The sequence below is a fragment of the Vibrio sp. R10-SG3-ISO10 genome (assembly GCF_059834185.1).
In genome coordinates this window covers 1-57,671 of the sequence record NZ_JCBDHG010000021.1, presented here as the reverse complement: position 1 = coordinate 57,671, position 57,671 = coordinate 1, and the positions used below count along the sequence as shown (strand labels likewise).

General features: G+C 43.8%; 48 protein-coding genes (1 of these 48 running past the window's edge). 17 read left to right on the top strand and 31 right to left on the bottom strand.

All coding sequences use genetic code 11. The features are described 5' to 3' along the window. The 11 genes from AC6R16_RS13455 to matP form a co-directional block, all read right to left on the bottom strand. Positions 1-948 carry the 5' portion of a hypothetical protein gene (locus AC6R16_RS13455; protein WP_500674691.1) on the bottom strand. The gene continues 78 nt to the left of window position 1, outside the view, so only the first 948 of its 1,026 coding nucleotides appear in the window; it begins with the start codon at positions 946-948; the stop codon falls past the left edge of the window. A 348-nt stretch (positions 949-1,296) separates the two neighbouring features. Continuing rightward, positions 1,297-1,467, bottom strand: coding sequence for a hypothetical protein (locus AC6R16_RS13450; protein ID WP_500674698.1), 171 nt, complete (start codon positions 1,465-1,467; stop codon positions 1,297-1,299). Further along, positions 1,464-1,874, bottom strand: coding sequence for a hypothetical protein (locus tag AC6R16_RS13445; protein WP_500674690.1), 411 nt, complete (start codon positions 1,872-1,874; stop codon positions 1,464-1,466). The genes AC6R16_RS13450 and AC6R16_RS13445 overlap by 4 nt, the downstream gene beginning before the upstream one ends. A 137-nt stretch (positions 1,875-2,011) precedes the next feature. Next, on the bottom strand, positions 2,012-2,947 hold the full coding sequence (locus tag AC6R16_RS13440; protein WP_500674689.1) for a DUF1848 domain-containing protein: 936 nt from the start codon (positions 2,945-2,947) through the stop codon (positions 2,012-2,014). 57 nt (positions 2,948-3,004) lie between these two features. Continuing rightward, complete coding sequence (locus tag AC6R16_RS13435; RefSeq protein ID WP_500674688.1) at positions 3,005-3,700, bottom strand: class I SAM-dependent DNA methyltransferase; 696 nt, start codon at positions 3,698-3,700, stop codon at positions 3,005-3,007. A gap of 192 nt (positions 3,701-3,892) precedes the next feature. Next, entirely contained in the window at positions 3,893-4,531 is a 639-nt protein-coding gene (locus AC6R16_RS13430; RefSeq protein ID WP_500674687.1) for an alanyl-tRNA editing protein, read from the bottom strand. Positions 4,532-4,544: 13 nt separating this feature from the next. Next, positions 4,545-5,171 (bottom strand): LysE family translocator, encoded by a 627-nt coding sequence (locus AC6R16_RS13425; RefSeq protein WP_500674686.1) that lies wholly within the window; start codon positions 5,169-5,171, stop codon positions 4,545-4,547. Positions 5,172-5,378: 207 nt separating this feature from the next. Then, the gene (locus AC6R16_RS13420) at positions 5,379-6,605 is read right to left on the bottom strand and encodes an HDOD domain-containing protein (protein WP_500674685.1); all 1,227 of its coding nucleotides are present in this window, start codon (positions 6,603-6,605) and stop codon (positions 5,379-5,381) included. A gap of 35 nt (positions 6,606-6,640) precedes the next feature. Next, complete coding sequence (locus AC6R16_RS13415; protein ID WP_500674684.1) at positions 6,641-6,949, bottom strand: hypothetical protein; 309 nt, start codon at positions 6,947-6,949, stop codon at positions 6,641-6,643. A gap of 101 nt (positions 6,950-7,050) precedes the next feature. Then, entirely contained in the window at positions 7,051-7,362 is a 312-nt protein-coding gene (locus AC6R16_RS13410; RefSeq protein WP_500674683.1) for a DUF3634 family protein, read from the bottom strand. 12 nt (positions 7,363-7,374) lie between these two features. After that, positions 7,375-7,821, bottom strand: coding sequence for a macrodomain Ter protein MatP (matP, locus tag AC6R16_RS13405; protein WP_500674682.1), 447 nt, complete (start codon positions 7,819-7,821; stop codon positions 7,375-7,377). A gap of 171 nt (positions 7,822-7,992) precedes the next feature. Between matP and AC6R16_RS13400 the strand changes: the two genes are divergently transcribed. Both AC6R16_RS13400 and fabA read left to right on the top strand, forming a co-directional pair. Then, positions 7,993-9,639 (top strand): AAA family ATPase, encoded by a 1,647-nt coding sequence (locus AC6R16_RS13400; protein ID WP_500674681.1) that lies wholly within the window; start codon positions 7,993-7,995, stop codon positions 9,637-9,639. A gap of 91 nt (positions 9,640-9,730) precedes the next feature. Then, positions 9,731-10,249, top strand: coding sequence for a bifunctional 3-hydroxydecanoyl-ACP dehydratase/trans-2-decenoyl-ACP isomerase (fabA, locus tag AC6R16_RS13395; protein ID WP_004743352.1), 519 nt, complete (start codon positions 9,731-9,733; stop codon positions 10,247-10,249). Positions 10,250-10,382: 133 nt separating this feature from the next. Here fabA and rmf read toward each other — a convergent pair whose 3' ends face one another. The 14 genes from rmf to AC6R16_RS13325 all read right to left on the bottom strand — a co-directional run bounded on the left by rmf (position 10,383) and on the right by AC6R16_RS13325 (position 31,213). Continuing rightward, positions 10,383-10,556 (bottom strand): ribosome modulation factor, encoded by a 174-nt coding sequence (rmf, locus tag AC6R16_RS13390; RefSeq protein WP_004414030.1) that lies wholly within the window; start codon positions 10,554-10,556, stop codon positions 10,383-10,385. A gap of 204 nt (positions 10,557-10,760) precedes the next feature. After that, entirely contained in the window at positions 10,761-12,428 is a 1,668-nt protein-coding gene (locus AC6R16_RS13385) for a DUF3466 family protein (RefSeq protein ID WP_500674680.1), read from the bottom strand. Between the two features lie 6 nt (positions 12,429-12,434). Then, complete coding sequence (locus AC6R16_RS13380; RefSeq protein ID WP_500674679.1) at positions 12,435-14,351, bottom strand: ABC transporter ATP-binding protein; 1,917 nt, start codon at positions 14,349-14,351, stop codon at positions 12,435-12,437. Then, positions 14,329-14,571 carry a glutaredoxin family protein gene (locus tag AC6R16_RS13375; protein WP_239825857.1) on the bottom strand — a complete coding sequence of 81 codons (243 nt, stop codon included), beginning with the start codon at positions 14,569-14,571 and terminating at the stop codon, positions 14,329-14,331. Before AC6R16_RS13375 ends, AC6R16_RS13380 begins: the two co-directional genes overlap by 23 nt. A 10-nt stretch (positions 14,572-14,581) precedes the next feature. After that, the gene (gene rlmKL / locus AC6R16_RS13370; RefSeq protein WP_500674678.1) at positions 14,582-16,705 is read right to left on the bottom strand and encodes a bifunctional 23S rRNA (guanine(2069)-N(7))-methyltransferase RlmK/23S rRNA (guanine(2445)-N(2))-methyltransferase RlmL; all 2,124 of its coding nucleotides are present in this window, start codon (positions 16,703-16,705) and stop codon (positions 14,582-14,584) included. Between the two features lie 477 nt (positions 16,706-17,182). Continuing rightward, positions 17,183-17,728, bottom strand: a complete 546-nt coding sequence (locus tag AC6R16_RS13365) for a cell division protein ZapC (RefSeq protein WP_004749467.1) — start codon at positions 17,726-17,728, stop codon at positions 17,183-17,185. Between the two features lie 196 nt (positions 17,729-17,924). Beyond that, complete coding sequence (gene pyrD, locus AC6R16_RS13360) at positions 17,925-18,935, bottom strand: quinone-dependent dihydroorotate dehydrogenase (RefSeq protein WP_004743699.1); 1,011 nt, start codon at positions 18,933-18,935, stop codon at positions 17,925-17,927. A gap of 87 nt (positions 18,936-19,022) precedes the next feature. After that, positions 19,023-23,864 (bottom strand): NAD-glutamate dehydrogenase, encoded by a 4,842-nt coding sequence (locus AC6R16_RS13355; protein ID WP_500674677.1) that lies wholly within the window; start codon positions 23,862-23,864, stop codon positions 19,023-19,025. A gap of 187 nt (positions 23,865-24,051) precedes the next feature. Then, on the bottom strand, positions 24,052-24,270 hold the full coding sequence (locus tag AC6R16_RS13350) for a DUF2835 domain-containing protein (RefSeq protein WP_425666824.1): 219 nt from the start codon (positions 24,268-24,270) through the stop codon (positions 24,052-24,054). Positions 24,271-24,366: 96 nt separating this feature from the next. Continuing rightward, positions 24,367-26,973 (bottom strand): aminopeptidase N, encoded by a 2,607-nt coding sequence (pepN, locus tag AC6R16_RS13345; RefSeq protein ID WP_500674676.1) that lies wholly within the window; start codon positions 26,971-26,973, stop codon positions 24,367-24,369. A 221-nt stretch (positions 26,974-27,194) separates the two neighbouring features. Continuing rightward, the gene (locus AC6R16_RS13340) at positions 27,195-27,857 is read right to left on the bottom strand and encodes a hypothetical protein (RefSeq protein ID WP_500638977.1); all 663 of its coding nucleotides are present in this window, start codon (positions 27,855-27,857) and stop codon (positions 27,195-27,197) included. A gap of 137 nt (positions 27,858-27,994) precedes the next feature. After that, positions 27,995-29,992, bottom strand: coding sequence for a carboxy terminal-processing peptidase (gene prc / locus AC6R16_RS13335; RefSeq protein ID WP_500674675.1), 1,998 nt, complete (start codon positions 29,990-29,992; stop codon positions 27,995-27,997). Between the two features lie 17 nt (positions 29,993-30,009). Further along, a complete protein-coding gene (proQ, locus tag AC6R16_RS13330) occupies positions 30,010-30,639 on the bottom strand; it encodes an RNA chaperone ProQ (RefSeq protein WP_004742836.1) in 630 nt (209 codons plus the stop codon). A 100-nt stretch (positions 30,640-30,739) separates the two neighbouring features. After that, the gene (locus tag AC6R16_RS13325; RefSeq protein WP_069666277.1) at positions 30,740-31,213 is read right to left on the bottom strand and encodes a free L-methionine (R)-S-oxide reductase MsrC; all 474 of its coding nucleotides are present in this window, start codon (positions 31,211-31,213) and stop codon (positions 30,740-30,742) included. Positions 31,214-31,318: 105 nt separating this feature from the next. Here AC6R16_RS13325 and AC6R16_RS13320 point away from each other — a divergent pair, with 105 nt between their 5' ends. The 4 genes from AC6R16_RS13320 to rsmF all read left to right on the top strand — a co-directional run bounded on the left by AC6R16_RS13320 (position 31,319) and on the right by rsmF (position 38,565). Then, positions 31,319-33,115 carry an ABC transporter ATP-binding protein gene (locus tag AC6R16_RS13320; RefSeq protein ID WP_500674674.1) on the top strand — a complete coding sequence of 599 codons (1,797 nt, stop codon included), beginning with the start codon at positions 31,319-31,321 and terminating at the stop codon, positions 33,113-33,115. A gap of 33 nt (positions 33,116-33,148) precedes the next feature. Continuing rightward, positions 33,149-34,408: a PqiA/YebS family transporter subunit gene (locus AC6R16_RS13315; protein ID WP_500674673.1), complete on the top strand. Its 1,260-nt coding sequence runs from the start codon at positions 33,149-33,151 to the stop codon at positions 34,406-34,408. Then, positions 34,401-37,034: a PqiB family protein gene (locus AC6R16_RS13310; protein ID WP_500674672.1), complete on the top strand. Its 2,634-nt coding sequence runs from the start codon at positions 34,401-34,403 to the stop codon at positions 37,032-37,034. Before AC6R16_RS13315 ends, AC6R16_RS13310 begins: the two co-directional genes overlap by 8 nt. 109 nt (positions 37,035-37,143) lie before the next feature. Then, entirely contained in the window at positions 37,144-38,565 is a 1,422-nt protein-coding gene (rsmF, locus tag AC6R16_RS13305) for a 16S rRNA (cytosine(1407)-C(5))-methyltransferase RsmF (RefSeq protein WP_500674671.1), read from the top strand. 183 nt (positions 38,566-38,748) lie between these two features. On the opposite strand, the gene AC6R16_RS13300 is transcribed toward rsmF, so the two are convergent. Further along, positions 38,749-39,582 carry a CvfB family protein gene (locus tag AC6R16_RS13300; protein WP_500674670.1) on the bottom strand — a complete coding sequence of 278 codons (834 nt, stop codon included), beginning with the start codon at positions 39,580-39,582 and terminating at the stop codon, positions 38,749-38,751. A gap of 89 nt (positions 39,583-39,671) precedes the next feature. On the opposite strand from AC6R16_RS13300, the gene AC6R16_RS13295 reads away from it, so the two are divergent. Then, the gene (locus AC6R16_RS13295; protein WP_500674669.1) at positions 39,672-41,057 is read left to right on the top strand and encodes a hypothetical protein; all 1,386 of its coding nucleotides are present in this window, start codon (positions 39,672-39,674) and stop codon (positions 41,055-41,057) included. Here AC6R16_RS13295 and AC6R16_RS13290 read toward each other — a convergent pair. Continuing rightward, positions 41,026-41,505 carry a DUF4442 domain-containing protein gene (locus AC6R16_RS13290; RefSeq protein ID WP_239853079.1) on the bottom strand — a complete coding sequence of 160 codons (480 nt, stop codon included), beginning with the start codon at positions 41,503-41,505 and terminating at the stop codon, positions 41,026-41,028. The genes AC6R16_RS13295 and AC6R16_RS13290 overlap by 32 nt on opposite strands. Before the next feature lie 80 nt (positions 41,506-41,585). Continuing rightward, the gene (locus AC6R16_RS13285; protein ID WP_275666677.1) at positions 41,586-41,711 is read right to left on the bottom strand and encodes a hypothetical protein; all 126 of its coding nucleotides are present in this window, start codon (positions 41,709-41,711) and stop codon (positions 41,586-41,588) included. Positions 41,712-41,841: 130 nt separating this feature from the next. Between AC6R16_RS13285 and AC6R16_RS13280 the strand changes: the two genes are divergently transcribed. Together AC6R16_RS13280 and AC6R16_RS13275 are read left to right on the top strand one after the other, a co-directional pair. After that, the gene (locus AC6R16_RS13280; RefSeq protein WP_171325564.1) at positions 41,842-42,894 is read left to right on the top strand and encodes a 3-deoxy-7-phosphoheptulonate synthase; all 1,053 of its coding nucleotides are present in this window, start codon (positions 41,842-41,844) and stop codon (positions 42,892-42,894) included. 15 nt (positions 42,895-42,909) lie between these two features. After that, positions 42,910-43,395, top strand: a complete 486-nt coding sequence (locus AC6R16_RS13275; protein ID WP_004744051.1) for a YajQ family cyclic di-GMP-binding protein — start codon at positions 42,910-42,912, stop codon at positions 43,393-43,395. Between the two features lie 52 nt (positions 43,396-43,447). Here AC6R16_RS13275 and AC6R16_RS13270 read toward each other — a convergent pair whose 3' ends face one another. Next, a complete protein-coding gene (locus AC6R16_RS13270; protein WP_500674668.1) occupies positions 43,448-44,386 on the bottom strand; it encodes a precorrin-2 dehydrogenase/sirohydrochlorin ferrochelatase family protein in 939 nt (312 codons plus the stop codon). 461 nt (positions 44,387-44,847) lie between these two features. Here AC6R16_RS13270 and AC6R16_RS13265 point away from each other — a divergent pair, with 461 nt between their 5' ends. From AC6R16_RS13265 to AC6R16_RS13240, 6 genes are all read left to right on the top strand, one after another. After that, positions 44,848-45,876 (top strand): amino acid ABC transporter substrate-binding protein, encoded by a 1,029-nt coding sequence (locus AC6R16_RS13265; RefSeq protein WP_239856151.1) that lies wholly within the window; start codon positions 44,848-44,850, stop codon positions 45,874-45,876. Between the two features lie 85 nt (positions 45,877-45,961). Further along, entirely contained in the window at positions 45,962-47,164 is a 1,203-nt protein-coding gene (locus AC6R16_RS13260; protein WP_500674667.1) for an amino acid ABC transporter permease, read from the top strand. A gap of 1 nt (position 47,165) precedes the next feature. Further along, a complete protein-coding gene (locus AC6R16_RS13255; protein ID WP_239856153.1) occupies positions 47,166-48,263 on the top strand; it encodes an amino acid ABC transporter permease in 1,098 nt (365 codons plus the stop codon). A gap of 22 nt (positions 48,264-48,285) precedes the next feature. Beyond that, positions 48,286-49,035 (top strand): amino acid ABC transporter ATP-binding protein, encoded by a 750-nt coding sequence (locus AC6R16_RS13250; RefSeq protein ID WP_004749473.1) that lies wholly within the window; start codon positions 48,286-48,288, stop codon positions 49,033-49,035. Positions 49,036-49,226: 191 nt separating this feature from the next. Next, positions 49,227-49,889, top strand: a complete 663-nt coding sequence (locus AC6R16_RS13245) for a Bax inhibitor-1/YccA family protein (protein WP_004743393.1) — start codon at positions 49,227-49,229, stop codon at positions 49,887-49,889. 130 nt (positions 49,890-50,019) lie between these two features. Then, complete coding sequence (locus AC6R16_RS13240) at positions 50,020-50,349, top strand: TusE/DsrC/DsvC family sulfur relay protein (RefSeq protein WP_239854339.1); 330 nt, start codon at positions 50,020-50,022, stop codon at positions 50,347-50,349. 23 nt (positions 50,350-50,372) lie between these two features. On the opposite strand, the gene yccX is transcribed toward AC6R16_RS13240, so the two are convergent. After that, entirely contained in the window at positions 50,373-50,645 is a 273-nt protein-coding gene (gene yccX, locus AC6R16_RS13235; RefSeq protein WP_500674666.1) for an acylphosphatase, read from the bottom strand. A 95-nt stretch (positions 50,646-50,740) separates the two neighbouring features. On the opposite strand from yccX, the gene AC6R16_RS13230 reads away from it, so the two are divergent. Both AC6R16_RS13230 and AC6R16_RS13225 read left to right on the top strand, forming a co-directional pair. Further along, entirely contained in the window at positions 50,741-52,144 is a 1,404-nt protein-coding gene (locus AC6R16_RS13230) for a methyl-accepting chemotaxis protein (protein ID WP_500674665.1), read from the top strand. Between the two features lie 96 nt (positions 52,145-52,240). Further along, on the top strand, positions 52,241-53,434 hold the full coding sequence (locus AC6R16_RS13225; RefSeq protein WP_500674664.1) for a class I SAM-dependent methyltransferase: 1,194 nt from the start codon (positions 52,241-52,243) through the stop codon (positions 53,432-53,434). Between the two features lie 101 nt (positions 53,435-53,535). Here the strand turns inward: AC6R16_RS13225 and AC6R16_RS13220 are convergent, their stop codons facing one another. Then, complete coding sequence (locus AC6R16_RS13220; RefSeq protein ID WP_500674663.1) at positions 53,536-57,537, bottom strand: cadherin-like domain-containing protein; 4,002 nt, start codon at positions 57,535-57,537, stop codon at positions 53,536-53,538. Between the last annotated feature and the right edge of the window lie 134 nt (positions 57,538-57,671).

Below are 57,671 nucleotides of genomic sequence, written 5' to 3'. Positions count from 1 at the left end.
GACGCTGCAAGGTATATCTAAATATTTATATGTTGCATCTAGTTTCATTCGAAACCTACGATCATTCGTTACAAAATAGTCAGCCTGAGAGCCGTATATCGCATGAGTCACATCGTGCATTCTTGAGCGAAGTTTAACAATGCTATTGTTTTCTTCTTGGTTGTATCCTATTTTCTCTAAGAAATTTAGAATTAAGGTTATTGTTTCCTCTAACATATGATGGTTGCACAACAAATCACTACCAGTATGAAGGTTATCTATATCGTTATTTTTTAGATGTTCATGTAACGCAGTTTGTACATTACCCAAATTAAACAGCAAGGATGGTTCAACCGAAGATAGGCGTCTAGGCCCCAACTTATGTTTTTTTTGGTAGCTTTCGAAACTTTCAATGCCAGAACTATCTTTCTGGATGGTTTCAAAATTCACAGTTAGTGATTTTTTGTTTCTACGACCAAGGTGAAATACGTCATTGTTGTGTGCAAAATCTGTTGCCTTTAGGTCAGTGATAACTCTAGAAAAACAATCAAACGGACTTTCGATTGTTTTTATTGTCGCATTTTGTTCAATAATAGAGCCATCTATATACGCCTGTAATAAAGCTTCTAACTGCTGTCGTGTTTGGGCTAAATCTGGTGTTAGAGGTAATATGCTGAGCGACTTCCGTATCTCCTCACTAGAAGGTAACCCAGGTAAATATTCATAAGACTTACTGTAAAATTTAATTGTTTCTAGCCTTTTCGTAACTAGTGCTTTTGTATCACACTCTTTACTAAGATTAACGGCAATCTCTTCCATATGTGCTGGTGAGTATGGGAAACTTATATCTTTGCGGCGCCTCCGTAAATCACGTAATTTTGCTAAGAGATATGTATAATCCACTTCGTTATTGATCTCTTTTTTTAAAATAGAGAGATAAACATTAAAATCTAAATATATATCCACCATAACCTCTTATTACTTAACCGCTACTAGACAGAAAGATTCTTTACTTAGTCATAGAACAATTCTGACTTATGGCCAACGTTACCAAAGCAGACCCAGTTTTCCGTCAATTTATCAGTAGCTTAAAATCAGAGCAATCGATCAGTGCGTTAAAGTGCATATTAATTCTGTATAATATGCCTTCAATCAATATTTAAACATGAGAAAAGTAAAACCGCTCAAATGAGCGGTTTTGTTTAACGTCTACGTCGTGTCTTTCGTCGCTTTCGTGTCGAGGAGGCTTTCACTACTCTGCCACCTCTGAGCGTATACCCTTTCCTGAGTTGGCCGTTTTGCTTTCGGCCTTTGCATTTACAACATCGTTTCGCCATGAGAGTCCTCCAGTTTGCGTATTCGTTGTTCCTGATCTTGCTGCACTTTTTTTATCCAATTGATATCGGTTTTGAGCGCTGCAATGGTGCCCGCACTTGAGACCACGCCAGTGATTAGAGCAATGAGCATCGCTTCGAGTAGTTCCATCATTGCCCCCTGAATTTTCCTGAGAAGAACTCCAACAGGTAGCGAACCATCGCGCGCATGCCAAGGGTATCGATGACGATCGCACCGACGACATACCAATACGGCTCAGGAATATTCTGCAGCGCCTCGAAGCCTTGTTCGACATACGGCGCGTAATCAGGGATAAAGGAAAGAATGAGCGGGATAAACACCACAAGTAGGATAAATTCATCTTTGAAGCCGCGCTCTTTGATGCTGACTTCATCGAGACTACTGGCCTGCTCTTCACCTTTTTGTAGCCTGCGTACCCTCGCCTGATGTTTCTCTTGGTCGAGCTCGTCTTTGCGCTTCAGTGCTTCGGCTTTGTTGCGGTTGTACTGCCTATAAGTCGCGAGTCCGCCATTAAACAAACTGACTATCGCACCAATCATGGGTACACCTGGCGATTAAGTTCGATATGTGGACCATCTTTAAATGACGTCCAGTCTGTAAACCCAAAGTTGCAATGCCCAGTTTGATCAACGTGTTAATCTACTCCACCTACTTACCACTTCTTAATCAACCACTGCTAGAAAAGCTCTCGCTGGATTATGGGTTTACTTAGTAAGTGTTTATCGATGTCTTCTGTGCCACCGAGCAAAAATGGACTATTCGGATCGTGCTTTAAACGGTTCTTCTGTACAGACGTTTCACTATACGTTGCGTAACAGTATTTGCAGCCGTGTAAGCATGTGTTGTAACTACCAATATCGACACTTTTCACACAGCCGCATTCGATTCTTTGGTTTGGGTCTTTTCTATGCCCAGTATCGATACCAAATACATGCTTGATCAGCTCATCATCAATGCATTTTCCAGGTTTAATACCGATATCCGTTAGAACTATACCCTCAGCACAGGTTTCAATGGCTAGTTTATATTGCTGACAAACCTCTACCATAAACCTGCACAAGTCGATAAGTTCGCCTTGGTTTTCGGTTAAATCGCAATAAGTTAGATTGGATACCGACTTTAATCCGCGTTCAGTCTTCGAATACAAATCAACGAAACTTATCACCACTTTATGTGTTTTTCCCGCTAACTGGCTCGCTATTTTGTGGAATTTTCTTTTGTGCTCACTAAGTGGTATTAAATTAGAGACAAGTATTGGATCGTAACGCCAGATTATCTTCGATGACCCGATAATGTCGCTTAAACGAACAAAAGTTTCTATCGATTGATAAGTGTTGGGTAAATGTCTTTCAAGCGCTTTGGGATAACCTGTAATGGTATATTGAAAGTAATAGTTAAACTCGGAAAGTTTCGGCAGGTGTTTGATTAGCGGCTCGGCATTTCTCGTCCAGAACACCAGTGCGTCTACATCTTGAGGTTCAAGAGATACACGCTTTACCTGACTTGCGTTAAAGGGGTTTCGAGTCAGTAGAAACCCCTCACGAATGCGATTCATGAACCAGCGATGATAAAAAGCAGGAATGTCCGTCCTTCTACTAGCGCTTATAATCATTGCAGATGACCACCTAAACTTTCACTAACCCCTTATTAAAGGATAAGTACTGAGCGGCTACTTTTCGCATCTAAAGAAAATAAAGTTCGGATTACGCTTAAGGTGTTGGTAGACCTCTTCAGAGATCGCTTTCGCACGCTCATCAACTTCGCCCTCTGAAATCCTTGAAATAACCAATCCAGAATCAGTGACAGCATCACTTATTTCAGTCAAAGAGCGACGATAAAAACTCACTTCTACAGGATCTCCAACCGTATTCCAATCTTCAGTCACTCGCTCACGTTCAAAGTAATTGCCGCTTGTTGTGCATTCAAAATCCGCAAATGGATGGTGAGTCGAGAATACTATGTAACCACCAGGTTTAAGAACGCGATAAACATCGTTAAACACCACACTCAAATCTTCGATGTAATGCAGAACTAAAGGACAAACGATGATATCTGCACTGTTGCTCTCTTCATTGGGTAGCCCTTTTGATAGGTCTTGCACATAGGCTTCTAGGCGATCACTGTATTCAGACTTAACAAGGTCTATCATTTTAGCAGAAAGATCCACACATGTTAGGTTTGAGACTCCATGCTCTAGAAACCATTGGGCGTAAATTCCAGAACCACATCCCATATCCACCACAGCTTTGCCTTTCACATCCCCTAGCAATGCAAGTGTGGATGGCCTTTCAAGAAGTGCATTGTAGATATTGCCCTTTACCACTTCGCTGTATTTGAGAGCGTACTTGGTATACATCTCAGACATGATTTACTCCGACATAGCAAGTTAACAACTAGGCTTATCGACACTAAATAAGGAATCGATAACACCTTTGTATGAAACTCAAATTGTCTCAGAATGCACAAGCCTACGATACAGCTGAGAAAAGGTTTTAGATGATTTTATGAGTAATTAGAAACTCATCTCACTGGCAAAGCGCCCCTTAATATAAACGCGCTATACCAGTGTAATTTCCACTCTTTCTTTACCCTTTCCTACATTCTTACGTTTGAGGCGTATTTGCCCTACTTCAGAGGTTCGTTTCAAATGTGTCCCCCCACATGGGACTTTTGCAAATCCTTCTACTTGCCAATAGCGCCTCTCGCTTTCAACATCCTCAAAACCACTGACTATCGGTAGCCCGGTGTCGATTAAAGCTTGGGATTTCACAAACACATCAGGCAACAATGTGTTTAGGCTTTCGTGCCAAAGAAAATCAATACGGCTCTTACTCTGACCAATATGAGCGCCGATTTTGGTTATGCTTGGGTAAGATTGTGTGAACACCTCAAGTACCACTTCCGCGGCAAAGTGCAACTTCATTAGAGCGTATCGTCTTGGCCAATCAATCTGACTATTGACCAGATCGCCGGAATAAAATTTGGGAGCGGAAGCCAGCGTATAGACAATATCTTTAGCGTGCTTTTCAGCTTTAATCACCTCAATACCATCTATGGTTGCAAAATCACTTTCTTGGCCACCAGATTCAGCATAAATTATCGTGTCGGCTAGCTGTACTTGATTGGCTTCGACCGAACTCACCCGAGAAGTAAGCTTGGTTAAATAAGGATCCTGCCAAAAAACTTTGTTTGTCATCTGTACTCGCTCTTTAGCGTTGTTTCATAAACGCAACCGTTAGACCAGAAGCAATGAATGTCACCCCTGCTCCAATATTTAAGCCAGAGACCATTCTAGGTTTATTGCGAAGCCAATCTGCAAGCTGAGAAGAGAAAACGCCCATAAGGCTAAAACCTAACGCAGTAAGGAGTGCAAACCAAGCGCCGTACCCCATCATTTGAACTGTCACTGACCCTAAGGTTGGATTAACAAACTGGGGGACGAACGCAAGCACAAACAGGCCCGGTTTTGGATTCAGTGCAGCCGACAAAAAGCCGGTAAGAAATATCTTTGAAAGCGGCAGTTTCTTTGCGGGCTCAAGAGAAAACAGACTACGAGAGCGTAACACTTTAATTCCGAGCCAAATCAGATAACCCGCCCCCACTATTTTGACGGCATAAAAAGCGAGTTCTGAAGTTTGAATGAGTAACGTCAAACCGAAGGTGGCGGCTAGCACATGAAACAAGATACCGGTTCCCGAAGACATACCAGAAACAATAGCAGCCCAGCGACCTTGGCTTAAACCTCGACCGATAGCCAGTAGATTGTCAGGGCCCGGAGAGATGACTAATAATGCGCAGGCTAATGTATAAGACACAAACACTTCAGCGGGAAACATGGACACTCCTTTGTCGAACATTTTTTAAGCAGAGCTTATCCTTACATGAATAGCCATTTCTCGCAAACCCGCCAACAAATGTGACACTGTATCTTAGCTTGTAATCACCATTCTAAAAGGACTAACTCCTGAGTTTCATCTAATAACTGGCCTAATATGTATGTATTTATCACATTCATTTAGTTATAGTGCACTATGAGGGCTGTATTATTTTGATAAACCTATGCGGCCAGGGTTCAATTCTCTAATAATTTGCAATGCGTCAGGCGGCATCTGTACGTTAGCAAACCAAAAAGGTTTATGTTTTTCAATAAAGGCGTTACTTCGATCCAATGTATCGAACATTGCATATGCTTGTGCTTGCGCTAATGCGACCCCAGCATCGCTTCTTTCGATAACAGGTAAATTATCAAGATCCTCTTCAAGCGCATTTCGGATTGGTACTGTAAATGGAGTCCATTCTATAGCTTCTATTACTTTTCTGGTAAGAACCGCCTCAAGGTTATGAATGATGGGAGGCAAAACACTTAAATCTGGGTGAACTTCGCCACATGCATAATATTCTTCACGCAAGTTATTTTCCCGATACCACTGCATCTTTGCTACTTGTGCATCTTCGAATAGTAAACTGAAGTGGTTAACTATAGCAAAATGACTCATGGTTCTTAGCACACCAAGTAAAATACCATGTTGCGGGCATTTTAACCCCGATTGTTCTAGTCTAATACGAGTCACGTTTGCTGTTAAAACCATATGTTGCCACAATTTGGGAGCAATGTTCTTGGTCACTGGGTCGTGCCATTTGAGAATAGGCTTTACCATTAAGATCGGAAGTAAAAGCCCACAATTGTCTATTCCAATCGAACCTATCGCAATTTTGGGGTCTTGAATACTTCGCGGAGAACGACCAATACGTTTGCAGAACTTTGGGTTGTTAACCAGATCTATGACGTTCGATTTTAGTTGATTGTCGTTGGTTGTCAGTACAGCGAGCTTACTGAAAGTTAAAGATGGCGAGTATGCAATACTAGAGAAATACGAAAAATCAGGAAATCGCCCGAACAGTTGAAGAACAGACATCTCTTCAAGCTTTTCACAAATATAACTTTGTGCGTGCTCTGCAATATCAGACACCACTGAAACAAGGACCTTTTGTCGGTCTTCTACCGCTTGCCTTCGCTCTTGAACTTTTTCTTTTTCACACTCAAGCAGTAAACGCTGATTATGCGTAATGCGCTCTTCTTCTTTTAATATAACGCTATCACAGAACTCGGTCTGCCGACTCAATGTGCTATCGACATCCGATTGGTCGAGAATGTACTTTAGGCTCACTAACCACTTGGCATGACGTTCTCTCGTCATGTGGGTGATCTTCTGAGCTAAAGCGTTCGCTTCCTCATTATATTTCTTGTTAGTGGTCAGTGAGCTATGCATGCTTCAATAACTTAGAGTCATCCATTAATTACAAACTAATTCTCGATGTGTAACCGAATGTACTTCTCTGGAACAACATAGGTAAAGCTTTCACCTATACGGAGCGATTTCTTACTCGATTTACACAGCTGATAGTCGCCTGTTGACGAGACTCTTTTAACTATAGCTACTGAATCTTGATGGGTCATCTCGATAAACAAATCGCAATAACCATTCAGACCTTTATTACTGATTTGCTTTTGAATTATGACTTTTAGTTTTTTCGCTAATGAGTTTGACTCGGAATCGTCAGCGAATGCTGGCAAAGTCAATAGAAACAAAAGAAAGATATTGATAGATTTCATAGGTTACCTCTGAGCTCAAAGTAGCAAATCGCGTGTTACTTTGAACTTAGAGATAGCTGATTTTGGGGAGAGATTATGGACGGTGGAAACTGATAAGTGTATCAGCCAGTATGCTTCTTACCTTTGCTACGAAAACCTTGATGCGGGAACACATTGCGGATTCGTTGTTGCACCTTCTTTGGTACCTGCTTCGACATAACGAGCTTGGTGCCAGTGCGCTGTTGATATACTTTTAACTCACCACTAAAAGGCGTACGTTCAGCAATCTCAATCACATTGTGTTTAAAGCTAGGGGGAAAATGCCCTTTTTCCCGAGTAATTTTACCGTCAGAGAACGTTACTTTTAGAACTGGCCTATCAACCGCCACTAACCAAAAAATCACGATAGACGCGATAAGAATAACATACAGCATAAACTCTCCTTGTTAGTCGAGTAACTTGGTCAAATCTTCCTTTAAACTGCTTACGGCTTTACTTGCTTTTTCACTGCGAGACGCTTCGGACAGCAAATATTCGATAGCATCTGACAAAGTACATCCAAGCTCATTCGCTCTGTGGGATAACTTTTCCCAAACGCGATAATCTAAGTCTATCGACTTTTTCTTGGTATGAATTTGCTCTGCGTTAAAATGACGTTTACGTTTCGCACGAATGGCCTGCTTAAGCTTGTTATCAAGCTCTGGCGACATGTGGTTCTCAATCCACTCAAGAACTTTCGTCGGTTCGTGTTCTAATTGGCGAAGCTCGTTGACTGCAGCATCTGCCTCACTCGTATCAATATGACGAGTGATATCTTCTCCCGCCTTCCATTTATTGATCAAGTAATTCCACTTCCAACCACACTCTAAGTTTTCAAGCTGTTGATATTTCATTGCAAAGCCATTCCGTTAACGTTCTAGGTGACAGCGTAACCCTAAGTGATAAAAGTTACAATCCCCATTGTAATCGAAAAGCGATCAAGATCATCAGATAAAATTATCTATATCTCCCGATGGGGTTTTTCTATATAATTTTCATCCATTTTAAGTATATGAATTGATTTAATGAACCAAGAAAGCTGGCACGCTGTCACACCACAATATTCACAATTTGACGCCCAGATCCAACGATTCGACGAACTGGATAACGTTGATTTCTTCGATATTCAACCACGACTTAAGCGATCGTTGGAAACGTTAAGTGCTATCAAGGGCTTTAGCCGCTTACTTATCATTAATTCCACTGACAACTCGTTCTACCGCGATCTTATTAAAGATGGACTGAAAAAGTTTATTGGTCAAAAGCCTGTCGCTACCACTGAGTCTTTGAACATTGCGACGCTATTGGGCTCATACACTTGCGACGACAAGGGTGACATTGTCACTTCTAGCAATGGTCTACTAGAGCAAGCAGATGGTGGCTATCTGGTGATTCCCGCGACATTGTTGCTAGCTAACCCTGCAAGTTGGCAAACTCTAAAGTCCGTTCTATTAGGTCAAGCCGTTAGCCCGATAAACGCCAATCCACAAAAGATCGCTACCTGTCCACCAGCTAAAACTTATGACATAAAAATCGTCTTGGTTGGTGATCGTCACCAAATTGCTGACTTTGAGTACTTAGAACCTGAACTCTATACCGGACTCGCTATGTTTACTGAGATTGAAGATGAGTTCGCGGTAAACAGTCAGACTATCGAACATTATCTGGGGTTTCTTGCGTGGCTTATTAAAAAATATGATCTGCCCACTCTTTCATTTGGCGCTATACACCGCTTAATGAATGCCGGAGCACGTTACACCGAAGATCAAAACTACATGCCGATCGAGGTTCTTTGGTATCTTTCTCTTTTTCAAGAAGCGTTACTGACATCGAATAACAAGGTGCTTTCTGAGCAAGATCTTGAGCAAGCCCTAGATGCTAAATACCATCGCGAAGCCTATCTTCCTGAACGCGCACTGTCGGATATTACCGACGGGCAGGTCATCATCGAGACGCAAGGTGAATGTATTGGCCAAGTAAACGGCCTTACTGTTATTGATGTACCAGGTCACCCGATGTCTTATGGTGAGCCTGCACGAATCTCATGTGTTATCCACTTTGGTGACGGCGACATCTCTGACGTTGAGCGCAAAGCTGAGTTAGGCGGAAATCTTCATGCTAAAGGCATGATGATCATGCAAGCGTTCGTCAGCAGTGCATTGCAACTTGACGAACCTCTACCATACTCGGCTTCCGTCGTATTTGAACAATCTTATAGTGAAGTCGATGGTGATAGCGCAACGTTAGCAGAGCTGTGCTCCTTCGTTTCAGCACTCTCCGAGTACCCTATCAATCAGCAGATTGCTGTGACGGGTGCAGTTGACCAGTTTGGTCGCGTGCAAGCCGTTGGCGGTTTAAATGAAAAGATTGAAGGCTTTTACCACGTATGTAAACATCAAGGTTTAACCGGCGAGCAAGGTGTTGTGTTACCTAAGTCGAATCTTAAGCATTTATCGCTTAACAAAGACGTGGTTGAGAGCATTAAGAAAGACGAATTCCATATCTGGTCTGTATCGACTGTGGACGAGGCAATTCCTATCATTATGGGTAAGCCTTTCCGCGGTGAAGACGAAGAAAGCGTTATTAGTAAAATAGCGCAACGTATTGAAAACTTTGAAAGACACGAGCACCCGCAAGGAATTGTGGAGCGCATCAAAAACTGGTTCGTTTGAACAAAATTTCGCTCATAAATCGACTGATCGGAGTTGTTTAGCGTACACGTGTTCACTAACATGCTGCTATCAAAAATCGGAGTAATTGATAATGCAAAACAAACGTGATTCTTATAACCGTGAAGATCTTCTAGCGTCTAGCCAAGGCGAATTATTTGGTCCTGGTTACCCTCAACTACCTGCGCCAAATATGCTGATGATGGATCGCGTCACTAAGATGTCTGAGACTGAAGGTGATTTCGGTAAGGGTCTGATTCTAGCTGAGCTAGATATTACTCCAGATCTATGGTTCTTTGACTGCCACTTCCCTGGCGACCCAGTAATGCCTGGCTGTCTTGGTCTTGACGCAATGTGGCAGCTAGTGGGCTTCTTCCTTGGCTGGGTTGGCGGCAAAGGTAAAGGTCGTGCTCTAGGTGTTGGCGAAGTGAAGTTCACAGGTCAAATCCTACCTACAGCGAAAAAAGTAACGTACGAAATCCACATGAAACGCGTAGTTAACCGCAAGCTAGTTATGGGTCTTGCGGACGGTCGTGTTCTTGTTGACGGTAAAGAAATTTACGTAGCGAAAGATCTTAAAGTTGGTCTTTTCCAAGACACATCTGCATTCTAAGCATACTGTTTTTTCCGAAAGCGACTCACTTGAGTCGCTTTTTTACAATCAAAATATTTAGTTATAGTGCATTATAAGGCGACTTAAAAGCCCCTTTCGGGGCTAAGTTCCTTTGTTGTATGTGGAATGAGTGTTATTTGTAGAGACCAGAGTGTTTATCTTCTCTGGCATCGCGCCAACCACCAAGCCAATAAGATCGAGCATCCATCTGCTGGTATGGACATGCCTCCATAGAGCGACCATTCAGGCCTGCTTTATATCCTTGAGATTGAGCTCGCTCTAAGCGGTCACGCTTTTGTCTCTTCATAGTGTCGTCCTCATACATAAAATGTTTCTTAACGTACTACTTTCTTAACCTGCCAACAGCGATCTTTGTAAGATCCTGATAACCGATTAATGTGAAGCTTTTATGGCTTCCCAATTAAGATTCGATCAAAAGAACGGTGAATTCAAGCTAAAAAAAAGGCACAGATTCAAAACTGTGAACCTGTGCCCTTGTTTACAATTTAACCTATTTTCTACGGAACCCTAGCAATCCAAGTAGACCTAAAGCCAGAAATCCCAACGTGCCACCTTGGCGTTCTACCGTTGTTTGAGTAACTGGTCGTGCAGAGATATCCGCCGCCGTTTGTCCGTTAATTGGCACGAGTTTAACACCTACCAACGATGCTCCTGCAGCACATTTGGCATCTATCGCTTCACTATCAAAGCCCGCTGAACAATAATAAGCGGTTGCTGCAATCACACCTGCATCGTTAATATCCGCAGCCTGGATAATACGGAACTGGTTGTTGTTGGTAGAAGCACCCGATCCATAAGTTAGATCATCTAAATAGCGTGCTTGGCCACCGATCGGTGCAGAACCCGTTACTGTACCCAAGTTGGCAATAAAGGCTCTTTGTGCACGTGGTTTGCCGTTTGTTTCAGAGTGCTGTTCATAATCTATAGTACCTACCACGTCATTATAATTGTTAATGTTGCCAGCTAAGCCATTTGCACCAGTGAAGAAGATCGAACCGCTAAACTCTTTATACGTTGGAGAGTCTAGGTTATCTACATAGAACAAAGTGTTTGCGTAAGCACCATTAAGTGCACGTCTTAGCTTTGCAGTACCAATGGCGATCTTGTTGTTGTTTACAGCTTGTAAAGTCTGGTTTGCATATTCTTCTGTAGCATATGGGAAACCTGAGACCAACTTACTACCATTACTGAAATCTTTCCAAGTTGAACCACTGTCTGTAGATTTAAATACCGCCGCTTTCAACCTAACACTTCCGTCTGACGTGTAACCGACAGCATAAACGTTGTTATTATCGCTTGAGTCTAAGATAATATCCCTGGCACTACCCTGCGCTTTAGAATTACCATCTTCGGATTTAGCTCCTTCCCAGTTAATTTCTGTTCTGGTCGAACCTACATCCAGCCAAACAGTCGGCTTTGAAGTGAAAGTTTTAGTGTTGCCTGTGTCTACATTATTACGTGTAACGCTTCCTACAGTAAATGTCCGATTCCCTGCATTAGTAGCCAAGGTCTTACTTACCCACGCATGAGATGACAAGAAATTAGCATCACCGATTGTATAAGTCGCACTATCAGAGCCTACAAATCCAATGTTTCTGTTTGTACCACCATTGCGCGCATTACCGACCGGCTCAACTGCTGGGCCCCCTCCGGAGAAATTAATTGAGTTAACAACTGTGTTTTCTGCTTTGACCGCTGTTGCAGTACCATCTCGGTTAGCATCTAAGTAAGCAATCGAGCTATCATAATTACCCCCCTGCTCTCTAGCATAACCGTTTGTATACTGTGCTGTGGCCCAATTTTCACAAAGGGTATCTGCATAACCTAGATAGTTACGACAATAATCCTTAAATCCGCTATGGTTGTCATCCAGATAGTCCCAACCAAACGGAAGAAAGAATGGAGCTTCATCTCTATAGCTAAAACCTTCACGATAATACTTAACTTCAGTCACCATAACTGAAGTGTCGGCATCACATGAGTTACTCCAACAAACCGTCGTTTCTGGTGAAATCGTAGAACCATAAATCAGGCGGCTAGTGTCAGGGCTGATACCGCTGGTTTCATCCAAATACACATTATACAGAGCCGCATTGGCTGCGAATGAAGCAGCAACCGTTGCCGCTACCGCTGAAATTTTAAAAATCTTACTACTCATTAGTTGTTAACTTTCCTGTTGCATTGCTTCGAGCTCTTCCCAGCGTTCGAAGGCAATTTCAAGCTCCTGCTCTGTAGCAGTCAGCTTATCTAATACGGGTTGCGTTTGCTCGACGGGTTTTGAAAAGAAATCAGCGCTGTTGACTTGCTCTTGTAAGCTTTCAATCTCTGCTTCTAACTCTTCAAGTTTGGCTGGCAATGCTTCTAACTCTCGCTGCAGTTTATAAGATAACTTCTTAGGCTTGTTCTTTACTGCCGCGGTTTTGGGAGTTTCCTCAACCTGTTTAATGCTTTTTGTTGGTTTTTCAGACGCGCGAGCCTTCTGAGTTTGAATGCGTTGCTGCTGCGCATCGTGGTAACCACCAACAAATTCCTCAATAACGCCTTCACCTTCAAAGATCCAACTTGTCGTTACTGTGTTATCAACAAACTGACGATCATGACTGACAAGTAAAAGCGTACCCTGATAATTGGCAAGCAAATCTTCTAAAAGTTCCAAAGTTTCGATATCTAAATCGTTGGTTGGTTCATCGAGCACCAATAAGTTGTTTGGTCTTAGGAAAATTCTTGCTAGCAATAGGCGGTTTTTCTCACCGCCAGAGAGTGCTTTAACCGGAGTACGAGCACGTTTAGGTGCAAATAGGAAATCTTGCAGATAACTCAACGCATGGCGCTGACGACCACCAACCATGACTTCTTGTTTACCATCAGCTAGGTTATCAATTACAGACTTTTCAGGATCAAGTACTTCGCGGTACTGGTCAAAATAAGCCACTTCAAGCTTAGTACCACAGTGGAGCTTACCGGACTGAGGCTGAAGCTCATCTAGCAACAGTTTAAGTAATGTACTCTTACCACAACCGTTCGGGCCAATCAGTGCGATGCGGTCACCGCGCATGATATTGAAAGAGAAATCCTTAACTATCGACTTGCCATCGATGTCATAGTTGATGTTCTTCGCTTCGAAGACAATCTTGCCTGAGCGTGACGCATCATCAATCTGGATATTCGCTTTGCCCTGCACTTCACGGCGATCACTTCGCTCTTCACGTAGCTTTTTAAGCGCACGTACGCGCCCTTCGTTACGGGTACGTCGAGCCTTGATACCTTGACGAATCCAAACTTCTTCTTGAGCAAGCTTTTTATCAAATTCTGCATTCTGCATCTCTTCGACTCTTAGCATCTCTTCTTTATCGACTAGGTAGTTGTCATAGTTACCTGGGAAAGAAGCCAGTTTGCCGCGATCGAGGTCGACAATACGTGTCGCCATAGATTTAATGAACGCGCGGTCGTGAGAGATAAAGATAATCGAGCCACGGAAGTCTTTGAGGAAGTTCTCTAGCCATTCAATTGTAGTAACATCAAGGTGGTTAGTTGGCTCATCAAGTAATAAAACGTCTGGATCGCGAACCAGTGCTCTCGCAAGCGCGGCTTTACGTTGCCAACCGCCAGAAAGGTCAGTCAGTTTGGTGTGACCATCGAGCTTAAGCGCAGCGAGCACATTCTTGATGCGGTCTTCAAAGCGCCACGCACCAGAATGTTCAAGGTTTTCTTGAATACGTGCCAGCTTATTGATGTTCTGCTCTGACGGATCAACCGCAATCAGATCGAGCTGATCTTGATAGATCTTAATCTGCTCGCCGATTTCCGCCAGTCCACCAGCAACATAATCGAACACTGTGCCTTCTTGGTTTCTTGGTGGATCTTGCTCTAAGCGTGAAACGACAACATCTTGGGTAACCGTTAGTTTACCATCATCAAGTACCACCTCACCGGCAAGCACTTTCATTAACGTGGATTTACCCGCACCGTTTCTACCAACCAAACAAACGCGTTCATTCTCTTGCAATGCGAAATCTGCATTATCTAGAAGAGGATGATCACCATAGGCCAGTAATCCATTATTTATTGTTAGTAATGCCATTTTCGTCTAACCAAAGCTGTAATTGTTGTAAATCAAACGGCCAATTAAGCTCGTTACCTTGATAATTCAGCACCGGAATGGTGACGCCGTAACGAGAAAACAATTCATCGTCGAAAGCAATATCGACAATCTCGACCTGATGAGAAATATTGAGCTGTTTTGTAAGGTCAAATGCCATCTCACATAGATGGCACCCTTCTGTACTGTATAAAGTGATCACGTGTGACCTACTATTCCTTGTGAGTCAAAACCCAGCAGTTATGAATGTGTTTATTGCGAGAAAAGTCCATTGGTAAAGTCTGGTGTGAAATATTCTTCGCAGTTAAACCAAGTTCATCCAAACCTTCCATATCCATCTTAAAGTGACGCTTATTGTTTGAGAACACGATCGTGCCGCCATTGCGAAGCAAACGCTTAAGGTTCTTCATTAACTGAATATGGTCACGCTGCACGTCAAAGCTTTGTTCCATACGCTTAGAGTTGGAGAACGTTGGCGGATCGATAAAGATAAGATCAAATTGTGCCGTTGAGCGCTCAAGCCACTGCAGGCAATCTGCTTGCTCGAATCTATGCTGACGGCCAACTTGACCATTCAGTTTCATGTTCTCTTTAGCCCACTCTAGATAGGTGTTCGACATATCAACCGTTGTGGTTGATTTAGCGCCACCACAAGCGGCATGCACTGTGCCAGATCCGGTATAAGCAAACAGATTTAAGAAGTCTTTGCCTTGAGCCATTTCGCCGAGTTTACGACGAGTAATCTTATGATCTAAGAACAGACCTGTATCGAGGTAGTCATGCAGATTTACTTTAAGCTGCACACCATATTCATGCACATTGAGTGTTTCAGACTCTTGAGACAGCTTTTGGTACTGTGAACGCCCTTTCTGCTTCTCACGGACTTTAAGCACAACTTTATTCGCTTCTGTACCTGTTGCTTGAATAGTTGCGCGAATGATATCTGTCAGACGACGCTTCGCCTTTTCTTCAGGGATATTCTTTGGTGCCGCGTATTCTTGAATCACAAGGTGATCGAGGTAAACATCGATAGCGACATTGTATTCCGGTAAGTCTGCATCATAGATTCGGTAACAATCGAGCTTCTCTTTACGCGCCCATTTACCAATTTTGACAATGTTCTTCTTCAAGCGGTTAGAAAAATCAGGTGCAATTAGTGATTCAGTGACATTGTCACCTTTATTTTCAACCGGACGGTCACTAATTGAGTAGTTCTTCTGGTGACACGGTAACGCACCGTTATTCAGTTTGAACTGCTTGTCTGCACGCATGCGCAAACAGCTTAGAAGCTCATCAGAGCTAGAGAAAATAGACGCTTGGCAGCCACCGAACTCAGATTTCAGCTGAGCACCAAATGCCGTGTACAAAGCAATCAAACCAGGATGAGTACCTAAACGCTCACCGTATGGTGGGTTTGAAACAATAACGCCCGCTTCAAACTCTTGAGGACGCTTAACTTGCGCGGCATCACCAAGGTTAAATTCAATCAGAGAATCAACACCTGCACGGCGCGCGTTGTCTTTTGCGGTTTTAAGCACTCGCGCGTCGTTATCAAAGCCGAAAAACTTAGTGTCAACTTTTTTGACACCCCGTCTCGCCTGTACTGCCGCTTCCGATTTAATCTCAGCCCAAAGCTCAGGTTCAAAGTCTTCTAGAGACTCAAAGCCCCATTTCTCACGATTCACACCAGGTGCCATGTTTGCCGCCATCATGGCCGCTTCAATCAACAGCGTGCCTGAACCACACATAGGGTCTAATAGTGGTTTATCAGCGCTCCAGCCACTACGCAGGATAATAGCAGCTGCTAGCGTTTCGCGAAGCGGCGCACGACCAGATTCTGGGCGATAGCCACGTTGATGAAGGCCGCCACCCACCATATCGACACCAAGAATCGCTTTATCACGATGCAAACGAACATGGATGCGAAGATCGGCACGATCTTTACTGATCGACGGTCTTGGTAAGTTCTTTTTCTCGAAACTATCCACTACGGCATCTTTCACTTTCATTGCGCCGTACTGGCTATTGCGGATTTCACGGTTAGTACCATTGAAATCAACAACAAACATCTTCGAACTATGGAATTGATTGACCCAGTTCACTGAAGAAGTTGCTAGGTAGAGATCCATATCATCGTTACAAGTGAACTCAGATAGCACACGGACGAAACGCGACGCTAAGCGACTCCATAAGCAACAACGATAAATTTGCTCATTTGATGCTTTAAAGCGTACCCCTGCTTGAACAGGTTTGGCATTAGTGATCCCTAGCTTAGTTAACTCTTCAACCAACAAGTTTTCCAAACCGTTGGACGTAACCGCAAGATATTGATGCATAGTGGTGTTTTAATTCTGTAGAAAATGACCCCGCATTATACCTGACTCCAATAGTTATCGTTAGCTCAATCAGTTAAATCCCCCATTTTGTCGTTCAATTGAATGAAATATCGACACTTTCATACTTCGTTGTTCGATTTCAAATACTGCAAAACACAAAAACCTATTTCTTCCAAGTAATCGGCTCTAAAAGCGAAGTGAATACTAATTCACATTCATTTTGGTCTATACCAAGGGTGTGTTTTCGTGTAATTAAGTTACAAAAAAGACACAAAAGAGGAATAAACCCTGCTTTTCTAGATTCAGTGGCTATGAAAACATGGAAATTAATTGTGCTATGTGATGATAATTTGAACGTATCTCACAGATGAGAATAAAGCTGAGGAGCGTTAGTCGGCTCTCTTTAGCCGAGTTAGGGGCAAAAAAAAGCCAGCAATTATGCTGGCGGGAAATGAAACAAAGGAACGATAATTTAGGTTAGCCCACCAATGCGATTGGTTGGGCGTGAAATAGATGATTCGCTACAGTTAGTCTATCGTGCATCACTTTAATCGCTTGTCCAAATTGGAGCGATTTAGAACCATTGAGCTCGAAACCGTCTAGTGAAACAGATGCGCACAGGCTGGCACACTCACCTACCTCTAACACAATAAAAAAGCCTTCGCTCAGGGAGTTCGTTAGACGTATCAAGTCGCCTTCTTCTGGAGCAATCTGGCCATCCGATAGACAGTCGAAAAACCAACTTTTCGGCTGAACAGGTTTATGAAAACGCTTCGCGGCAACACAATACAATGAGAGCTCTGCTTGTCTTGGCTCACTCAGGCCAAGTAATGCGATTTGTTCTTTATAGGTTTGATAGGCCGAAGCATCATCTACTGAGAATTCATTAACGCCAATCGCGCAGTCGACAATCAGCTTACGAGGAAGGTTGGTCTTAAATACCATATCATCACCCAGATCGAGCATAAGGTGCCCTTCTGAGTCATCATAGTACCAAGTCCATTTGTCACTGGGTTTAAGCATCGTTCCATCTCTGAAATTTGATTTGAAGTTAGGTAAAACGCTTAATTACCTTTCCTAGCAATAATTGGATTTTATTAGCTAATAGGCGAAAAAAAAGAGGAAATGAAAAGTCATTTCCTCTTGTTATCAATCAGTTTTAATTAGAAATCTATCGTGTGACAATGTCACATCGATTTACTTTCTATTTTAATATGGCTTAGATGTTTTTGACGATATCACGTACGAGTGCCGGACCGTGATAAATAAACCCAGAGTAAACCTGAACTAACTGCGCACCCGCCATCATTTTTTCTTTAGCAGCAACGTAAGAATCAACGCCACCTACTCCAATGACTGGAATTTCATCTTTAAGCTGTTCATGTAGACAGCGAACCACTTCAGTACTTTTGCTTTGAACAGGACGTCCACTTAAACCGCCCGCCTCGTTCGCGTGCTTCATACCTTCAACGATTGAGCGATCCAATGTTGTGTTGGTCGCGATAACTGCGTCGATCTTGTTTTTAAGCAGAGAGTCACAGATCTGTTTGATCTCATCATCACTAAGATCCGGAGCGATCTTCAATGCAAGAGGAACATATTTACCATGCTTTTCAGCCAATTCCGCTTGTTTAGTTTTTAGCTCTGACAGCAACTCATCTAAAGCTTCACCGTATTGCAGCGAACGCAATCCTGGAGTATTTGGCGAAGAAATGTTAACCGCGATGTAGCCTGCGTACTGATATACCTTTTCCATACAGATCAAGTAATCTTCCGCACCCTTTTCGATTGGTGTGTCTTTGTTCTTGCCGATGTTAATACCAAGTACACAGTCGTATTTGGCTTTCTTGACATTTTCGACTAGGTTATCGACACCTAGGTTGTTGAAACCCATACGGTTGATAATGCCCTCTGCCTCTACAAGACGGAATAGACGTGGCTTGTCATTTCCTGCTTGCGGACGAGGTGTCACTGTGCCGACTTCAACAAAACCAAAGCCCATAGCATCGAATGCTTCAATACACTCGCCGTTTTTATCCAGACCAGCCGCGAGGCCAACTGGGTTACGGAAAGTTAAACCCATACATTCGACTGGACGATGAGGAAGTTGCTGACGGTAAAGAAGATCAAGTGGTGTGCCGGTAAAGCGCTTGAAGTTTTGAATTGCGAGATCGTGTGCCTTTTCGGCATCGAGTTGGAAAAAGCCAGTTCTGGCTAGACGGTAAAGCATTGTGCCTCCGAAAGAAAAAAGCCCCGTATAAACGGGGCTGTATTATTCAATGTTTTACCGAATAATTCAACGAATTATGGCAAACGTTTACTCATTCGCACTGCAATTAAGGTTAAGCAGCATAAGTTCGCGTAATGCAACAGAGAATTTCGCAAATTCATGCACTGAACCCACCTTGAATTCATTGAGAATATTTTCCCAACGGTGCAAAGATGTCTCGTTGGTTTCGATCCAATCATCCAGTGCTTTCATCACATCGAGATCTTCTGGCGAACAACCACAGCTCAGCACTTGCCCTGTTAACTGACGCTGTTGCCAATCAAGATCTTCACGGAACGCAGCTCTTGCCAATGCTTGCCAGTTGTTATCCACCGCTTGGCCATTGATTTGCTTCAAGAACCAGTGCAGTGATAAGCGGTCACCCAGATTGTAGTAAAGCTTAGCCGTTTGCTCGATAGTTTTGCCTTTTTCACGAGATACTGTGGATATATCCAGTACTGAGTATAGACTAGACAAACGAGCGACATAGCTAGCCACTTCTTCCTTGATGCCCTGCTCAATCCAAGCTTGCGCCATCTCGTTGTGCTCTTCCACTTCTGAAGGAACAAGCATGTCATCGAGATGCGTTTTGATTGTATCAACGTCACCTTGGTACAGTTCAATCAGATCTTTAACAGACTGACGACCAGTACGATTGCGTAACAACCAACGTGATAGACGACGTAACGTTCTACGAACGTAGAAGATCATGTCATATTGCGCTTCGGTTGAGGCTTCATTGTCTAGCGAGCGTACTTCTTCTAGTACCTTGCCTAGTCCAAAGATTTCACGAGATGCTACATACGCATTTGCAATATCAACGACGCACGCACCCGTTTCTTCTTGTAGACGAGTAACAAAGTTACAGCCCATTTCGTTAACCATTTGATTCGCAAGCGCTGTTGCAATAATTTCAGCACGTAGTGGATGATTATCCATTTGCGAAGAGTAGTTACGGCGTAACTCAGTCGGGAAGTAACTCACAAGTTGCTGAGCGTGGAATTCATCTTTTGCGATGTCTTCATGTACCAGCTCTTCTTTCAGAACCATCTTACCGTATGCCACCAGTACAGAAAGCTCTGGACGAGTCAATGCCATACCCTGCTTTTCACGCTCAAGTAAGGTTTCATCATCTGGAATGTACTCTAGTGCACGATCAAGGTGACCCGCTTTTTCCATAGTATGAATGAAGCGAATTTGTTCCTTAACTAATGACACACCTTGCTGCTCAGTCACTGAGATGGACTCAGATTGACAGTATGCGTCATCTAAAACAATTTCACCCACTTCGTCTTCCATCGACTCAAGGATCTTATTACGCTGCTTAACCGTAAGATCACCATTAGTCACTAGACCATTAAGGAAGATCTTAATGTTGACCTCATTATCCGAACAGTCAACGCCACCTACGTTATCAACGAAGTCGGTATTAACGCGGCCACCAGTCAGTGCATATTCGATACGACCAAGCTGAGTCATACCCAAGTTACCGCCCTCACCGACAACTTTCGCTTTCAGATCGCGACCATCGATACGCAATACATCATTGGCGCGGTCGCCAACGTCAGTATGTGTCTCACTCGAAGCTTTAACGTAAGTACCGATACCACCGTTCCATAGAAGATCGACTTCCATAGATAGGATCATCTTAATCAGATCATTAGGGGCAACCGAAGATTTCTTGGTACGCAGCATCTTTTGGATTTCTGGCGTTAAAGAAATCGACTTCGCACGGCGAGAGAAAATACCGCCACCTTTTGAAATTAGCTTAGCGTCGTAGTCTTCCCAGCTAGAACGTGGAAGATTGAATAAGCGGTTACGCTCTTCCCAACTTGGCGCTGACTCTGGATTCGGGTCAATAAAGATATGCATGTGGTTAAACGCAGCTTGCAAGCGAATGTGCTTAGATAGCAGCATGCCGTTACCAAATACGTCACCAGCCATATCACCGACACCGATGGCAGTGAAGTCTGTAGTCTGACAGTTAATCCCCATTTCACGGAAGTGACGCTTAACCGATTCCCAACCACCTTTCGCTGTGATACCCATTGCTTTGTGGTCGTAGCCGTTTGATCCACCTGATGCAAATGCGTCACCTAACCAGAAGTTGTATTCCTCTGATACAGAGTTAGCAAGATCTGAGAACGTCGCTGTACCTTTATCAGCCGCAACAACCAAATACGGATCATCTTCATCATGACGAACCACACTCTTAGGATGAGCCACTTCGCCTTCGATAATGTTGTCTGACACATCAAGTAGTGCGCGGATAAAGCGTTTGTAACAGCGTTGACCTTCAGCGAAGATTTCATCACGGCCACTTAGCATAGGCTGACGTTTACAGACGAAACCACCTTTTGCACCAACAGGAACGATCACCGTGTTCTTAACTTGCTGCGCTTTCACTAGGCCAAGAATTTCGGTACGGAAATCCTCTTGACGATCTGACCAACGTAGACCACCACGCGCCACTTTACCACCACGCAAGTGAACACCTTCAATATCTGGTGCATAAACAAAGATCTCAAACGCTGGTACTGGCTGAGGAATTTCTGGAATATCACTTGGTTTCATCTTAAGTGATAGCCAAGGCTTAGGCTGCTTGTCTTCATTTAACTGATAGTAGTTAGTACGAAGTGTAGCAGTGATCATCTCCATGTAACGACGAAGAATACGATCATCATCCAGGCTTTCAACATGATCCAACTGCTCAGTAATCTTAGCGATAAGATCGTTCTGACCTTTTTGGCTGCCTTTGAATTTAGGTTCGAAACGCTTACCAAATAGCTCCACCAGCCCTTTCGCTAGATCTGGGTAATGGTTCAGCGTGTCTTCGATATATTGTTGACTAAATGGGAAGCCAACTTGACGCATGTAACGAGCATAAGCACGAAGAATCGAAATCTCACGACCCGTTAATGATGCACCTAGTACCAAGCGGTTAAAGCCATCACTTTCAAGTTCGCCAGCCCAAATTGCAGCAAATGCCTGCTGGAAACGATCACGAGCTTCTCGAAGATCGACCGTTTTCTCGCTCTTATGGAGCATTGAGAAATCTAGGATCCAGTAAACCTGACCATTCGCTTTGCGTACCTCGTATGGAGATTCACCAATCACGCGTAAGCCCAGGTTCTCAAGCATTGGCATCACATCTGACAGATGGATAGGCTCATCACGATGGTAAAGCTTTAAGCGTACTGATTTTGAATCTGCACCCAACTCTTGTGGGCGGTAGAAAAGCATGCCTAATTTGTTGTCATCACTGAGTTTTTCTAAGCGCTCAATATCAGCAACAGCTGAACCAGGCATCACATCTTCTTTGTACGAACGTGGGAATGCACGTAAGTAATCTTTAGCAAGTGGCAGACCTTTACTTTCACCAAAGTTCGCCACGATCGCTTCTGATAAACGATCATCCCAAGTTGAAGATGCTTCCATTAAGTTTTGCTCAATCGTTTTAACGTCTACGTCCATGTTGTTATTATCAACACGAACAATATAGTGAGTTCGAGCTAGTGGGCTCTCTGAGAAGTAAGTGGTGAATTCCACTTCTTGCTTACAACCGAAATACTGCTGAAGAATTCGTTGAGTTTGTCGGCGCAGCTCTGTGTTGTAACGATCTTTAGTCACATAAACCATGCAGCTAAAGAAACGACCAAACGGGTCTTTGCGAACGAACAGACGCAGTAGATCTCGATCTTGCATCTGTACAACACCCATACCGACTTCCAGTAGTTCCTCTTCTTTCGCTTGAAGAAGCTCGTCGCGTGGGTAGTTTTCTAAAATATTGTGAAGTGCTTTGTAAGAGTATGAACCTTCTCGGTAACCACTTGCTTCGAGGATACGTTCCACTTTCTCACGAATCAGTGGGATGCCTTCAACACTCTGGTTGTATACCGCTGAAGTGTATAGACCTGTGAAGCGATGCTCACCAATCACTTTACCGTTCTTATCAAATTTCTTGATGCCGATATAATCCGTGTAAGCAGGACGGTGAATACGAGATGCGCGGTTGCCTTTGGTCACGATCAAAAGGAATGGCTTTTTCGCTTCTAAACGTGCAGAGTCAGGGAAGTCAGAAAGCTTAACAGTACGAACACGCTCGCGATTCGCAAACAACCCCAAACCCTTATCAGGCGTTGGGCGAAGTTCGGTATCGCCGTCAACTGAAACAAGATCGTACTCTTTATACCCCATAAACGTGAAATTGTGATTCCCCAACCAACGAAGGAATTGGATCGACTCGTCGTAACGATCACGTTGGATCTCAACCTCTCCCTGTTGCGATTCTACCTGAGCAGTTACTTCTTCAAGTTTTTCAACCATCAGTAACCAGTCTTGAACAACTAATCCAGTGTCATTCAGAATACTTAATAGTTCGGCTTTTAATGAAGCCATTTCTTCTTTGGAGCTTAAACGATCAACCTCAATATGGAACAGTGACTGAAGCGCCCCTTCTCCTTGGTTAATCGCTGAAATCTCGCCTTTCGCTGAACGGGCAATCTGCGTTGGTCCATGCAGCATCAAGTGTGATGAAAGATCCAAACGGCTCAACGCCATTTTTGTTGAGTCAACTAAGAACGGACCATCTGGCACAACAATCTCAACGATTGTGTGGGTAGATTGCCAGCCTTGGCGGCTCACGGTCGGATTAAATACTCGAACAGAAATTTCGTCAGCTTTTTTCTCATTAATATGGTGCCATAGCGAAACAACGGCACCGTATAGATCGGATTCGTTACGCTCGACTAAATCGTCTTGAGAAATGTTGCTAAATAAATGTTGAGCTAGTTGGGTGACTAGGGGTTGATGAGCAAGCTCGAGTTTGTCTTGAATAAGCTTATACACTTTTTCAAGCAGAACCGGCATCAGTGTTTCACGCGCGGTCATAATCACACTCCACAATTAGAATTGTATGTTTTTTGGGGGTTGTTGTAAGCATAGTGCTTAACACGGGTAATGCCGCTTTATTGTAAAAGCTTTATTGATAAATAGTTAATTCTTTTGGGAGTGGTAAGAGGTGAAATGTTTGAGAATGTGACTAAGGTTCTATTTAAACTTCTATAAAATCAGTTGCTCACAGAAGTTCTAACTTTAGAAACTTATTATTTTGGTCAGTTGTTAACCTGAAGCGTCCTTTTAGCCCTATTTGACTAAGAAATGGCCTGAAACGCGATGCAGGCAATTGCAGGCGTAAGCCTTTGTCTGTAACTACTAAAACGTTGCTTGCCGCCCCATTGTAGTGAGACAAAAAAGTTTGATAAGAGATGTTAAGGGTAAAGTAATATTGATTCATAGTTTGGTTAAAAAAGTAACGATTTTTCTAACAAAGCAAAATAACTGTACAAATAAACAGTAGCACTGAAAAGTGCTACTGTTTTAAACAGATTGATCAAGATTCCAGCGCTTTCGTCACTTTCTCAAACAAATCTTTCGCTAGGTTGTCCATCGCTTTCAATGTTTCAAGCTCCGCTTTGATGAGAGCCTGACGCTCGTCGTCATATTTACGGAATTTCAACAATGGGTCAATTAAGCGCGACGCCACCTGCGGGTTGCTGCTATTCAGCTCGCGTAAGATCTCACCCGCAAACTTGTAGCCTTCACCAGTTTTTGCATGGAAACGTACTGGGTTCATATTGAGGAACGAGCCCACTAAACTACGAGTACGGTTCGGGTTTTTCAAGCTAAACGCTTCATGGTTCATTGTTTGCTTGATCACTTGCAGTACATTTTCAGCAGGGTTTGTCCCTTGTAGAGCAAACCACTTGTCCATCACAAGTCCATCATGTTTCCACTTGTCACTGTAATCAGACATTAATACTTCGCGACATTCAAGCTGAGCACTGTTTGCTGCGCTCATTGCCGCAATGGTATCAGTCATGTTGTTCGCATCAGCATACTGAGCTTTAGCCAATGTATTGCCTTGCTCAGTGTAAGCAAGATAGCCTAATGCCGTATTGCGTAGAGAACGTTTACCGATAGCCGCATGTTCAATGGTGTAATCTTGCTGCTTGAGGCTATGGTAGATAGCGCTCAACTCATCTTCAAGTTCCGTCGCCAAGGTGACTTTGATTGCCTTGAGTACTTTCGCTACCGCATCAACATCAACTTGTTTATACCAACCACTCACTTCATTGTGGCTTGGCAGAGACATCATTTCAGCAATAAATGCAGGCTCTAACTCGCTAGAAAGTAGCACGCCGCGGAATGCATCTATCACTTCAGCAGACAATTCTACTTCGTTACCCGCCTGAACTTTCTCTACGTTACTACGAATGTATTTCGCTAACAGCATTTGACCTGCATCCCAACGAGCAAATTCGTTGCGCGCTTTCACCATTAGGAAGATCAGCTCTTCATCGCTGTAGTCGTACTCTAATTTAACCGGTGCAGAGAATTCACGTAGCAGTGAAGGAACTGGGCGCTCAGTCACCTGCTCGAACACAAACGTCTGCTTTGGTTCAGTGACATTAAGCACATTGTTGACCAGCTCACCGTTACGGCGTAACTCAATCACATCACCCTTTTGTGCATAGAGCTCAACGTCAAACGGGATATGAAGTGCTTGTTTTTCAGCTTGGTCTTGGGTTGGTTCCGTAGTCTGCTCAACAGTGAGTGCGTAGGTTTTCGCGACCTCATCATATTCACTGCTGACTTTTACAGTCGGCGTACCAGACTGGCTGTACCATAAACGGAATTGCTTCAGATCAACGCCAGATGCATCTTCCATTGCCGAGACAAAATCTTCACAAGTTGCTGCAGTTCCATCATGGCGCTCAAAGTAAAGCTTCATGCCTTTTTGGAAGCCTTGTTCGCCAAGCAAGGTATGCATCATTCGAATCACTTCACTGCCTTTTTCGTACACAGTTAATGTGTAGAAGTTATTCATTTCAATAACTTGCTCAGGACGAATCGGGTGAGACATTGGGCTCGCATCTTCCGCAAACTGAGGACCACGAATTATACGGACATTGTTGATACGATTTACTGCGCGAGAACCCAGATCCGAAGAAAACTCTTGATCACGGAATACGGTCAAACCTTCTTTCAAGCTTAACTGGAACCAATCGCGACAAGTGACTCGGTTACCTGTCCAGTTGTGGAAATATTCATGACCAATTACGGCTTCAATACCGAGGTAATCGGTATCCGTCGCTGTTTTTTCATTCGCGAGGACAAACTTAGAGTTAAAGATGTTTAGACCTTTGTTCTCCATCGCGCCCATATTGAAGAAATCAACCGCAACAATCATGTAGATATCAAGGTCATACTCTAGACCAAAGCGCTCTTCATCCCACTTCATTGAATTGATCAATGATGTCATCGCATGCGGCGCACGATCTAAGTTGCCTTTATCAACGAAGATTTCTAGTTCAACATTACGACCAGACTTAGTGACGTACTTATCGCGCAATACATCAAAATCCCCTGCCACCAAAGCGAACAAGTACGCAGGTTTTGGATGCGGGTCTTGCCACTGAACCCAATGGCGTCCGCCTTCAAGTTCACCTTCAGCAACACGGTTACCGTTACTAAGCAGGAATGGATACTCCGCTTTATCGGCAATCACTTTCGTGGTGTATTTTGCCAATACATCAGGGCGATCCATGTAGTAAGTAATGCGTCGGAAACCTTCCGCTTCACACTGGGTACAGAATGCGCCGCCGGACTTATAAAGACCTTCTAGCGCCGTATTTGCTTCCGGGTCAATCAAGGTTACAATCTTAAGTTCAGTTTGCTCTGGTAACTGATGAACTTCTAAAGCACCTTCTAATTCTTCATAGGCAGTCCAAGCTTCACCATTGACGTGAATGCTTTTCAGTTTAAGGTCTTCACCTTCTAGACGAATCGTTGTTACGTCTTTTAACTGTGTGACCTGCGACACTGCCGTCACAGTGGTCTCGTTGTCGTATAGGTCAAACGTAAGATCGATATCAGTAATAGTATGAGATGGAGACTGATAGTCTTTGCGGTATTTGGCTTGAGGAGTCTGAGCCATGTCTAAATCCTTCTGACTAAATTCATTTGAAGAGCACACTACGTATATACGTTAGTATGGCTAGAACGTTGTAAAATCAACGTTGACGAATTGCGTGTTAGCTTACAACTCTAGATACAAAAAAACGAGGCTCTGCTAAGAAATACCTCGTTTTTTGTCTATTGTTGACGTCGAACTCAAACTATTTGTCTAGATAGTCATCAAACCTCACACTTATCTCACTAACGTATTCGATTGAGTACCGCGTATAACGAACCTTCTTCCATTTCTAAAGTAAGGGTATCTTTGTTCAGTGTATACCGGGTTTCATGTTCGCCGTTTTCATATAAAAGAACTAAATGCTCACCTTCGGTGTAATACACACCTCTATGAACCGCTTCATCACCGTCATCGTTACTCACTCTGAACATAAAGACAAAATCAGGTTGAAGGATAAGATCGAGTTTATGAACATCACTCGATAAAGCTTCATCGCCTTCAAAATGAGCACTCGACCACATACCGGCTAAAGAGTTTGATAGCGCTTTAGTAAAGGTGACTCCATTCAGGTTCAATAGATTGTGGTTAGCCGCATACTGGTAAACTTGTGGCTCTGAAGTATCTAATCCCAAGATAATAGTATCTTCATTCGCGGTGTAAAATCCTTCCCAGTGATCGACCGAATAATCTCGTTTTTGAATGTCGATTTTAAAGCTGTAGTTTGAATCAAGCGTCAACTTAATCGCCAAAAAGTTTTCTTGTGACTGCTCGGGATTTGGATTCACCAAGTACCAATCACCTAGTAAGAATGGGTGATCAAACTGCGTTAAGTCACTGTTGTCACGTACCCCATTACCTAGCACTGAGAAGCTAAACATTAGCGATATCAAAACAATCAATCTCATAGCGTGCTCCTTACTCTTTTTCTTTAAGCTTAGGCACACAAAGTTTATTTAGCGAAAAAATTGATCTAAATCACATTAATTATCTATAAAAAAAAAGCGAACCCAGTTAGGTCCGCTTTTTAAATCATTGATTAAGCTTACGATTTAATCATATCAACCATAATGGCTACCGATTCATCTAGGTAGGCATCGGGCGCTTCATAATCTTTAGGCACATCATCCAAAGACTTAAATGGCTCTTCACCCTCAGCTTTCTGACGTTCGTTGATTCGAGCTAAACGTCTTTCATCTGCTCGGTCGCTCTCAGCCTGACGAGTTTTCTTATTCAGTGATAAAGTATTGTCGTCTTTTTCTGCCTTGTACTTAGCAATATCTTCAGCGATAAAGCCAAACTCAAGATCGTTAGCAATACGAGCTTCGTGTTTTGCCGCTAGCTTATTAACCATTTCAGAGTTACGCTGTAACACTTCATATTTGGCTTTGTCGATGCTATCCCAAGGGAGGGCATTATCTTCAACACTCTCACCAGTTTCACTAGGCTCAACTGCTGTTGGATACGCGATATCTGGCGCTACGCCTTTATTTTGCGTACTGCCACCATCGATTCGATAAAACTTTTGAATCGTGTACTGAACATAACCAAGCTCTTTGTCGAACAAGTCATAGATCTTGCCAAGCGTGCGGTGTTGTTGAACCGTGCCTTTACCAAACGAGTTTTCACCAAGAATTACAGCGCGACCGTAGTCTTGTAGAGCCGCCGCAAAAATCTCAGAGGCCGATGCACTATTACGGTTAATCAGGACACTCATCGGACCGTCATAACTGATCTGATCATCAAAGTCGCCTTTCACATTGACTCGGCCGTAGCTGTCACGGACCTGAACCACTGGTCCACTCTTGATAAACAATCCGGTTAGTGCCGACGCTTCTGTCAAAGCGCCGCCGCCATTGTTGCGTAGATCGACGATAATGCCATCAACATTCTGCTCTTTTAGCTCAGAAATCAGTTTGTCAGTATCTTTTGCCAAACCGACATAGAAGCTAGGTACTTCTAGCACACCAATCTTCTTGCCGTCTTTCTCAATCACTTCAGATTTAACAGCGCGGTCTTCCAAACGAATTTTGTCACGAACCAAGGTAATAACCGTTGCTTTCGCATCTTTACCTTCAGGCAAGATCTGCAGGTTAACCTTAGTGCCTTTCGGGCCTTTGATTAACTGCACGACATCATCGAGTCGCCAACCAATGACATCAACAATCTCTTCGCCATCTTGACCAACGCCAATGATTCGATCACCCTCGCCCAGTTGCTTACTCTTAGAAGCAGGACCACCAGCGACCAAAGAGCGAATGACAGTGTAGTCATCCGTCATTTGCAATACTGCACCAATTCCTTCTAGAGAAAGATTCATCTCTGTTTGGAACTGCTCGGCATTACGAGGAGAAAGGTAACTAGTATGAGGATCCACTTCACGAGCAAATGCATTCATATAGAACTGGAATACATCTTCACTGTGCGTTTGGCTCAGCCTCTTCAAAGCGTTGTTGTATCGTTTACCAAGAACTTCTTTGACTTCGTCCCACTCTTTACCTGTTAGTTTCAAGTTTAGAGCGTCATACTTGACTCGCTTTCTCCACAACTCATCAAGCTCTGCCGTGTCTTTTGGCCAAGTGGCTTCACTGCGATCAAGCTCAATACTCTCGTCGACATCAAACTTCATTTCTGTATCAAGAAGCTTAAGCGCATGAACAAATCGCTCATATCGACGCTTCATCGATAAATTGTACAGTTCAAATGCAATTTGAGTGTCACCAGACTTTAACTGGTCATCAACAGAGTCTTGCCACTTAGAGATGGCATCGATGTCAGCCTGAGTGAAGACATTCTTGTTGTAGTCCAATGATTCGACATAGCGCCAAAAGATCTTACGCGATAGGTCATCATTGAGTTTGATATGTTTGTAGTGAGAGCTGGTAAGCTTTTCTTCAACACGCTTACTTGCTGTGGCGTGTTGTGCTTCCGGAGAAAGGACAGGTAAGTCCTCAAGGGTAATTTTTGCTTCTAGAGCATAGGCTGAAGAAGCTGCTAGCCATAAGCTAGCAGCGATCAGCGACATTTTTGAACGGCATTTCATGCGTAGGAGTATCTCCTTTATGCGCGTAGGTGCTCCGCTTTTACAACCATTTGTAGGCCGTTAGACAGTTGAACACGCACATCTTCCTTATTGATTTCAACGATAGTCGCAGCCATGTTTCCTTTACCCATATTGACGTTTACTTGATTGCCAACTTTTACTTCATCAGCATTCAAAGCACGCGTTTCTACCGGTTTATTGGCTTTTTGTACTTTATTCTGTTGTGGGCGACGGCCTTGTGGCTTTTTCGCAGCTGGCTTAGCTTTCGCTTTGCCTTCTTCACGAGCTTTTTGCGCTTGCTCTTTACGACGAGCTTGCACTTTCGCTTTGCTCTCAGCTAGTGCTGTTTTCGCGTGTTCTACGTGTTCCTCATCTAGCTCACCTGCTGGGTTGCCATCTAAATCTACACGAACTGCACCAGGCTTCACACCGTGAAGGTAACGCCATGATGAAGTGTATTGTCTTAACGCTGCACGAAGTTGAGTTTTGCTTACTTTTGGATCGTCCGTTAGACGCTCCGCAAGATCTTGAAAAATACCAATTTTAAGTGGCTTTGCTTCACCTTCTAAAGTAAAGCACTTAGGGAAACATTCAGCAATATATGCGATAACTTCTTTGCTGTTTTTTAACTTTTCAGTGTTTTCCATGAGGATTCCTGGTTATTGCGGCTTGTCCGCGAGCATTAAGATTTAAATATTTGAGGTATTATAGTGACCTGCAAGCGAAAAACCACACTCAATAGACAAATTATGCCCCGATAGCGTGTGAATTAAGCAGCTTTTCTACTTCGCTCATCAAAAATGTCAGTCCTTCCTCATCAATTTCATTGAATCGGCCAACATTAGGGCTATCAATATCCAGTACCCCAGCTATTTCACCATTAATTGAAAATGGAATAACCAGCTCAGAATTACTCTCTGCATCACAAGCAATGTGACCTTCAAACTCATGCACGTCGTATATACGTTGTACAGTGTTAGTTGCTACCGCGGTTCCACATACACCGCGACCAACAGGAATACGAACACAAGCTGGTTTACCTTGGAATGGGCCAAGAACTAACTCACCGTCTTTCATTAGATAGAAACCAACCCAGTTTAAGTTGTCTAACTCCATGTTAAGCAAAGCACTGACATTCGAAAGATTCGCAATAAGATCGGTTTCAGATTCAATTAATGCGGCAGCTTGCTTGGTTAAGCGGTGGTAATGTTCTATTTTCATTGTTACATCCTTTTGAAAATTCGTGACCTTTGTAAAATTAGAGACTTCTAACATAAATCTGCGTACAATCGCCGCAAACATTAAATAGTAAGCATTCTCATTATAATGATCGATAATCCCAACACTATTAGCCGTTCTTGGTTGATAACTCAAGTAAAAAAGCACAAGTCAAAATTAATACTTGCCAATATCATCGCGCTTATTGCCACCTTAATTAGTGTGCCGATCCCATTGTTAATGCCACTTATGGTAGATGAAGTCCTTCTCAACCAACCGGGGAAAGGGCTCGATGCGATGAATAGCTTGCTGCCTACTTCAATGCAAACGCCAACGGGATACATTGCGCTAACTCTATTGCTGGTGGTCATTATGCGCAGTGCGAGCCAAGCGCTCAGTATCCTTCAAAGCCGTCAATTTACCTTGGTTTCTAAAACCATTACCTTCCAAATGCGCAGCAAGATGATTGACAAACTGGGGCGCATTAGCATTCGTCAGTATGAAACTCGTGGTAGCGGTGGAATCAATGCACACCTCATCACAGACATAGAGACTATCGATCAATTTATTGGATCTACTTTAAGTAAGTTTCTAATTAGTCTATTGACCGTCATAGGCACTGCCGGCGTTTTGTTATGGCTAGACTGGCGGCTTGGTCTATTTATATTGCTGGTAAATCCAGTCGTCATTTACTTCTCTCGTAAACTAGGTAGCAAGGTAAAACACCTTAAAAAGCGTGAGAACCAGTCTTTTGAACGCTTTCAAAACCGCTTGGTTGAAACCTTGGATGGTATCTATCAACTGCGCGCCGCCAATAGAGAAAGAGAATTCCTAAATGAACTAAAAGACCAAGCCAATCAAATTCGTGTTGACGCAGATAAATATGCTTGGCAGTCAGAAGCAGCAGGCAGAGTGTCATTCCTATTGTTTTTGCTAGGTTTTGAGTTGTTCCGAGCAGTCGCCATGCTGATGGTGCTGTTTAGTGACCTGACTATCGGCCAGATTTTCGCAGTCTTCGGCTACTTGTGGTTTATGCTTTCTCCGGTACAAGAGCTATTGGGTATTCAATTTTCTTGGTACAGCGCAAAAGCAGCCTTAAAACGTATCAATGCCCTTCTCGATTTAGAAGAAGAGCATCGGCCTGTTAGCAAAATCAATCCATTTACCGAAGACCGTGAAGTGGATATCGAGATAGAAAATGTAAACTTCTCTTATAATGAAGAAACGCAAGTCTTAACCAATCTTAATGTGTCTATACCGGCTGGAAAGAAGGTAGCATTAGTGGGTGCCAGTGGTGGCGGTAAATCGACACTCATACAGCTTCTTATCGGCGTTTATCAAGCGAGTTCCGGCACAATACGATTTAATGGTCAAACCACTGACGATATCAGTTTTGACATAATTAGAGACCAAATTGCCGTTGTATTACAACAGCCTATACTATTTAATGACACTTTAAGGCATAATCTGACCCTAGGTTCGACCTACGATGATTTGCAGTTGTGGCGCGCACTTGAAATTGCACAAATGCAAGATGTCATTAGCCAATTAAGTGACGGTTTAGAAACACAAATAGGTCGAAGTGGTATTCGCTTATCAGGTGGTCAAAGGCAGCGCTTAGCTATTGCGCGAATGATTTTAAGCAATCCAAAATTCGTTATTTTGGATGAGGCAACATCTGCACTTGATACTGCGACAGAAGCTGCGCTGCATAAAGCGCTGACAGAATTTTTGAAAGGTCGTACTACACTGATCGTAGCGCACCGATTATCTGCAGTGAAACAAGCAGACTTAATTTACGTACTCGAAGATGGGCAAGTTAGCCAAGCGGGTACACACGGAGAGTTGGTTGAACAGCAAGGCTTATATCAAACATTATATGGCAGTGTGCAATCGCATAGTTAGCCAACATAACGCCTATTTATTTGAGGAGGAGCAATGAGCCCTCCTCCACCTATGCATGCCCATTCTTCTAAGTTAGTCTCTGTTCGGTTATGCGACGGTTGCGAGCTTCCCGTTGATCTTGTCGAAGTTGAGCGAGGCAAAACGGCATACTGTCCTCGATGTAATACCAAACTGTATCGAGGTGGTCGCCCTTCTCTTTCGGGTAATCTCGCGATTGCTATAACTTGTTTGCTGCTGTTTATCCCTTCCCACTTTTTCGACTTTATTAGTATTCGCCTTTTCGGTGTCATGATACCTGCAACCCTTCCAGACGGAGTCTTTACTCTATTTCAGGAAGGCTTTGTAATGTTGTCGCTATTGATCTTTTTCTGCAGTTCCATCGCTCCGCTGATTGTTTGCAGTTCAGTGGTGGCTGCTCATATCGCATTGAAATATCACCAGTTCAAACTACTCAAGATATCGTTAGCCCTTGTTCAACACCTTAAACCTTGGGTAATGATCGACGTGTTCTTGGTGAGTATCGCCATTTCTTGTTTCAAGCTACAAGACTATTCTGACATTATTGTTGGACCAGGTTTGATAGGACTATTACTGCTACAGGTATCCACTGTGCTACTTGTTACTCGTGTGAGTGTCCGCAGATACTGGGAAGTGTATGATCCAGAAGACAAATACGTTGCAACTGAAAAAACGCTACACTGTCACCATTGTCACCTATCTCAACCTGAAGGGACTGAGTGCAAACGTTGTCATAGCCCTATTCACCACCGTAAGCCGCGCTCTATACAAAAAACATGGGCGTACTTAATTGCGGCTTCAATCGCGATTTTTCCCGCAAATCTAATCCCTATTTCAATTCTTTTAACCAATGGGAAACGGCTAGAAGATACGATTTTTTCTGGGGTTGCCTCTTTGGTCAAAAGTGGCATGACGGGAATCGCCGTTATTATTTTTGTCGCCAGTATTGTTGTACCAGTCGCGAAAATTCTTGGCTTGTCATACCTCCTGCTTGCCATTCAGTTTAAGCGTAAGGTCTATCACAGACACCGAATGACCCTCTACTTCATTATCAAGTGGATTGGTCGATGGTCCATGATGGATTTATTCGTTATCTCCATCATGATGACACTCGTTGATCGAGGCCAAATCCTTGATTTCACGCCCGGTTTCGGGGCAGTTGCCTTTGGTATTGTAGTTGTATTGACAATGCTTGCGGCGGAAAGCATGGATCCAAGGTTGATTTGGGATAACTACCCAGAAGAAAACAAAAACAAAGAGTCACTAAATGAGTAATCCTTCTCCGACACAAAACTCTTATTCGCCTAATATCAAGCGCAATAAAGGGCTATCCCCACTGTGGTTACTGCCCATTTTGACCATGGTATTAGCAGGCTGGTTAGTGTTTAAAGCGGTTCAAGATGCTGGGCAACGGGTGCAAATCTACTTTTCAGATGCACAGGGGCTGATTGCAGGTAGAACAACGATTCGATATCAAGGTCTAGAAGTTGGGATGGTGAAAGACATCAGCCTAGCAGAAGACCTTCAAAGTATTTACGTTGATGCAGATATATACCCAGAAGCAACCAAGCTACTGACTAAAGAGACTCGATTTTGGATGGTTAAGCCTACCGCTAGCCTATCAGGAATCTCTGGGCTCGATGCTCTCGTATCGGGTAACTATATCGCTATATCACCAAGCAGTAACCCATCAGAGCCTGAAACAGAGTTTACAGCTTTAGAACGTGCACCATCAGACCTTATGGCAAGTGAGGGGTTGAATATTTCACTCAAAGCGCGTGACCTTGGAGGAATCTCTGTTGGTTCGCAAATTGTCTATCGTAAAATCCCTATCGGCGAAGTGTATAGCTATCAGCTCCATCCCGACTCGAAACACGTTGTTATTCAAGCATCTATCCAAGATGAATACCGACATATCATTACCGATGATAGTCGTTTTTGGAATGTGAGTGGTATCGGTGCCAACATTGGCTTTGAAGGGGTCGATGTTCGTCTTGAGAGCTTTAGTGCTTTAATTGGAGGTTCTATTGCGGTTGACTCCCCAGATGGAGGTGCGCCAGTCGCTGAACACACTGAATTTAGGCTCTACCCTGATATCAAAACTGCTGGTCGAGGTATTGCCATAAAAGTGGAGCTTCCTGATGACAACAAGATTAGCGAAAGTGGTGCACCTATTATGTACCGTGGCATCGAAATCGGACAAATTACCGACTTAGAACTAAGTAATGGCAGAAAAAGTATTGTCGCCTCTGCGGCTATTCAACCCGCTTTCAGCGATATGCTAACCACGGGTAGTAAGTTTATCCTAGAAGAAGCGAAGGTATCGCTCTCTGGCATAGAAAACATTGCCAATATCGTTAAAGGTAACTTTTTGACTATTGTTCCTGGTGATGGAGAACGCTCACGTAAATTCAGTGCTGTTAGAAAAGATGAGTTTAATCGACAGCAAGCTCGCTCTGTGTCTGTCCATTTGGTCGCGGACAACTCGTTTGGCTTAGATCAGGGCGCCCATATTCTCTACCGCGGGATTAGCGTCGGAAGTGTTACTCAAGTACGCCTAGTCGGTGACAAGGTACAACTCGACACTTTGATTGATAGCGATTATGCCCACTTAATCAAATCACAAAACCGATTCTTTGTTACTGGTAGCGCAAGTGCAGAGTTGACGGAAACTGGCTTAAACATCAGTGTCCCACCAGCGAAACAACTGCTGACTGGTTCAATTAGCTTTGTCAGCGAGGGGGAAGAGAGCGCACAAGACGAATATAAGCTCTACCCTAGCAAGTCGCTGGCTGAACTAGCAAAGTATAATATGTCTGGGTCGACCAAATTAACTCTGTTTGCCAACCAGTTACCTCCGATTAGCAAAGGGAGCCCACTACTCTACCGTAACCTTCAAGTTGGTAACGTAGCTGATTTCTATTTGGTTGACGGTGGTGTCATTATCTCAGCTAGCATAGAAAACCAATACAAGCATCTAGTAACAGAGCAAACCGTGTTTTGGAACCGCTCCGGGGTTGAGATTGACGCCAGCCTTGCTGGTATCAATGTTAAAGCGGCGCCACTGAAATCTCTGATTCAAGGTGGCATTGCCTTTGATTCACTGCCCGGCGTCGACAATAAACAAAATGATAAATGGCTACTGTACAAAGATTTCAAAACAGCCCGCAAATTTGGCCAAGTGATTACCTTGATACTGGAAGGAGAAAACACGCTATCTAAAGGAACGAGCATCAACTACAACGGTGTACAAGTTGGTGAAGTGACACTTGTCGTACCTAATTTTGACCGTAAGAGCGTTGAAGTCAAAGCACGAATTTTGCCTGAGTATACCGATACGATTGCGGTTGAAGGTTCCTACTTTTGGCTTCCAAAAGCCGAAGTTGGTTTACGAGGCGTTAAGAACATTCAAAATTTGCTATCACAATCCATTAGTGTTCAGCCAGGTAAAGGAAAAGCGCAGAATCAATTCGCGCTGCATCCAAATAAAAAAGCTATCCGTGGTGTTACCTTCACCCTGCAAAGTGAATCTCGCGGTTCAATCAGCGCAGGAACTCCGATACTTTACCGAGATATTGAAGTTGGCGAAGTGACCAAGGTTGAATTGGGAGAATTTGCTGATCGCGTGGTTTCTACCGTCGTCATTGACCCTAATTACGCTTACCTGGTGCGACGCAATAGCGTTTTCTGGAATACATCAGGTGTGGATGTGTCTATCGGCTTAACTGGAGCAAACATCAAAGCGGGTACATTTGATAGTTTAGTTCGTGGAGGTATCACCTTCTCCACTCCAGAGCAAAAACAGCTAGAACCAATCGCTGAGCAAGGTCAATCTTTCTATCTTTACGCTAAAGCAGAAGATGGTTGGAAAGAATGGCGAGCGGCTATTCCTAAACCCTAGCACTCAACGAATTATTCACTATTTACCTTATAAAACGCAGCCTAACCGCTGCGTTTTTCCTATTATTTGGCTATAATCAGCGACCTTTTAAGCCAGTCGAGACAAAGCTTTGCACCATAACGTTTATCTACCAGAAGAGTTCCTGTCTGAAATCGAATCCATTCTTCCTCAAGGTCTGAGCATGGACGATTTCGTCGCTGCATGTCAGCGCCCTCTGCGCAAGAGTATTCGAGTCAATACGCTGAAAATAACCGTAGATGAATTTCTTGAACGAGCTAAAGGCAAAGGTTGGCAGTTGGAAGCTGTGCCTTGGTGCCATGAAGGTTTTTGGATTGAAGCAGATGAGTCTGAAGTTCCACTTGGAAATACCGCTGAACATATGTCAGGTCTATTCTACATTCAAGAAGCCAGTTCAATGATGCCGGTTTCTGCACTGTTTCAGCAAAGCAATGAGTTCGAAAGTGTACTTGATATGGCTGCTGCTCCAGGCTCAAAAACCACTCAGATTGCTGCTTGCATGGGAAATAGCGGTGTATTGGTAGCGAATGAGTTTTCTGCCAGTCGAGTCAAAGTCTTGCATGCCAATATTGAGCGTTGTGGTGTCCGCAACGCTGCATTGAGCAACTTCGATGGTCGCGTTTTCGGCGGCTGGCTACCAGAGCAGTTCGATGCGGTACTGATTGATGCTCCTTGTTCTGGGGAGGGTACCGTACGCAAAGATGCAGACGCAATGAAAAACTGGACAAAAGAGTCTGTCATCTCGATTTCAGATACGCAGAAAGATCTGATTGAGAGCGCATTTCACGCCTTAAAACCAGGTGGCGTGATGGTTTATTCTACCTGTACGTTAAGCATTGAGGAAAACCAGCAAGTCTGTCATCACCTTAAAGAGACGTTTGGTGAAGAAGTTAGCTTTGAAAGCTTGAACGAACTTTTCCCCGGTGCTGACAAAGCCCTTACTGAAGATGGTTTCCTGCACATATTCCCTCAGGTTTATGATTGTGAGGGCTTCTTTGTCGCACGTATACGAAAGGTTGGCTCAGTCGAAGCGCCTATAGTTAAAAAAAGACTGGGCAAGTTTCCTTTCGAAAAAGCAAATACCAAAACCCAAGCTGACATTCAAATCCAGCTAAAATCAGCCTTGGATATCGACCTGCCCACCGACAGCTCAGTATGGCTGCGAGACAACGATGTATGGCTATTCCCGAATGCGTTGGAACCTATGCTAGGTGAACTACGCTTTTCTCGAATGGGTATAAAAATCGCAGAAGCTCATAAAAAAGGTTATCGCTGGCAGCATCAAGTAGCGACAGCACTTGCTGGTGGAATGGAGACAACATCGGTAGCACTTTCAGTCGATGACGCGAGAGAATGGTTTATGGGGCGTGATGTTCGCCCGGAGGGCCTTTCTGGCAAAGGCGAAGTCATCGTAAAGCTAGGTAACGATGTGATTGGTCTAGGAAAATGGGTTGGAAATCGAATTAAGAATGGTTTACCGCGCGAGTTAGTAAGAGATAAAAATCTATTCTAAGTGGTAAAACAATAGTATGAAATTCTATAAGAGCCTAGCTAAATCCGGATCTTGAACTACAATTTATGTATGGATAAAGTCGGAAATTCAAACAGTTAGCGCAGGCTCTTTATGAGCCCTTCCCCTAGGCCCAATGCAGGATCAGCAAAGGGCCTTTTTTTTGGAAGCCGCTTCAAGTTTTAACTAAGAAAGGCGAATACCTTCTTTATCAATAACTATTTTGCCTTGTTTGTACAATCCACCGATCGTTTTCTTAAACGTGCCTTTACTGGTGCGGAAGGCAGCAAAAATTGCTTCTGGAGAAGATTTGTCATTAAGAGGAAGGAAACCCCCTTTCTTCTCTAGCAGGTCCAGCACCTTCTGACTCAGGTCGTCCATTTTGCCAACACCTACCTTCTGCAGTGAGAGATCGATCTTGCCATCTTCACGGACGTTCTTGATGTATCCCTTAAGCTTCTTGCCGATAAACAGCTTTCCGAACACGTCAGATTTAAAAATCATACCCCAATGTTCGCCTTCGACAATCGCTTTGAACCCTAGATCGCTTCGTTCTGCGATAATCAAATCAACCTGTTGATTGCGTTGGTATTTTGCTGGCGTCTTATCAAGCCACTTGTTAAATTTTGTGGTACCTACGATACGACCGGATGCTTTATCGGTGTAGACATAAACTAAGACATTTTGCCCTGTTGCAAAACGAGCGCGCTGTTCACTAAAGGGAATAAGTAGATCTTTACCCTTGATACCCCAATCAGCAAATGCACCTGTTGAGTTCACACCTTCAATTTTCATCAAACCCCATTCACCGACTTGAGCGATTGGCGTTTCAGTTGTGGCGACTAACTGACTGTCAGAATCGAAGTATAAAAAAGCATCTAGGAAATCACCTACTTCTACACCTTCTGGAACGAATCGATTTGGCAACAAGGTCGTACCATAATCGCCAGCATCAAGAAATAGGCCGAAATCGGCTCTTTTTACTACTTCTAAGTGGTTAATCTGACCAACTTTAATCATTTCAACTGTCTCTTGTTAAATTTGCGGTGATTATAGCGAATCTCTGTTATGCTTTCGCCAAGTATTTTGTCTTTTTTCAGGAGCTCTATTTGTTAACCGTTGATAAGCAGGACGGCATTACACTCAAAATTTCCCACTCTATGGCGGCGACCAAAAAGTCTGATTTAGACTTGTACTTTTTTGTACCAGGTGAGCTTGGTTTGTCTCCTGACGTTCTCAAAGAGAGTGAATTCTATTATGAATCCATTACTCAAAAACGTGCTTATTACAGTGACAAAACACTTCTCCCTCTCGTTCATAGTAGACTCGCGAAACGTGGCCGACTATCGACCACCCAGTATCGTGTAAGTTTGAGTTTGTTCGCGTATCAGTATGTTATCGCATTAGATAAAGCGGTAAATGAGCTCAATAAACATAACAAAGAATCAGTCACCACTGACGAAGTGGACGAAGTCATCAAGCTTTCCCTCGATATACTAAAGAAGCTACGTCGTAGTGTTCCTTACGAAGAAGGACTTAAACGATACTACGCCAATATCGATAACTATCTTTCTTGGTATACGGGTCAGCGCTTGATGTCTCTGATCGCGCATATGCCGCGAGACAGTGAATACAAAAGCTTAAAAGAGAGCTTGCTTGCTATCGTAGAAAAAGAGGCGGCACACCGTAAGCTCAATAACTACAACTCGAAAAGTGTACGTGACGACGTAACGCGATTAAGTAACAAGATGCGACTGCTACGTCGTTTGATTGAGCATCCTGTCGTTCTGCAAGAGAAAACACAATCTCTCGGCAAGAATATGAAACGCGTTGTGAAAGGTGGTGCGACAGGCTTTGTCATGGTGTTCGTTACCATCACTGCGATTTTGGCACGCGACTACTGGGGAGAGATTACCGCCTCCTTCATTGTGTTGATGTCTTTCGTCTATGCACTACGAGAAATCTTCAAAGATGACTTGCGTGACGTGATGTGGCGTTGGATTCGTAAAGGTCGCCCTAAATGGCGTAAGCTCTATCTCAATCCAACCACCAAGAAAGCGGTCGGACAAAAACTCGAATGGCTCGATTATAAAGTTTTAGACAAACTGCCAGACAGAATCAAATCGATTCGTAAAAAACGGGTCGTTCAAAGAGAAGAACAAGTTCTGCATTATAGCTCTCAAACTGAAATGTCGACCTCTAAGTTTATGAGTGGTTATGAAGAAACCCGTGAATCTTTAATGGTCAGTATGCGTGCCCTCACCCGATTGATGGATAAGGGCTCGAATAAAGTCTACACCCATAATAATGGGCAAGTCAGTCGCGAATCGGTAGAGAAACGCCACCTAATAAACTTAATCGCCAAAGAAGATAACCATGACGGTGAGCCTAAATTCTACCGATGGAAAATCGTGTTAAATCGAAGCAAGATTGTCGCCGTCGAACAAATGGAAGTGGAAGATATCAAGCACCCGTTTGCTTCAGTGACAGAGTAAGAAAGAACTCCGCCATTGGTTCGTCTCCGTGAAGAGTTGGACATATGGCGGTTATTTTGACCGCTTTGTTGACCCGCTCCCCTGTCTCAAACGTTTCAGCAAGCATTTCATCAATCAACTTACCATCTTCACACACAAAGTGAACATCACCTTCAGGACGTTTCAAAAACTGCCCTTCGACCGCTTTAAAGGCGAGCGATACTTTCTTGCCACAATCTTGGGCTTTACTCATCGCCATAAAACCGCCCGCTACATCGGCACCCACCGCGAGGACACCAAAATACATGCTATTGAGGTGATTCTTCGTTCTGCGTTTTAGCGGAATCTTGATTTCCACTCTTTCGGAATCAAGTTGCAATATCTTTGGTCTTGCTAACCAGATAAAAGGAACTTTGAAGAAACCAAAATAGTTAAGATAGAAGTTTGCTTTTGACAGTGCTGACAACATAGATCTAATCCGACCAGTTAAATTTAGTCCAGTTCATAACGAACGCACTGTCATGTCAACAACTTGTTAACATCACACATTCAAACAGTGATATGAAACAGTTGTTTAACCACTTGGTAATGACCCGCTAGTCCAAATGGTTTAACGATTTCGTCACTGCCTTTTTCACTCAGACTTAACGCACTCTCCCTAGCATTAGAAGCCATTGAGCGTTGTTCATGCGGTCAATTTTCCACTTTTACAGACCTGTATAAAGAAGAATCTCGATAAGTAGTTTATTCCTAGGTGTGTTTCCGTTATCTTTACCGCTTCGCAATAAAAAGAACAGGCTGTGGTATGCCATTAAAAACCGATGAATTAAGAACCCAACCTTTGGGTCCAATGCCGACACCGGCAGAGTTAGGAAGCGCCCATCCCATTACGGACGAAGTAGCCCAGCGTATTGCACAGTCACGTCGTCAAATAGAAAACATTCTTACAGGGGAAGACCAACGCCTTTTGGTGATCGTAGGCCCTTGTTCAGTACATGATACTGAAGCTGCAATTGACTACGCCGAGCGTCTTGCAGCAATTCAAGACCAATACAAAGATGAGCTTTTCATTGTAATGCGTACGTATTTCGAAAAGCCTCGTACTGTCGTCGGTTGGAAGGGACTGATCACAGACCCTAACCTAGACGGTTCTTACGCATTAGAAGCAGGCTTAAACAAGGCGCGTAAACTTCTGCTAGACATCAACAAACTTGGTCTTGCGACGGCAACTGAGTTTCTCGATATGATCACAGGTCAATACATCGCCGACCTTATCACTTGGGGTGCGATTGGCGCACGTACAACAGAATCTCAGATCCACCGTGAAATGGCTTCTGCACTTTCTTGCCCAGTTGGTTTTAAAAACGGTACTAACGGCAACATCAAGATTGCAATTGATGCGATCCGCGCTTCACAAGCGTCACACTATTTTTACTCTCCGGATAAAAATGGCCGCATGACCGTCTACCGCACTAGTGGTAACCCTTATGGTCACGTCATCCTGCGTGGTGGTGATAAAGGCCCTAACTTTGATGCTGAGTCAGTAGAAGCAGCATGCAAGCAATTGGAAGAGTTTGGTTTGCCACAACGCCTTGTTGTTGACTTTAGCCACGCTAACTGCCAAAAGCAGCATCGCAAACAATTGGATGTTGCTAAAGATATCTGCGAGCAGATTAAATCTGGTAAGAACCAAGTGGCGGGTATCATGGCTGAAAGCTTCATTCTTGAAGGCAACCAGTCTATGGCTGACATCAACAACCTCACCTATGGTCAATCCATCACTGACCCTTGTTTAGGTTGGGAAGATACTGCAACCATGCTTGATATGCTGGCAACAGCTGTTAAAGAACGCTCATAATAGAAGGAAACCAACATGCCATCATTTGATATTGTTTCTGAAGTCGACACTGTAGAACTGCGTAACGCGGTAGACAACGCAACACGCGAACTTGCTACTCGTTTCGATTTTCGTGGTGTAGAAGCATCTTTTGAAATGCAAAAAGATGAATCAGTACGATTGAACGCTGAAGGTGACTTCCAACTGAAGCAAATGCGCGACATTCTACGTGGCCACTTAGCTAAGCGCGGTGTCGATGCGAACTCTATGGAAGCAAAAGGCGAAGAAGCCTCTGGTAAGAACTGGCACCAGATTGTCATCTTCAAGCAAGGTATTGAAACACCTGTTGCTAAAAAGATCGTCAAACTTATCAAAGATAAGAAGATGAAGGTACAAGCTTCGATTCAGGGCGAAAAAGTACGTGTAACAGGCAAGAAACGCGATGACCTGCAAGCCGTAATCGCGCTGATGCGTGAAGCAGAGCTAGGTCAGCCGTTCCAGTACGAAAACTTCCGCGACTAAGCTGAAAAAGTGCTAACTGAAAAAACCGATACTGAGTATCGGTTTTTTATTTCTATTTCCCAGAGCCTAACCTTAATAACAAGTCTCCACCTTGTAAGAACGTCACTCCACTCAATTTTGGTGGGATGAAGACTGCCACACGTAGGTCTTCCGCTCTCGCCTTCTCTAGCAGCTTAGCAAGCTCCGCATCATTGCAGTATTCCACTCGCTCCGCATCTCGGCGCACCAGATCAATAAAGCCAAATGGGCATTTGCCGTCGAAAAGGACTAGTTCCGCTTGCTGCATCAGCCTAAGAGCTTTCAATGTGAGAAGTTCAACATCATCACCATGTTCAATCCAAGTGATTGAACCTTTTTGATCAAACCCTTCAGTCAACAATGCTTGATACGCACGCTCTAGGCTTGAGTTGGCCGTCGCCTTGTCTACATCGGCACGTGCAAAGAAAGCCTCCCAAAACTTACGACGCTCATCTACAGTTGGCAGCTTTTCCTTTATATCCGCACGCTTAGAGGCGGCAAACTCCGCTTGAAGTGATAAGTTTTGCGGTAGAACGGCTTCTAATTTCTCGCGTACATTACGAATGAGAACAGGAGCCGCTCCACCACTGGATATCGCTAGCTGTATGCGACCACGGTTGATAATAGACGGCGTGATAAAATCGCAATATGGTTGATCGTCTACAACATTGACCAAAATGCCTTGACGTTTAGCATCATGATGCACCTGATGATTCAAACTTGGGTTATCAGTCGTCGCCCATACTTGCACAAATTTCTTTTCGAGCAGTTCTTCCGAATAAAATCCCTGGACCCAACGACACTCTTCTTTCGCAACGAGATTAGCAAGATAGTCTTCAATTTTCGGCGAGACGATTGTCACATCCGCACCCGCTCTGATCAGGCTATCAACCTTTCTACTCGCGACTTCCCCGCCCCCAACAACCAAGACAGGTTTATGGTTTAAATCTATAAATAGAGGAAAATACTGCATTTCATTCCTTGAATAACTGAAAACGTCTTTACCCTCGATACTAACAAAATTGGGGCATTAGATTCATGTGATTTCGATCAAGTCCATAATTTATGACCAAATTTTATACTTTCTTTGGTTTTATCAACCACACTGAGACATTCATTCAAACTTCAAATCTAATTGTATTGATAAATTTATTACACCATCCTGTCGCACCAGTTTTGTGACCTGTTGCACTATTTACATTTTAGCAACATATTGCCATTCTAATGTCTGTCAGGGTTTGTGAGTTCAATCAAAAATCTTTTTAAATTATACATTTGAGAAATCACAGATCCTTTCCTACGCTTATAACTGGTTGATTTAACTACGACTCGAAGACGAGCGATAGCAACCTAATAATTAATGAAACACAACATTATTTAATCGTTTAATCAGGATGAGCCTGAACAAACATGGATCATACAGGAAGGATACAAATGGCACATAAACTAACACTTCTTGCTTCAGTTGTAGCTGCATCTACTGCACTGATGTCTACAAGCGCTTCTGCGGCAGATAGCACGCTGGATAAAGTAACTAAACAAGGTTTCCTAACTTGTGGTGTAAGTACTGGCTTGCCAGGTTTCTCTAACCCGAACTCGAAAGGTGAATGGGAAGGTATCGACGTAGAATACTGTCAAGGTCTTGCAGCTGCAGTATTAGGCGATAAAACAAAAGTAAAATACGTTCCTCTAACAGCTAAAGAGCGCTTCACTGCCCTACAATCTGGTGAAATCGACGTTCTTTCTCGTAACACAACTTGGACATTGCACCGTGATACGGCCCTTGGTCTAAACTTCGTCGGCGTAAACTACTACGATGGTCAAGGCTTTATGGTTAAGAAAGATCTTGGCCTTACAAGTGCTAAAGAGCTAGACGGCGCTTCAGTATGTGTTCAATCCGGTACCACAACAGAACTTAACCTAGCTGACTACTTCCGTAACAACGGTATGTCGTACAAACCAGTTGTATTCGATACAGCAGCTCAAACATCTAAAGGTTTCGATGCAGGTCGTTGTGACGTACTAACCACTGACCAATCTGGTCTATATGCACTTCGCTTGAACCTACAAGACCCATCTTCAGCTCAAGTACTTCCTGAGATCATCTCTAAAGAGCCTCTTGGCCCAGTTGTTCGTCAAGGTGATGACCAATGGTTCAACATCGCTAAATGGACACTGGCGGCGATGGTTAACGCAGAAGAGTACGGCATCACATCTAAAAATGCGGATGAAATGCTGAAGTCAAAAGATCCAAACATCAAGCGTATCTTAGGTGTTGATGGCCCTAAAGGTAAAGGTTTAGGTATCCGTGACGACTGGGGTTACCAAGTTATCAAACAAGTGGGTAACTACGGTGAAAGCTTCGAGCGTACTGTTGGTGAAGGTTCTCCACTGAAAATTTCACGTGGTGTGAACGCTCTATGGAACGCTGGCGGCTTCATGTACGCTCCACCAATCCGTTAATAACTATTATTAGCTAGTTACTAAACAAAAAATTGGGCGGTTTTGGCCGCCCTTTTTATAAAAATGGATTTGAGGTTATAGCTGTATGAAACCTACTAATGTTGCGGCGAATTCGGATAACGGACCGAGTTCAAACGCTAGCCTTATTTACAATCCCACCTTTCGAGCAGTTGTTTTCCAGATTATTGCGATAGCAGCGCTTGTCTTTTTCTTTTACACAATTGTCAATAATGCACTTACCAACTTAGAAGCTCGCGGTATCGCCACGGGTTTTGACTTCCTCGATCAAGAAGCTGGCTTTGGGATTGGCCTGACGCTGATTGAATACGATGAAACCTATTCTTACGGTCGAACGTTCGTAATCGGCCTACTTAACACCGCCTTAGTATCGTTTTTCGGTATCATCTTGGCGACTATCATCGGTTTTATTATGGGTATTGCGCGCCTATCATCTAACTGGTTGGTTAGCCGATTTGCAGCGGTTTACATTGAGATATTCCGAAACGTTCCTCTGTTACTGCAAATATTCTTTTGGTACTTTGCCGTACTTCAAGCCCTACCTTCTGCAAGACAAAGTTTGAGCCTAGGTGAAGCGATATTCCTCAACGTACGAGGTCTGTACTTCCCAGCTCCAGTCTTCGAAGCAGGATCATCAGTTGTAATCGGTGCGCTGATTCTCGGTGTTATTGCATCGGTATTTATCAATATATGGGCGAACAATAAGCAACGCCTAACAGGTCAGCAAACGCCAATGGGTAGAATCGCCCTAGGGTTATGTGTTGGTTTACCTGTTGTGGTTTACTTCTTAATGGGTTCACCAATTACGGCGGAATATCCAGAGCTAAAAGGCTTTAACTTCCGTGGTGGTGTGAGCATTATTCCGGAACTTGCAGCACTTTTACTGGCTTTAAGTATCTACACAGCGTCATTTATCGCAGAGATAGTGCGCTCAGGTATCAACGCAGTAAGCCATGGCCAAACTGAAGCTGCAATGTCGCTTGGTCTACCTCGTTCTCGCACTTTAAAGCTTGTCGTTATTCCTCAAGCGCTAAGAATCATTATTCCTCCACTGACTAGCCAATATCTGAACTTAACCAAGAACTCATCTCTTGCGATGGCAATTGGTTACCCAGATTTGGTGTCCGTGTTTGCAGGTACAACACTCAATCAGACCGGTCAGGCAATAGAGATTATTGCAATGACAATGGGCGTCTACCTCACGTTGAGTTTGTTAACCTCTGCATTGATGAACATCTACAACCGTAAAGTTGCTTTGGTGGAGAGATAGCATGAAAGTACATCAATTTCAGCCAGACCTGCCACCTCCAGCAAATACAGTTGGTGCTGTCGGTTGGCTTAGAAAAAACCTGTTTAATGGTCCGGTAAATTCAATTGTTACCATTGTTCTTGCTTACTTATCGTTCATGCTGCTTTGGAACATTGTCGATTGGGCATTTCTGAAAGCTGACTGGGTAGGCACAACGCGTGACGCATGTAGTCGTGACGGAGCCTGTTGGGTGTTTATCAGCGTACGCTGGGAGCAGTTCATGTACGGATTCTACCCTCAGGAAGAGCTATGGCGTCCGCGTCTGTTTTACATTACTCTAGCGATCTTTACGGTACTGTTAGCGTATGAAAAGACACCAAAACGTCTTTGGATTTGGCTGTTCTTTGTCAACATCTACCCGTTTATTATTGCTGCATTGCTGTATGGTGGCGTATTTGGACTTGAAGTAGTCGAAACCCATAAATGGGGTGGCTTGCTTGTTACGCTCATCATCGCTCTAGTGGGTATTGTTGTTTCGCTTCCTATCGGTGTCGCTTTGGCATTGGGTCGTCGATCAGATATGCCTATCATCCGCAGTATCTGTACCGTTTACATTGAAGTATGGCGCGGAGTTCCACTGATCACTGTACTCTTCATGGCGTCAGTCATGTTGCCACTGTTCCTTGCTGAAGGTTCGGAGACAGACAAACTGATCCGCGCTCTTATTGGTGTGGTTATGTTCAGTGCGGCCTACATGGCAGAGGTGGTTCGTGGTGGCTTGCAAGCCATTCCTAAGGGTCAATATGAAGCGGCTGACGCTCTAGGGCTCACCTACTGGAAGAAAATGGGATTAATCATTTTGCCTCAGGCGCTTAAGATTACCATTCCTTCAATCGTAAACACATTCATTGGCCTATTTAAAGATACCAGTCTTGTACTTATTATTGGTATGTTTGACGTACTCGGTATCGGCCAAGCAGCAAACACTGACCCTGAGTGGTTAGGATTTGCTACCGAAAGTTATGTATTTGTCGCGTTAGTGTTCTGGGTATTTTGTTTTGGCATGTCGAGATATTCGATCTGGCTAGAGAACAAACTTCATACCGGTCACAAACGATAATCAGAAAGCTCAAGGACGTATTATGACGCAACAACAAGATTACATGATCCAGTTAAAGGATATGAATAAGTGGTACGGCGAGTTTCACGTACTAAAGAACATCAACCTAGATGTGAAGAAAGGCGAAAAAATCGTTATCTGTGGCCCTTCAGGTTCGGGTAAATCTACGATGATTCGATGCATCAACCGCTTGGAAGAGCACCAGAAAGGTCAGATCATCGTTTCTGGTAACGAGTTAACAGACGATCTTAAAAATATTGAAGCCGTTCGCCGTGAAGTGGGCATGTGTTTCCAGCACTTTAACCTCTTCCCTCACCTAACCGTGCTAGAGAACTGCACTCTGGCACCAATCTGGGTGAAGAAGATGCCAAAAGATGAAGCAGAAGCGATTGCGATGAAATATTTGGAGCGTGTTAAGATTCCTGAGCAGGCAGACAAATATCCTGGTCAGCTTTCTGGTGGTCAGCAACAACGTGTGGCGATTGCCCGCTCATTATGTATGAATCCACAAGTGATGCTGTTCGACGAACCTACTTCTGCACTCGATCCTGAAATGGTACGCGAAGTGCTGGATGTAATGGTAGAACTGGCGGAAGAAGGGATGACCATGCTGTGTGTAACACACGAAATGGGCTTTGCCAAAGAAGTCGCCGATCGCGTTATCTTTATGGATGCGGGAGAGATTATTGAAGAAAACAACCCAGTCGATTTCTTCGAGAACCCTCAATCAGATCGTACGCAAAACTTCTTAGCACAAATTCTGCACCACTAATCCGTGATCTACGTAAAAGGGGTGACTTAGGTCGCCCCTTTTTAGTTGTTATATTGTGTTACATCTTTCAAAATACATAAGTTTTTATTTCTATTATTATTTTATCTACTACTACACCAATTGGGGCTTGATCTTTTGCTCATTCAACCTCATAAATGTAGATATAAACATAAAACCTCACGAGGAAGATTATGAACAGTCCTATGTTTACACGCACTTCAAGCCAAGAAAGTGCTCTACAAACCAACAAGGTATTGCGTAACACTTATGCACTACTTTCAATGACGCTGCTTTGGTCTGCAGTCGTTGCTGGTGTTGCTATGGTGATGAACCTTCCTCACCCTGGCCTAATTATCACACTGGTAGGCTTTTACGGCTTACTATTCTTAACTGAGAAGAACCGTAACAATGGAATGGGCCTTGTATTCACATTCCTATTAACAGGCTTCATGGGTTACACGCTAGGTCCAATCCTTAACGCCTACGTTGGCGCAGGTATGGGCGATCTTATCGTTACTGCACTAGGTGGTACTGCACTTTCATTTTTAGCAGCTTCTGCTTACGCACTAACAACAAAGCGTGACCTATCTATGATGGGTGGCCTGATGCTGTCTCTGTTTGTTGTTCTGATTGTTGGTATGATCGCAAGTATCTTCATCCAATCGACAGTACTTCACCTAGCACTAAGCAGCTTGTTCATTGTTTTCTCTACAATGGCAATTCTTATGACAACTCAAAGCATTGTTCGTGGTGGTGAAACTAACTACATCTCTGCGACAGTAACTCTATACGTATCAATCTACAACATCTTCATTAGCCTGCTTCAAATTCTAGGCATTATGAACAACGACTAATACGTCATTGTTGTAAAGGTAGTACAAAGCCCGAAAGGTTTCCCTTTCGGGCTTTTTCTTAGTTGCTATCTTGTCCAATCAAGGTATGCTGCGCTACCCTATTGAATATCATAAAAATTAGGATCGTAAAATGTTTGAGTACAACGGCAAACAAATCGAAACTGACGCACAAGGCTACTTGTTAAATCATACCGACTGGGAAGAAGGTATGATTTCAATACTGGCAGAACAAGAAGGTATCGAGTTAACAGAAGCACATTTAGAAGTGGTTCATTTTGTTCGCGATTTTTACGAAGAGTTCAATACTTCTCCTGCGGTTCGCATGCTCGTTAAAGCGATGGAAAAAGCCCACGGTCCAGAAAAAGGGAACAGTAAGTATCTGTTTAAACTATTTAAACAAGGACCAGCTAAACAAGCGACAAAACTCGCTGGACTACCAAAACCCGCTAAATGTTTGTAGCGATAAAAATCCTGTAGTAATAACTACAGGATTTTAAATCCTTTAAACGGTTTGTAGGCGATAGATTCCCGAATCAAGCTATCAACTCTCGCACTCCTAGGTCCGTGTTCTAACCATTTGGCCATCGCTTCTATTTGCGAATGACTGCCACAGACCACCACTTCAACATCCCCATTGTCCAGATTTTTAGCATAGCCTGTCGCTACAAGCTTAAGACCTTGATATGACGTATGGTAGCGGAATCCCACTCCTTGAACTAACCCCGATACTGTGAACCTCTCACAACTTTGCTCCATTCCGTATACCTCTACTATTGAGTCAATGATATATTAAGCGCGTACTATTCTTACCCATAATGGATATATGGGTCTCTTCATTGGACATAATAATTATGAAAGAAATACCATTTCGTTGGATTGATAAATATCTCATTCATTTAAAAATTCAGGAGAAGTTCTACTTACTCTTCTTACTTCCAGTTATCGCTTTAATTATTTTAACTCTAGTACTCGATAACAGTGCAGATCGGATGCTTCATCACCTTTATCAAGATGAACTGATTCTAATGCGCAATCTGACTGAAGCAGGAAACCTCTCTCAAGAGCAGGTCGCAAACATCATCAATAATTCAAACACCATCCAATTTGGGACTGGCGAAGGGGCTGTAAGCGTCAATAACGGAGCGTTTAGTCTAGCCGCCATTCACGAACAAAACTTGTGGTCAGCAATGTCTACCACCCACATGGTCATTATCTTAGTAACATTGTCGCTTATCGCACTTGGTGTTTACTACATCATGACCTTTATTGGCGGTGCAATGTTTACCATGAATAAAGCGCTTAACACTTTAGCCGATGGTGACCTCACCAGTAGGATGAACTTCTTTAAAGTACGCGATGAGTTCAGTGAAATAGCTATTACCATAGACAAGGTGGCTGAGCGAGAGCAAAACATGGTGATTTCTATTCAAGAGTCTATCGCGTTGATGCAGCAGATTAGCTCTGACTTAAACCAATCGAATCTACAGAGTGCCGAAGTTTCTAGCAGCCAGCAAGAACACCTAAACTCGTTAGCCAGTGCAACAGAGCAAATGGCTTCAACAATAAGAGAAGTCGCGAACCTCGCTCATGAATCAAGTACCCAGACTGAAGATGCCCGTAGCGTAGCAACACAAGGGCAATCTAAAGTCGGACATACACTCAGCTCAATCTCTAAACTTTCTCAAGAAGTCCAATCAGCCTCTGAAGCAGTGGCCGAACTTGATGCAAACGCCGCACAAATTGATGAAGTGGTCACGACGATCAACGGTATCTCCGAACAAACCAACCTACTCGCACTTAACGCCGCTATCGAGGCTGCGCGTGCTGGTGAACAAGGCCGCGGTTTTGCGGTGGTTGCCGATGAAGTTCGAGCCTTAGCGGGTCGCACTCAGCAAGCAACAGTAGAGATTCAAACTATGATTGAAGCACTACAACGCAATAGCCAGTCTTTGACTCAGTTGATGGAAACAACGGTTGTTAACGCCTCTGAAGGCCAGCAGCGTATGTCAGAGGTTGACGTTGAAATTGGTGCGCTTGCTGAGAAAAACCAATCAATCTCAGACAGCAGTATTCAGATTGCAACTGCGGCCGAGGAGCAAGGTGTCGTAGCTGACAATATCGCGGCAAGTGTTGAAGAGATACGCGTCCAATCTGACAGCGTGTGTAGCATGATCAATGCGACCAACTCCAATATCGCTCAACTGCGAAATCAAAGCGATCAAATGGAAGCCTTACTTACGGGTCTAAAAGCGTAACAATAAGAGCCGCCACTAGGCGGCTCTTTTATTTGCAATTCCCATACACATCCTAGAAAATACCCCTCCTTTAAAAACAACCTATCGAGTAACCCAATGACTCCAGCTATTTATCTAGTCAAAGGACGAGACAAATCCCTTCGCCGTAAGCACCCATGGGTGTTCTCTCGTGGAATACACAAAGTCGAAGGCGAGCCGAAATTAGGGGAAACTGTTGACGTCTTCGCTCACGATGGTAAATGGTTAGCAAAGGCTGCTTACTCACCGAACTCTCAAATCCGTGCACGTGTTTGGAGCTTCGAAAAAGAATCAATCGACAAGGGCTTTTTTGTTAAGCGTATTCAAGACGCTCAATTGTTACGTGAAGATATCATTGAGCGCGATGGACTCACTGGCTACCGCTTGATTGCTGCAGAGTCAGATGGCCTTCCTGGTATCACGATTGATAAGTACCAAGACTACTTAGTGTGTCAGTTGCTCAGTGCCGGCGCTGAGTTCCACAAACAAACACTTGTGGATGCATTAATCGAATGTTTCCCCGACTGTAACGTTTACGAACGTTCTGATGTTGCCGTTCGTAAAAAAGAGGGCCTTGAAGAGACTGTTGGCGTCCTTCACGGACAAGAACCACCTAAATCTGTGGTTATCGAGGAAAACGGCGTAAAAATCAGTGTCGATATCGTTGGCGGACACAAAACAGGCTTCTACCTTGACCAAAGAGATAGCCGCCAACAAGCAATGAAGTATGTAGAAGATAAGGAAGTTCTGAACTGCTTCTCCTACACAGGTGGCTTTGGCCTTTACTCTTTGAAAGGTGGCGCTAAGCGCGTTATCAATGCTGACGTATCTCAGCCAGCGCTTGATACAGCGAAGTACAATGCTGAGCTAAATGAGTTCGATATTTCGAAAAAGCGTGCTGTCTTCCTAAATGCTGATGTGTTCAAGTTGCTGCGTGAATATCGCGATCAGGGCACTAAGTTTGACGTGGTTATCATGGATCCACCTAAGTTTGTTTCAAGCAAAAACAACTTAACGTCAGGTGCTAACGGATACAAAGATATCAACATGTTAGCTATGCAAATTCTAAAGCCTGGTGGAACCCTACTCACTTACTCTTGCTCAGGATTAATGAGCGGCGAGTTGTTCCAGAAAGTGATTGCAGACGCTGCGGTTGATTCTGGCCGTCAGGTGAAGTTTGTAGAACGCTTTGAACAAGCAGCAGACCACCCTACTGACAGTGCTTACCCTGAAGGATTCTACCTGAAAGGCTTTGCTTGTAAGGTGTTGTAGAGAAGCAAGCTCACCAAAAAGCAAAGCCACCTATGTAAGGTGGCTTTTCTACAGACGTGAAAAAACAGCCGGAGTCATTTCTGACTCCGGCTGTTTTTATTTTAGTGCTTTAAATGTTCTAAGCTATCGACCAGACTATTCGTGATATCAGTCGCGGACGCCCCATCAAAATCAATAGTTAACGTATTGCTACCCTTCTCTATTGTCATCGTTGACGAACCACTTTCCTCACTAACAGATACCTTAACCGTTGAAGCCTCTCCTTCATTCGTCGTTTTCAGCTCTGTCAGTAGCTCTGAAATATCTGCTTTTGATACATCTTCAAACAGGTCAGATAAATCAAGCTTATCTCCCTGATCTTTATCAAAATCAGTGACACGATCGTGCTCAGTTGCCATATCTACCCACTTGAAGATATCGGCATCTTCTCCACCCGTTAGGATGTCATCACCTAAACCACCCGTTAGGATGTCATCACCTAAACCACCAGTCAGGGTGTCATTACCTGCACCACCTAGCAGGAAGTCGTCACCTATGCCACCATCCAGGGTATCGTCTCCGCCCTGACCGAACAGAATGTCATTTCCTTTTCCACCTATCAGGGTATCTGCTTTATCGTCCGTTCTGGATACGTCAAACTCAGCAGTATTCTGAGAGATATAGTCATGAATATCCCTTGCGGTAACCGAAGAAGTCTCTTCTCCTGTCTGTTGTGCAACATACTTCTGAATAGCCGGAATACCCTGACCGGAGATACCGTCAAACTGCACCATATCTCCGAGCACAATGTCATCGCCCGCCAGTCCATCAATCGTGTCACCACCCTGCAACAGATCTATTTCCTGTCCCAGGATAACGTTCGCAAGCTCCGTAACATCAATGGCAGTATCTACAATTCCGTCGGAATCATAGTCATCCAGAACTGATTCATCGAGATAGTGGCCAAGACCGATTGCCTGAACCGCTGACAGCATAGCAAGCAACTCAAACATATGTTTACCCTGATTGTTTACCCCACCGCGGTCATAGTAATCAAACGAGTATCCATTGACGCTCATTTCACCAATTCTGCTTCCTGTCAAAGGTGAATAGAGCTTGCCCTGGCTATTAATCAGCTCCTGGCCTTTATACATAACAACGCCGCTGGTGTAATTATCTGGCAATACATCAGCTAGAGTAATCAGCTCCTTCGTATTCGCATCATAATCCAGAAGGATCTGATCAAACTGACTCTGATACAGACTGCTGTTGGTATAACTGGTCGGCTCACCATCAGAAATAAAGTAAGTCAGGTTATTACCACTTTGCTGACCAGCAAACCAATCGACGGCTGACTTGAACGCTGCTTCATAGTTTGTTCCACCATCACCTTTATCAGGGATCTGTCCCAGAGCTGCAACAAAATCTCCCCTTGGATCATCACTGGTCAAATCAATCGACACCGATGTGTTGCTATTGCTGGAGAAGTCAGCAATCAGAACGTTAACCTTACCTGAGTGGTCGCCCTGTGTACTTGCCAATATGGAATCAAATACTGTCAGCAACTCGCTCTTAGCAGTTTTCACATCATTGCCCATACTGCCAGAGGTATCGAGCAGGAACGCGATGTTATAGTCCTGACCGGCTACAATCTGGATACCCTGCACATCACCGACGATCAGGTCGTTATCTTCAGTTCCGGTTATGTTGTCATCGCCATGAGAGCCAGTGTTCAACACGTACTCTCTCATGCTCACGTCAATGGTTTCGCTTCCGACAGCTGCATCGTTGTTGCCGCTCTCTGTTGATGTAGCAGAGACACCCAGTTTGAAGTCAAGATCACCGGAATAGGTATAAGGTACCTTGATTTCGGCATCGATATGACCTGAAGCAGGCAGCGCCACTGTGTAAGTACCATCACCGTTGGCGTTGACAAGTTGACCACCGACATACAACTCGACTCCGGAAGGAATTCCATTGATATCAACCGTCTCTGCCAGCGTTTCACTGCCGTCAGTATCAACCAGTGCAACATCAATATCGACTGGCAATATCCGGTCATGAAGTACCGTATAAGTACCATTGTCGTTATTGATCTCGACAATCGCATCCTCAAATATCAGACGCTCGATGCCATAGAGATGGTCGCCATCGTCCGTTAGTGGAGAGTTATCGCTGGAAGTATCACGTTCTAAGGAGTCTTTTACTAACCAATAAGGCTTGTCTGTATGCTCCAGACCACGGAAATCGAGCGTATATTCAGAGAGCTTGCCCTGATAGATAACGCTGTCAATGGCCGTTTCACTATCTAAAGATCCTGTTCCTCCATAGAAAGAATCGTTATACCGGGTGCCAACAAACGTGTCGCTGCCATGCTGCTGGGCATTTGCAGCCTGAGTATCACCAACAAAATTCTGCTGCGTAGCGTCGTCCGGTGCAATCATCAGGTCATTGCCGGCTTGACCATTATTGAATGCCGGGGCCTGATCAACATGCTGGTGATCTGTACCTGCAAATGATGTGTTTCCATTCTGGACTTGCTGACGTATACCGTCAGGCGTGGTTTTAAAGCCTGGTATAGCCTGCACCTGCTGCAACTCTCCAACCGAAACAGAGACGGAAGGAGCATCTGCGACCGGTGTTACATTGATAGCAAGAGTAGCATTCGCGCCAGTATTGGTAGTGTAGTGGACCGACGGTAAAGTTCCGGACCAGTTCTCAACCGGTTCAAACTCATAACTGCCATCACTGTTAACAACAAGCTTACCTTCTGCCAGCTGGACGATATCACCTGGATTGTAGCTCTGGTTATTAACTTCAATTGATGCGACAGAAAGTACATTGTCAGCGTCAGAGTCATTATCAAGAACATTACCGGTTACCGTCGTATCTTCATTTACTGTAACCTGGTCGTTATCAGCTATCGTAGGCGCATTCTCATGTACCGTTACGTCAATCTTAGTTGAGTTATATGCTTTACTGGTTGAGTCTTTCTCGGATGAAGTAGCATCAATATAAATTGAGAAATCGTCACTGCTGCCAGATGGTGGCAATACAAAAATGTTATCCAGATCCCAGCCAGTCACATCAAACTCACTGGACGCACCATCAGAAACAAGCTCCTGCTTACCATCTGTAAACTTAGCTCCTGCTGGCAAGCCACTGATGCTGACTGACAGACTTTCTGAACCATCAGTATCCTGCAGTGCAACTGTTACCCGTGTCAGTGGTATCCATGTGTCCTGCTGACCTTCATTTGTCTCGTAGGCTTCATAAACATGCGAGCCATCGACCTCCTGAAGCTCTGAGGTACGTACTCCACTGCTGTCTAACTGGCTTTCATCACTTACAATACCAAAATTACTGTTGCTTAAATCTACCGGTGCTGCGCCGTCAACGGACACATTGACATCAAAATTGCCTGGTCCGCTTTGGTTGTGGTGATAGATTTCAATCGGATAGAAACCAGACACTGGCGGTGTAAACGGATTACCACTTGGAACATGGCCCGCATCCACTCCCCAGCGGGCCTGGTCGACCAGGTCACCACCAACTTTAATAGCCAGGCTGTCGTCGCCGCGTCCAACAAAGTCATAAGTCTTACCTGCTTCCAGATAAACCAAGCCTGTAACAAGAACTGCGTTATCTTCTGGTGTGGCGTTACTAGCCGTATCCTGCACGTTACTTGTAGTTGACGATGCAGCATCATCAGTATTAAGGGAGTCGATGGCCGCTATCAGGGTATTCGCATTTACGCCATTACCATGAGAGCCAAGCTCAACACCTGTCCAGGTCGATACATTGAAGTCCTGGGAAGGCATCTGGATTGCGCTTACAGAAGTATATATCACCGGGGTATCAGCCACAGGCGTTACATTAATCGCTATCGTCGCCTCTTCACCCGTGTTTATACCGTCAGTTGGTTTGAAACCAATTTCTGCATAATCCTGCTTCTGATCGCCGACACCTGAAGTCGAATGGCCATCATAACCTGACTCGTGTTCGTCAGGAGTAAAGCGAACCTCATCAGAATCGAACTGCGACTTATCCAAAGTCTGCCCAACTGTTACTTGTTTCCACTCACCATCGTCGTCAAGGTATTCAAGCTTGCCGTCATCCGGCAAGTCTGTGATTTCGATGCCCAGAGCTGAGTCCGGGGAATCTGGGTCTGTGATGCCGAATGAGGTCCAGTCCAGGGATACTGCTGTGTCTTCCTTGGTTGTGATTGGGGTTTGACCATTGACCTGCGGCGCATCGT

What these genes read in the sequence shown, in the direction of transcription:
- AC6R16_RS13450 (WP_500674698.1), bottom strand. Translation starts at nt 1,467, where the DNA reads ATGATGGAACTACTCGAAGCGATGCTCATTGCTCTAATCACTGGCGTG.
- AC6R16_RS13445 (WP_500674690.1), bottom strand. Translation starts at nt 1,874, where the DNA reads ATGATTGGTGCGATAGTCAGTTTGTTTAATGGCGGACTCGCGACTTAT.
- AC6R16_RS13440 (WP_500674689.1), bottom strand. Translation starts at nt 2,947, where the DNA reads ATGATTATAAGCGCTAGTAGAAGGACGGACATTCCTGCTTTTTATCAT.
- AC6R16_RS13435 (WP_500674688.1), bottom strand. Translation starts at nt 3,700, where the DNA reads ATGTCTGAGATGTATACCAAGTACGCTCTCAAATACAGCGAAGTGGTA.
- AC6R16_RS13430 (WP_500674687.1), bottom strand. Translation starts at nt 4,531, where the DNA reads ATGACAAACAAAGTTTTTTGGCAGGATCCTTATTTAACCAAGCTTACT.
- AC6R16_RS13425 (WP_500674686.1), bottom strand. Translation starts at nt 5,171, where the DNA reads ATGTTTCCCGCTGAAGTGTTTGTGTCTTATACATTAGCCTGCGCATTA.
- AC6R16_RS13420 (WP_500674685.1), bottom strand. Translation starts at nt 6,605, where the DNA reads ATGCATAGCTCACTGACCACTAACAAGAAATATAATGAGGAAGCGAAC.
- AC6R16_RS13415 (WP_500674684.1), bottom strand. Translation starts at nt 6,949, where the DNA reads ATGAAATCTATCAATATCTTTCTTTTGTTTCTATTGACTTTGCCAGCA.
- AC6R16_RS13410 (WP_500674683.1), bottom strand. Translation starts at nt 7,362, where the DNA reads ATGCTGTATGTTATTCTTATCGCGTCTATCGTGATTTTTTGGTTAGTG.
- matP (WP_500674682.1), bottom strand. Translation starts at nt 7,821, where the DNA reads ATGAAATATCAACAGCTTGAAAACTTAGAGTGTGGTTGGAAGTGGAAT.
- AC6R16_RS13400 (WP_500674681.1), top strand. Translation starts at nt 7,993, where the DNA reads ATGAACCAAGAAAGCTGGCACGCTGTCACACCACAATATTCACAATTT.
- fabA (WP_004743352.1), top strand. Translation starts at nt 9,731, where the DNA reads ATGCAAAACAAACGTGATTCTTATAACCGTGAAGATCTTCTAGCGTCT.
- rmf (WP_004414030.1), bottom strand. Translation starts at nt 10,556, where the DNA reads ATGAAGAGACAAAAGCGTGACCGCTTAGAGCGAGCTCAATCTCAAGGA.
- AC6R16_RS13385 (WP_500674680.1), bottom strand. Translation starts at nt 12,428, where the DNA reads ATGAGTAGTAAGATTTTTAAAATTTCAGCGGTAGCGGCAACGGTTGCT.
- AC6R16_RS13380 (WP_500674679.1), bottom strand. Translation starts at nt 14,351, where the DNA reads ATGGCATTACTAACAATAAATAATGGATTACTGGCCTATGGTGATCAT.
- rlmKL (WP_500674678.1), bottom strand. Translation starts at nt 16,705, where the DNA reads ATGCATCAATATCTTGCGGTTACGTCCAACGGTTTGGAAAACTTGTTG.
- AC6R16_RS13365 (WP_004749467.1), bottom strand. Translation starts at nt 17,728, where the DNA reads ATGCTTAAACCCAGTGACAAATGGACTTGGTACTATGATGACTCAGAA.
- pyrD (WP_004743699.1), bottom strand. Translation starts at nt 18,935, where the DNA reads ATGCTTTACCGTCTAGCCAGAACTGGCTTTTTCCAACTCGATGCCGAA.
- AC6R16_RS13355 (WP_500674677.1), bottom strand. Translation starts at nt 23,864, where the DNA reads ATGACCGCGCGTGAAACACTGATGCCGGTTCTGCTTGAAAAAGTGTAT.
- AC6R16_RS13350 (WP_425666824.1), bottom strand. Translation starts at nt 24,270, where the DNA reads ATGAATCAATATTACTTTACCCTTAACATCTCTTATCAAACTTTTTTG.
- pepN (WP_500674676.1), bottom strand. Translation starts at nt 26,973, where the DNA reads ATGGCTCAGACTCCTCAAGCCAAATACCGCAAAGACTATCAGTCTCCA.
- AC6R16_RS13340 (WP_500638977.1), bottom strand. Translation starts at nt 27,857, where the DNA reads ATGAGATTGATTGTTTTGATATCGCTAATGTTTAGCTTCTCAGTGCTA.
- prc (WP_500674675.1), bottom strand. Translation starts at nt 29,992, where the DNA reads ATGAAATGCCGTTCAAAAATGTCGCTGATCGCTGCTAGCTTATGGCTA.
- proQ (WP_004742836.1), bottom strand. Translation starts at nt 30,639, where the DNA reads ATGGAAAACACTGAAAAGTTAAAAAACAGCAAAGAAGTTATCGCATAT.
- AC6R16_RS13325 (WP_069666277.1), bottom strand. Translation starts at nt 31,213, where the DNA reads ATGAAAATAGAACATTACCACCGCTTAACCAAGCAAGCTGCCGCATTA.
- AC6R16_RS13320 (WP_500674674.1), top strand. Translation starts at nt 31,319, where the DNA reads ATGATCGATAATCCCAACACTATTAGCCGTTCTTGGTTGATAACTCAA.
- AC6R16_RS13315 (WP_500674673.1), top strand. Translation starts at nt 33,149, where the DNA reads ATGAGCCCTCCTCCACCTATGCATGCCCATTCTTCTAAGTTAGTCTCT.
- AC6R16_RS13310 (WP_500674672.1), top strand. Translation starts at nt 34,401, where the DNA reads ATGAGTAATCCTTCTCCGACACAAAACTCTTATTCGCCTAATATCAAG.
- AC6R16_RS13300 (WP_500674670.1), bottom strand. Translation starts at nt 39,582, where the DNA reads ATGATTAAAGTTGGTCAGATTAACCACTTAGAAGTAGTAAAAAGAGCC.
- AC6R16_RS13290 (WP_239853079.1), bottom strand. Translation starts at nt 41,505, where the DNA reads ATGTTGTCAGCACTGTCAAAAGCAAACTTCTATCTTAACTATTTTGGT.
- AC6R16_RS13285 (WP_275666677.1), bottom strand. Translation starts at nt 41,711, where the DNA reads ATGGCTTCTAATGCTAGGGAGAGTGCGTTAAGTCTGAGTGAAAAAGGC.
- AC6R16_RS13280 (WP_171325564.1), top strand. Translation starts at nt 41,842, where the DNA reads ATGCCATTAAAAACCGATGAATTAAGAACCCAACCTTTGGGTCCAATG.
- AC6R16_RS13275 (WP_004744051.1), top strand. Translation starts at nt 42,910, where the DNA reads ATGCCATCATTTGATATTGTTTCTGAAGTCGACACTGTAGAACTGCGT.
- AC6R16_RS13270 (WP_500674668.1), bottom strand. Translation starts at nt 44,386, where the DNA reads ATGCAGTATTTTCCTCTATTTATAGATTTAAACCATAAACCTGTCTTG.
- AC6R16_RS13265 (WP_239856151.1), top strand. Translation starts at nt 44,848, where the DNA reads ATGGCACATAAACTAACACTTCTTGCTTCAGTTGTAGCTGCATCTACT.
- AC6R16_RS13260 (WP_500674667.1), top strand. Translation starts at nt 45,962, where the DNA reads ATGAAACCTACTAATGTTGCGGCGAATTCGGATAACGGACCGAGTTCA.
- AC6R16_RS13255 (WP_239856153.1), top strand. Translation starts at nt 47,166, where the DNA reads ATGAAAGTACATCAATTTCAGCCAGACCTGCCACCTCCAGCAAATACA.
- AC6R16_RS13250 (WP_004749473.1), top strand. Translation starts at nt 48,286, where the DNA reads ATGACGCAACAACAAGATTACATGATCCAGTTAAAGGATATGAATAAG.
- AC6R16_RS13245 (WP_004743393.1), top strand. Translation starts at nt 49,227, where the DNA reads ATGAACAGTCCTATGTTTACACGCACTTCAAGCCAAGAAAGTGCTCTA.
- AC6R16_RS13240 (WP_239854339.1), top strand. Translation starts at nt 50,020, where the DNA reads ATGTTTGAGTACAACGGCAAACAAATCGAAACTGACGCACAAGGCTAC.
- yccX (WP_500674666.1), bottom strand. Translation starts at nt 50,645, where the DNA reads ATGGAGCAAAGTTGTGAGAGGTTCACAGTATCGGGGTTAGTTCAAGGA.
- AC6R16_RS13230 (WP_500674665.1), top strand. Translation starts at nt 50,741, where the DNA reads ATGAAAGAAATACCATTTCGTTGGATTGATAAATATCTCATTCATTTA.
- AC6R16_RS13225 (WP_500674664.1), top strand. Translation starts at nt 52,241, where the DNA reads ATGACTCCAGCTATTTATCTAGTCAAAGGACGAGACAAATCCCTTCGC.